Origin of the sequence: Gardnerella sp. DNF01189 (assembly GCF_049244195.1) — a bacterium.
In the GTDB taxonomy this organism is placed as follows: domain Bacteria; phylum Actinomycetota; class Actinomycetes; order Actinomycetales; family Bifidobacteriaceae; genus Bifidobacterium; species Bifidobacterium swidsinskii.
Window position 1 is genome coordinate 1,211,101 of sequence record NZ_CP058385.1, and the last position, 57,671, is coordinate 1,268,771.

Below are 57,671 nucleotides of genomic sequence, written 5' to 3' on the forward strand. Positions count from 1 at the left end.
GATATGCAAGAATCATATACGTGCTCAGATGTGCAACTTGTTAATGTGAATTTTTCGTATGGGAAAAAACAAATTTTGCATAATCTTTCTATAGATTTATCTTTTGGCATATGTGGTCTTTTGGGGCCAAATGGTGCTGGGAAAACTACTCTGCTTAACGTTATAGCGACGATTTATGCTCCCTCTAGTGGGAAACTTTTTGTTCATGGCTTTGACGTAACTGATCGTGCGGAAAGGGCTAAAGCTCGGTCAAATATTGGTTATTTGCCACAATCATTTGAACTTATGAATGCATCGAGTGTGTTAAAAAATGTTCAATATGCCGCATGGGCGCGAGGTCTATCGTGGAGTGCTGCGTATCAAGCTGCTTGGAATGCTCTCAAACAGGTTGGCTTGGAAAAACAAGCACATCGCATAGTTGCAAAAATATCAGGAGGTCAGCGTCAGCGTGCTGGTATTGCTTGTGTGATTGCTAGTCAGCCTGCAGTACTAATACTTGATGAGCCTACTGTTGGTTTAGATCCTGAGCAGCGTATTGATATTCGTAATTTTCTTAAGTCTTATTCGCAAAAGCATACTGTTATTGTCAGTACACATTTAGTAGAAGATTTAGCAGTAATTGCGGATCGGGTTATAGTTCTTAATGAAGGAATTATATTGCTTGATGGGAAAATGGATAATCTTCTTCAATATGCTAATCGTGAAGATCTTATGGTAACTCCATGGGAATCAGGGTATAGGCATTTGCTATCTAAATTTCATAAAAATTAGTAGTAGCAGTAACTAGATATGTATAGTTTCTTATTTCGTTAATGTGGTAGCAAGTAGGGATGTGATTAAATATGCGTCAATATTCTAACTTTTTAACTGAATTCAGATTTTTTACGAAAAGTCATAAGAAGTGCACAATTATTTCACGTATTATGTACCCATTATCTCTAATAAGCAGTTGTATTTTTAGCTTATTTTTGATTGCATATCCTGTTTTTTTGGGTGTGGCAAATTTTTTAGCGCATAATAATAATTATGCGCTTTGGTTAAGAATTGATGTCACGTGGATGCATTGTTTGTCTGATATTGTTGCTTGCATTTTTGGCGCATGGTGTTCGTGTAAAGCTTGCTCGCCTAGATGTTTGGTTAATCCTGCGTGGTGTGCAGGAAAATCAGCCAGTCGTTACGCTATTCCTATACTAAAAGGCGCTATACTGTGCAGTTTGTTATATTGCGTAAGTATATTGCCAACAGTAATTCAGAGTGATGTAAATATTACAAATTTCCCGTATTTTCCACTATTATGTGGAGGCGTGACGCCAAGTGCATTTTTTGCAATTGGTTTTACTTTAGGGGTAATTATTGGTAATCGTTGGGCAATTGTATTCTCAGCTTTATTATCTTTTGCAATAATTTGGTGCTGTATTTATGGCGTCATTATAATGCGTAATGGCACCATACCTCAAGGAGATATTTTTCCTAGATATTGGGGTAGTAGTTTATACGCAATACTTCCAGTGTCGGACGCTGGTATCGGCGCCGAGCCTGGTTTGCGAATGAACCCATGGTTGGTGACTTTGCGCATATTCTTTGTGTGTGTTGTTATCGTTTCATGCATTCTTTGTTGCGCGCATATTAGATATTTTTGGCAAAAGGGATCTTATTGGCGCATAAAAGCAATAAGTATTTCTTTAATTATGCCAATAGTATGCGCTTGTTGTATAGCTATGTGGGGTCCAAAACCTTGGATTCGCTCTGGACCTTTTGTGCCTCAGTGTACGACGTTTAAAGATACTGCTTTTTCTGTTTGTGTACATCCTGAAGAAGCTTATATTCGTAAACTTCGTGCTGTTAAACATTTGAAAACTGTTGCTTCTTGGTTTCCTAAGAATCAGAGAGATTCGCAAGGCAAAGGAATTGTGCTTGTGCTTGGAAATGCGTTTACTCCAACAAATACTGAAAAATCTTGGAATCTTACTAATAGTGGTTTAATAAAGTTACGTAATCTTAAAGCTACTGTTATTCAACAACAAACAGATACATTTGTTAGGCGTTCTGAGAAATATGGTGATATGACTGGTATCGCTCAAGAAGTGTTACAAAGATTTGTGCCTGCAAAATGTGCATCAAGTGCTATGAAAGAAGTATATGTAAAAAAGAATCTTGATTCAAACGCTTCTGTTACAGCATTTTTGCTTGCTCAACTTCCTTCTCGTATAAGTAATGATGTGTATGGGTCATATGGATTTATTCCAGGTGAAGCAAACGATAAAGTGGCTATGAGTATTAATAATGCTGATGATGCTAAGCTGAAACAATTTGTAAAAAATCATGTTAAAGAACTTAATCAATGTCTCATAACTCCACAACAAGTCTTATCGGAACTTGGTGATAAGCATGAAAAATAATTTTCGCGCTTGGCTTGAAGGTAGGCATTATATTGTTGCAATCGTTGCAATTTTATTGTCCGTAGTCCTTCCCTCTTTAATGCTTGTTATATTCAGATCATTTGTAACGCAGTTGCCAGTTTATGTTGGTTATATTTGTTTGCCGGATTCTGCTAATGTGCATAATGCGGTAGAAGGTATAACGTTTCAATGTCAATCTGGTAGTAGTGTTGTTAATTTTGTTGTTCCTCTGTATGAAGTTATTGTAGTTGGGTTTATTGCCGCGGCATTCGTTTGTCTTGCTCCGATTATGGTATCGTGGGAACGTTTCGTGATGAAAAGGTTGCGAATATATGCATTGAGTGCTGCTTTATTGTGTTTGTTTGTTTCATTTGGCGCTTCAGTGTTAATTGTTCGTATAATTGATTTGCAGTTATTGAGTACATTGCAGATGATTTTAGGTAATGCTTGGATTGATATTGTGCTCATAATGATTGGATTAGCCTGTTTTGGAAGGTTTTACGGCCTTGCATTTGGTGTCTTTTTAGCGGTGATGAATATTGCCACACAAGGTTTGCAAAGTAAAATTGGATTGATTTTGCGATGGTATCCTTCTGGAACTTTGCCTGTAATTCCTGGACAATCCATATTGTTATACGTCATTGTTGTTCTTACTGTAATTGCAGTTTGCCTATGGAGCGGCACGTGTGGACGTGGATTGCTTTATTTTGAACGTGCTTAAAAGACGTGTTTAATTATATTTCAAAAGTCAACTCAATAGTGTTTAATAGAACGTATGTTCGATAATATTGTGATGTTTGTTTTAATGGTGGTTGCTGTTGTAATAACCGCCATTGTTGTGCTGGCTATTGTTAAGCACAACTCTGGAACGCAAGGCGCTAATGGCGTAAACCAGCGCGAATTTAACGAATTGCGCTCGCAGTATGAACAAGCGCGCGCTCAAGCTCAAGAAAATGGCAATCAGGCTATACGCTATCGCACGCAAGCAGAGCAGCTTGCTGAGCGATTAAAGTTTGTTGAAGCAGAACTTGCTAAGGCGCAGCAGGCAGAGCAATTGCGAGTGAATCGCGAAGAACAATTGCGCGCAGAGCGAGAAGAACGCGAACGGTTAAATCGTGAAAAAACTTTGAAAGAGCAAGGTAAAGTTTTGGAAGCGCTTGCTCCAGTAAAAGACAATCTCGAAGCATTGAAGAATAAAGTTTCGCAGATTGAAGAAGGGCGTAAGCAAGAAATGGGTGTGCTAAGCACTCAGCTTAAAGGCCTAAGTGAGCAGCAAACAAGGCTTGACCGCGAAACAAGTTCGCTTTCTGCAGCATTGCGAAATAATAAGGTTCGCGGAGCTTGGGGCGAGGCTCAACTAAAGAATATTGTTGAATCTGCAGGCTTGCTTGAGCATGTTGATTTTGATACGCAGGTTGTTGTAACTGGAGTAAATGGCGAACAGCAGAGGCCAGATATGGTTGTGCATCTGCCAGGAGGCAAAACAATTCCAGTTGATGCAAAAGTTCCGTATGCGGATTATCAGCGCGCTTGCGAAATCCCAGATAACGCAAGTGACGAAGAATTAGCTAGAAGGAGCGAGCTTCTAAAAGCGCATGCTAAGGCTTTGCGAGAGCATGTTAGAGTATTAGGGGCTAAAGCGTATTGGCAGGCTTTTGAAACAGCACCAGATTTTGTAGTTGCATTTATTCCAAACGAAGCATTGCTTCAGGCGGCTCTTGAAGCGGATCCAACGCTTATGGATGATGCTTTTGCGCAAAAAGTAGCACTCACTTCACCAGTTACTTTGTGGGCCGTGCTTAAGTCTGTTGCGTACGCATGGCAGCAGCAAAGTCTTACAGATGATGCAAAAGAACTTTTCGATTTATCTCGAGAATTATATGATCGCTTTGCGGTTCTTGGGGAAAATGCTTCAAAACTTGGCGTATCTTTGGCAAGAACAGTTGCAGCTTACAATAAGTTTGCTTCTTCGCTTGAGTCGCGAGTGTTGGTAACAGCGCGTAAACTTCAGAAGTTAGATCAAAGTAAAGTTATTGCTTCAATAGATCTTATAGATTCCGATAAAGCTGATGTTAAAGAGCTGAGCGCTCCGGAAGTATCAGTAGAAGATCGTTAAGCATAAAAACATTAAAGCATCAAAAATTGAAGAACTCTAACGCTAAGGAGTGCAAAAATGGCAGAATTACAAGAGGAACGCGCTGAGCTTAAACGCATGCTTTGTGCAGATATGATTGCGAAACCATTTAGTGAACTGTTTTCTGTTACATTTGCTCAGCGTGGCTCTAAGCTGGTTGGAGATGTTCTTTTTGACGCAATTGAGAAAGCTGGGTATTCGTTAGAACGCGATGTTGACGCTGTTGGCGCGTTAACTGCTGCTGCGGTGCCGATGGTTTTTGCGCTTATTCATGCTGCAGAACGTAAAGGAATTGCACTCGACGGCTTTGTTATGGATTTTGTTTTTCCTGCAACAAAAGGCCCGTCAGTTAAAGGCAAGCGAGTGCTGTTGCTTGACTCTTGGCTTTCTGAAAAATCGTATGTTCAAACTTCTTCGCTTGTGACTTTACGACACGGAAATGAATTAAGTCTTGATTTTGGCATTGTTCATCAGCAAGGCGCGCAAATTCTTGCTATAGTTGCATTAATTGGTGGTGTTGACGCCGACGAACAAGGCACAAGGCATCTTCAATTAGTAAATCCAATAAGTGAGGAGAGTACTAAAATGGCATTTGTTCAAGCTTTCGATGAAGAAGAATTACGTGCAGATGCAGATCACGACGATTGCTGCAACGACAATTGCTGTGGCGGTCATTGCGAGGTTAAATGCACTGGCGATTGTAAGCATGACGGCTGCACTGAGCCATGCTGTGAAGATAACTGCTGTGGCGGTCATTGCAAGGTAGAGTGCACTGGTGATTGTGCTCATGATGGTTGCACTGAGCCTTGCTGCGAGGATAACTGCTGTGGTGGCCATTGCAAGTCAAGTTGCACAGGTGATTGCGCAACTGACGGCTGCCAAGACTAGCTGCAATACTAAGCAAAAGTATTAAACGGAGCAAAACTCACGCATGCACGAACCGAATCCAATTACTTTGGCTGCAAAAGCTTCCGATGAGCCAGAATTCCGACCTATAGGAGTTGGCCCATGGGAAGAAGAACATCCAGGTGAGCCTCGTCCAGATAATCCAGAATCGCCAAATTATGATGCGCGGTTTAGCACTGAATTACTAGACGAAGGCGACCAGCGTAACGTCTTAGATCGCTACAGATACTGGAAAGTAGAAGCCATAAAAGCGGATCTCGATTCTAAAGGCCGTCATGAGTTTGAAGTAGCTGTAGAAAATTGGACTCACGATTTCAACATAGGCTCTATGGTTCGCACTGCGAACGCGTTTACTGCGAAAAAAGTGTATATCGTAGGGCCTCATAAATGGAATCGTAAAGGCTCATTAATGACTGAGCTATACCAATACGTTGAGTGCTGCCCAACTATTGAAACTCTAGTAACTAATTGGCGCGAAAATATGCTTAAAGAAGCAGAAGAAGCGCATCAATTTTTGCTTAAAGCACAAGCAGAAGGCAATAAAGAAGCCGAAAAAATCGCAAATATTAAGGAACAAGACGCTAAAAACGCTCGCGTTATAGCGCTAGATATTATTCCAGGTGCTGTTGCTATGGAAAACTACAAGTTCCCTAAACGTTGTCTTATGCTTTTTGGTGCAGAAGGTCCAGGTCTTTCTAAAAAAGCACTAGAGATGGCGGATGACGTTGTTTATATTTCGCAATTCGGCTCTGTTCGCTCACTAAATGCAGGAGCTGCTGCAGCTGTTTCTATGCACGCGTGGATTGCTCAGCATGCAGTACCAAATTGCTGAATCTTAATAAAATATTAATTAGAATTTCGGTAGCAGAATTTTGTCAGCAGAATCTCATCAGCAATATTAGTTAAAACGTAGCAGCTTGTACTTATAAACGCTTACATTTAATGTGTATTTTTTTTTTTATTTGTGATATTGTTAATTTATGTTAGAATTTCAACATATTACAAAGCGTTTCGGCGCAAAAACAGTGCTTAACGACGTTTCTTTCGTCGCCGAAGACGGTAAAGTCACGGGCTTTTTAGGTCCTAATGGCGCTGGTAAATCTACCACCATGCGTTGCGCGTTAAATCTTATTCACGCCAATAGTGGCACTTCTCTTATTGACGGAAAACCTTACGCAAAAATCACATCCCCAATGACGGAAGTTGGCGCGGTTCTTGATGCAAAGTCTGCTCACAGAGGTCGAACGGCTTACAATCACCTGTATTCATTGGCTTTAACTCACGGAATATCAAAGAAACGTGTCGATGAAGTCATTGATATTACTGGTTTGACTAGTGTAAAAAATCGCAAGGCAGGTTCATTCTCGCTTGGCATGGGTCAGCGTCTTTCCATTGCTGCGGCTCTTTTAGCAGATCCGCACAATCTCATACTTGACGAACCGGTTAACGGCTTGGATCCGGAAGGTGTTAAGTGGGTTCGCGAATTATGCAAGTATTATGCAAGCGAAGGCCGTGCAATTTTACTTAGTTCCCACTTAATGAGCGAAGTTGCTCTTACTGCAGATAATCTTGTGATTATTGCGCACGGAGAAATTTTGGAGCGCACAACAGTACAAGATTTTGTTAATGCACATTCTCAGCACGCTGTGCGACTTGTAACTCCAGAAGGTGAAAAACTAAAGCAAGTGCTTACACAAAATCATCCCGAATGCAAGATTTTGCCTGATAAGCGCACGCCTCAAGACGCTCAAGAAGGCGAACTTTTTAAGGTAACAGGTTGCGAGCTTAATCAACTTGCTCGCGAAATTGCAGATAATCAAATTATGGTTTACCAGCTAAATCAAGAGCACGCATCGCTTGAGGAAGCATATTTGGCTCTTACGCACGGTCAAGAGCAGTACGTAACAAAAGCATTGCCAAATGCTACTGCTGCGACTGGAACGCAATATGCAGATGGAGGAAGCGCAAAATGAGTGAGCAAATTAATCAATCTGTTAATCAATCTGTTGATCAAGCAACAAGCAACTCTTACAAAACCGGCAGAAGCATGAACGCTCAGCACCTACGTCTTACATTTATGCACTCTCTTAAATCTGAGATGGTTAAGTTGCGTGGGCTTGCATCCACTTGGTGGTGCATGGCATTGGCCATTGTTTTGCCTGTAGTTTTCAGCTTTATTATCGCGATTGTGCAAAAAGCAATATCTAAAGTTGACTTTACTAAACAGGGTGCGTCTGCTAGCAAATCAAGCGGTGCAGTCACCATGGGGCCGAGCGATAAAAGCAGCCTTATTTCTTCTCAAGAAGGTATTTTCAACTTAGTTATTAGTTTTGCCTCTATATCTTTGATTGTTATTGCGATTTTTGCAGTGCTTGCTATAACAGCTGAGCATTCCACAACTTCAATTCAAGCTTCGCTTACTTCTGTACCTCGAAGGGGTATGTTCTTTACCGCTAAGTTTGTTGCAATCGCAATCTACGTTTTTGTGGTACAACTTATTGCAATGGCAGTTTCATTAGTTGCTGCAGAATTAGCATTTATGGGTGAGAATATCTCAGGCTTGTCTGGAAGTAGAACATGGCAATTACCTCTTATGCTGTTCCTTGGATCTCCTGTAATTATGGTTGTTGTGGCAGCAATGGCGTACGGCTTCGGCATGATTTGCAAGTCAACTGCTGGCGGAATTATGTGCGTTATTGGAGCTGTGATGATTTTGCCTACTGTTCTTAGCATTATTGTGATTTCAAGTGGTTTTGCAAAATGGACTTTAGTGCTTACTCAGCTTTTGCCAGCCACAGCTGTAAGTCAGTTCTTGGGTGATTCTTCTAGCTCTAACGGAAAATTCGCATCAAATGTAAATGTTGCTTTCGAATGGTGGCAGTCCGGTTTGGTAGTTCTCGCTTGGGCTGTAGTCATGTACGCAATTGGCTACGTTATTGAAAAGCATCGCGATATTTAAACATAGTAAGTATAAATAAAATAAGCCCTGTTCAATCGCAATCATTACTGAGCAAGTGAGCGGGGCTTATTTGTTGCAACTATTTGCCGATACTAATTTCTAATTCTTCTTCTTGCTAGAAATAGAGCACCCAGCTGCAAATAACGCGATAGCCCAAGCAGCCATAGTAATAATAGATGGCACTAATTCTGGCACTAAGCTCATTGTGTATTTTCTTGAGAATCCTAATCATCTTGTTTCTTTTTAGCAAATTGAGGATGAGCCAATATATGAAGTATCAGGCAATGGTAGCTCGGTAGTAGGCTTAGCATGTTGTGGTTGCGCATGCCGGTTGATATTTCTTTGATTTTCATATTTTGCATAGAGCTGATTCCGGCAATATCCATAATCTCTGATACGCGACTTTTTGGAATTTTACAATATTTTGCAACGAATGTGAGCTTTTTATAGAACTAGTATTTCTATAATTAGCTTTTAAATCTAATACTTTGCCGACTGTTTTTATTGGGGAATTAAGCTTTTTGTATGGGACGCCGTCGAATAATACTTCACCTTCATTGGCTTTTATGAGTCCCAATGCGCAATATAGCGCAGTTGATTGAACCGTTAGGGCCAACAAATCCCGTAACTTTGCTATCTTCTGCTACAAAAGAAATATCATTGAGTACTTGCTGTTTTATAGTACTTGGATATATTTTGTATCTCTAACATAACTAAATCCTACTGCGAAAAATGTAATAGAAACCCTATTTGTGTAAAAAATTAAGGACTTTATCTCGTAACTGGCTACAAGATAAAGTCCTTAATTTTTTCAGTTTTATTTATTTATGCTCAATTGCAATATGAGTTCAGTCATTCTTTACAGTTTCAGCAACGCGAGGCCACAAGGTTGTGCCCCAGTTCTTGATTGTGCGCTGACGAACCAACGGCAAATCAGTACGGTTGTACACTGTACGCCATGGTTCCCATACCAAGCCGGTCTTTTCTTCCAACTTAATGCGAAGATTGCGCACATTGCCCTTGAACTGAATCGTTGTGCTGAAGTGAGCGGTACGATACTTGCCGTTTCCTTCCCAAGCGCGAGAACGTACGTATGGAGTTCCGTCGATATCAGTGCCGTACTCATCCCAGTAGACGTAGTAGCGAGCTACATAAGCTCCACGGTGATCCAAGGTCAAATAACCGTCACGGTAAGCAGAAACCTTAGTCTCAACATAATCGCTGTTGCTCTGGAGAGTTGCTACTTCGTTATCTTTTACGAAGGAAGTAGTGTAAGCGATTGGAACAGCTGGGCTAGAGGTGCTCAAATTTGCACCTTCCTGAATCAAAGCCTTCAGCGTATCGATATTGCCGGTAATAACCTTTGCTGCGCCGTTAGCGCTGCCGCCGAGAATCACTGCAGTAACAGAAGTATTCTGGAGAATGCGATGGAATTCGGTGTTTGGCTTAATTTCTACGCCCTTAATTGCCGCTTCTACTGCAGCCTGGAAATCAGTGCTCTTGCTGGTGGTATCGAACTTTACGTACATTGAGCGACCATAAGCTACGTTTGACACGTAAACTGGTGGGCGTTTGCTGTCAACGCCACGGTTCTTCAAGCTTTCTGGCGTAGTGCATGGAGCAAAGAAATCTGCTGGGCTATCTGGAGCGTCGACGCTTACTGTGTAGTAAGTTTGCTTGAAGTTCACAATTTGAGTCTGCTTCTCACCCTTGTGTACTGCATCGAAATCAATCTTCAGCGGTACGCCAATCTTTGCAAAATCAGCACCAAACTTAGCCTTGAGCTGGTTCATGCTCTGTGCGCTTGCGGAATCATACTGCATACGAGCTGCCACATGATGGCTTGCTGCATATTGTGCATTCCACTTAGAAACTAAACCGTTAACTGCTGAAGTAACGGAGCTCTTGGTTGGATGTTGCACAGTTACAGTACTCTCGCCGCCGTGGAAGCCTGGCAAATCAATGCTCAAAGTTAATGGTGCGCGATTTGCTGAAATCAAGCTTGGCATGTTATCCATCAAATTCTGGTCAGCGCGGAATAATGCACCAGGATACACGCGATCATTGTTGGCCGAAGTTACCGACAAGTTTGACGTTGTATTGGTGATGTTCTTCTTCTGATGCTCAACAACAACGAATTCGCCGTTCTTGTTGAAGCTGTCGCTGGAGAATTTATTGTTAATTGTTTCGCCGTGACGTGCGAGAATATTCGTTTTATCGTAATGCAAATCCCACAAGTAGTTGTTCAGCGAGTCCTTGCTGGCTGCGCAAGATGCAGCTGGTGCAGAAGGCTTTGCAGAAGAATCTGCCATTGCTGGAACTGCTAAGCATTGTGGAATAATAGTCGCGCCCGCGAGCAACAACATTGCTGCATTACGGTAGAACTTTGTGCTCTTCATATGTATCCTTCGATTTTTATTAGATTTTATTTCAAATTATTTTTTCAGTGAGATGCTGCAAATACGTGCTTCAGTGCATATATATGCTTCAGTGCATCAGCTTCAGCTTCTCACATCACACGATTATTACACACTTTTTATTTATGCGATAATTGTTTAAAATAATTTTTTAAGTTTCAAACAAAAGTTTAAATAATGCTGAAATACCAACACTTTTTTGTTACGTCAGTTTTGTCGTTTCGGCGTGTTGACAGATAAAATGAACGGATTTTACGTATTTTGATTCGTGATAATTTTGTGAAAATATATGCAAAATATTTGTGCAAGTATTATTTAGTGTTACACATGCGCAATTTTTAATTGCTTCAGTCTTAAAGAATTAATTTGTAGTACTTTCTCAATAAAACAAAATAATCAACAAATAATTCTCATAAAGCTTTTATCCACATTGCTTTTTTCTACTAACGAAGGTCACGTATCACACATATAGTTGAGGTTATGCCTACATTCACACGCGAAGAAATTGAGCATTTGGGCGTTTTATCCCAGATTGCTTTAAGCGACGAAGAAATCAGTCGCTTGCAAGGCGAATTGAACGTCATTGCAGAATCTATTAATAAAGTGCAGGAAGTTGCTGGCGAAGATGTGCCACCTACTGCAAATCCAGTGCCTTTGGAAGCTTATTTGCGTCCAGATGAGCCTGCTACACCTTTGACTCAAGAAGAAGCTCTTTCGGATGCTCCTAGAAGTGAGTCTGGCATGTTTGTAGCGCCTCGAATTTTGGGGGAGGAATAAAAACATGACTAATACTCAAGATTTGGTAAAACTTTCTGCTGCCGATATGGCAAAGGCTGTAAAAGCTAAAGAAGTTTCTAGCCGTGAACTTGTTGAAGCTCACTTGGCAGTCATTGAATCTGCAGAGCCAGAAATTAAGGCATTCTTGCATGTTTCTGCAGATATTGCTCTCGAGCAGGCAGATGCTTTTGATGCTAAGAACGCTAATGGTGAGACTGAAGGCTTGCCTGAGCTTGCAGGCGTTCCAATTGCAATTAAAGACATGATTGTCACTAAAGGCATTCCAACCACTGCAGCATCGAAGATCCTCGAAGGCTGGGTTCCACCTTACGATGCTACTGTTATTGAAAAGCTCAAAGCAGCTGGCATGCCAATTCTCGGCAAGACTAATTTGGATGAGTTTGCTCAAGGTTCTTCTACAGAACATTCTGCTTATCAAACTACTTGCAATCCTTGGGATACTGAGCGTGTTCCTGGTGGTTCCGGCGGCGGTTCAGCTGCAGCTGTTGCTGCATTCGAGGCTCCTATTGCTTTGGGTACAGATACAGGTGGCTCTATTCGTCAGCCAGGTGCTTTAACTGGTACAGTCGGCGCAAAGCCAACTTATGGCGGTGTTAGCCGTTTTGGTGCAATCGCTATGGCAAGTTCCTTGGATCAGATTGGACCTGTTTCTCGTACCGTTCTTGATTCTGCGCTTTTGCAGGAAATTATCGGTGGTAACGATAGGCGCGATTCTACTTCTATTCCAGCTCCTGTTCCTCCAATGGCTCAGGCTGCACGCGAGGGTGCTCGCCGTGATTTGAAGGGCTTGAAGGTTGGTTTAGTTAAAGAGCTTAGTGGCGAAGGCTTCCAGCCAGGCGTTGAAGCTCGCTTTAATGAGGCGGTGCAGCTGCTTAAGGATATGGGTGCAGAGGTTACGGAAGTTTCCTGCCCTCATTTCCCTTATTCTTTGGCTGCTTACTACATTATTATGCCTTCCGAAGTTAGCTCCAACTTGGCTCGCTACGACGGCATGCGCTACGGTTTGCGCGTAATGCCGCCAGCAGACAAGCCTCAGACTGCTGCAAATATGATGGCTGCAACTCGTGAAGCTGGTTTCGGTGACGAAGTAAAGCGCCGTATTATTCTCGGTACTTACGCGCTTTCCGCTGGCTATTACGATGCTTGGTATGGTTCTGCACAGAAAGTTCGTACGCTTATTATTCGCGATTTCGAAGAAGCGTTTAAGAAAGTAGATGTTCTTATTTCTCCAACAAGCCCTACAACGGCATTTAAGTTTGGTGAGAAGATGGACGATCCGCTTTCTATGTATATGAACGATATTGCTACGATTCCTGCAAACATGGCTGGAGTTCCTGCTTTGAGTCTCCCAGCTGGCTTAAGCGACGACGGTTTGCCTGTTGGCATTCAGATTATTGCTCCGCAATGCCATGATGAAAAGATGTACAAGCCTGCAGCAGCGTTGGAAGCTGCTCTCGAAGAGCAGTGGGGCGGCTCAATCTGGAAGTCGCTTAAGGCTGGCTGGCTCGATTCATTGGCTAAGTAAAGTTAAGCAAAGCTTAAGTAAGAAGGATTCTCATGGCTGAAAAACTTATGAAATACGCCGATGCTGTGGAGCAATTTGACCCAGTTTTCGGTTTGGAAACTCACGTTGAGCTTAGCACGCGCACAAAGCTGTTTTGCCCAGCGGAAGTGTCTTTTGGTGGCGAGCCAAACACTCAGCTAACTCCTGTAAGCCTTGGTTTGCCAGGCTCTTTGCCAGTTGTAAACAAGACTGCAGTTGATTATGCAATTAAGCTTGGTTTGGCATTGCATTGCGAAATTGCTGAGTGGAGCCAGTTCGCTCGTAAGAACTACTTCTACCCAGATATGCCTCGCGATTATCAGATCTCCCAGTACGATAAGCCTACTAATGGCAACGGTTACTTGGATGTTGAGCTTGAAGATGGAACCGTGTTCCGCGTTCCGATTGAGCGCGCTCACATTGAAGATGATGCTGGTAAGAATACGCACGTTGGTGGTGCTGACGGCCGTATTGAAGGCGCAAATCATTCTTTGGTTGATTACAATCGCGCAGGTGTGCCTTTAATCGAGATTGTAACTAAGCCAATCGAAGGCGCTGGCAGCCGCGCTCCAGAAATCGCAGGCGCATACATGCGTGCTATTCGCGATATTGTTCGCGCTCTCAACATTTCTCACGCTCGCATGGAGCAGGGCAATATGCGTGCTGACGTGAACGTTTCGCTCCGTCGCAAGCCAACCGATCCATTTGGTACGCGTTCAGAAACTAAGAATGTGAACACATTCCGCGGAATCGAAAAGACGCTCCAATATGAGATTCGTCGTCAAGCTGCTATTTTGAGTGAAGGCGGCGAGATTTTGCAGGAAACTCGTCACTGGGATGAGGCAACTCAGACTACTGCTGGCGGTCGTGTGAAGTCGGATGCTGACGATTATCGCTACTTCCCAGATCCTGATTTGGTTATGCTTCACATCACTAAAGAGCATATTGAGCGCATGAAGGCGCAAATGCCTGAAATGCCTCGCGAGCGTCGTAACCGTTTGCAAAGCGAATGGGGTATTAGCGATCTTGAAATGCGAGATATTCTTAACGCGGATGCTCTTGATTTGGTTGAAGAAACCGTTAAAGCTGGTGCAACTGCAGCAGGTGCTAAGAAGTGGTGGCTTGGTGAGCTTGCTCGCGAAGCAAACACTCGTGGCGTGACTTTGGAAGAATTGCCTATTACTCCGCAAGATGTGGCTGAAGTTGAAAAGTTAATTGCAGACGGCAATCTTAACGATAAGCTCGCTAAGCAAACTGTTGCATGCGTTTTGGCTGGCGAGGGTAAACCTGATGAAGTTGTTAAGAAGCACGGATTTAAGGTTATGAACGACGACGGTGCTTTGGAAGCTGCTGTTGACGCTGCTCTTGCAGCCGATCCTGAAGTTGCCGAAAAGCTTAAGTCTGGAAACATGAAGCCGATGGGTGCAATTATTGGCGCTGTCATGCGTGCGACTAAAGGTCAGGCTGATGCTAAGGCTGTTACTAAGATTGTGATGGCAAAAATCAAAGGCTGAAAAGTGCCGTAAAGGCTGAAAAATTTAATATTTGATAACGCTAATGTATAAACGTAAAAGCGTAATCAATATTCAAAAGTAAGTGCTGCGTACTTGCTGCATGCTCAAATCAGATTTGTTTGTGTAGCAGGTGCGCAGAATTTACTATTTATCAACATTGCGAGGCATTTTTCGTCTTCGGGATTATCATATATTATGCGACATGAGAATTATGCGAAGGGCTTAATTCTCAAAGGCACAATACAAGTAGGTGACTATGCAACAAACCAATGATGGTGTTATTAACTCTCGCGAGTTACCAAAATCTATAGTAATTCCTCAAATTCGTGGAGAGATGGCGCACCTTCGTCCAGCTACGTGCGATGATTTTCAAAGAATGGATGATTTGTGCGCATTTGATGGTGCTGCAGTTATTACTGGAAAGGATGCTAATTCAGAGCGTTCTATGGTTCATTCGTGGGTTGAAAGCTCTATGCAATGGACTAAAGATAGTCTTATTGGCGAAAATCCTTCTGAATCTTGTCGTTTTGCTGGCGATGTTCAATTGCGTCACACTATTGCGTGGGCGATTGTTCCTGATGTTTTGGATGATTCAAATAACGCTTCCGGCGACATTATTGGCATGATTTTCCTTATAGATATTGACGGATGGTCTCGCAGTGCTCGAATTCAAGTTGTTTTAGGCAAAAATTATCGAGGAAGAGGCTATTCGCGCGATGCGATGCCTAGAGTTATGACTTATGCTTTTGCATCAGAGCCGACTGGTCTAGGGTTGCATAGAATTTGGGTGGGAGTTCCGGCAACTAATACTCGTTCGCTTTCGGTGTATCAATCGCTTGGCTTTGTAAAAACAGGCACTGCGCGCGATGCATTATGGGATGCCCAGAATCAAAAATATCAAGATTTTGTTGTAATGGACACTCTTGTAGATGAATATGATGCTATTCGCTCGCTAGATGCTTTTGGGTTACACGTTATTGAAGAAAATCCTGGTGTAATTGAAGCTTTGAGTGCGCATGAACATTCTGTGGCTATACCTGTGCATCGTGATAATCTTGATGAAGCATGGCCGTACAATGTAAACGTCTCTGAAGGAAGTTCATCAAAAAAAGCTTGGTGGCGCATTATAGGTCGTGGACGCAAACGTAATACGGAAGGTAAGTAATGAGCGCCGAAGATCTCGACAACTATGAAACCGATGCAGAACTTGCGTTATACAAAGAATACCGTGATGTTATTAAGCTTTTTACTTATGTTGTAGAAACAGAGCGACGATTTTATTTAGCCAATAAAGTCGATTTTAATGTGCGTTCAGCAGGTCAGGATGTTTATTTTGATGTTCAACTTACGGACGCTTGGGTATGGGATGTTTACCGCCCTTCGCGTTTTGTTAAAAATGTACGAATAGTAACTTTTAAAGATGTAAATGTTGAAGAAGTACAAAAAACAGACATTGACATTCCTGAATCTATCGCGTGATGCGCGTATGCTCAATAAGGATGTATAGGAATTGCTTACCTAGCACGCAAAGTGTTTTCGTAAAAATTTGATGTATTAAGATGGAGGACAAGTGACGGATACACAATCCCCAAAGGAATCTGTGGTAATTATTGGTGGTGGTCCGGCAGGGTTGACGGCAGCCTGGGAACTCGTTAAGGATGGCGGATCCAGCCGCTACGACGTAACAGTACTCGAAGCCACGCGTGAATTTGGCGGCATTTCGCGTACTGTGAAGTATAACGGCAATCGTATGGATATTGGCGGTCATCGTTTCTTCTCAAAAGATGACCGTATTATGCAGTGGTGGCGTGAAATGCTACCTCTCCAGGGTGCGCCTTCATATGATGATAAAAAGCTTGGTCGTCATCATGATTTGGAAGCAGGTGGACCTGATCCTGAAGTTGAAGATGAAGTGATGTTGAAGCGTCATCGCGTTTCTCGTATTTTCTGGAATCATCATTTCTTTGATTATCCAATTTCTCTTTCTGCAGCAACCTTGCGTTCTATGGGCTTTATCTTGACTATGAAGGTTGGCTTCAGCTATTTGTGGTCTATGATTCACAAGTTGCCAGAAACTAATCTTGAGAATTTCTACATTAATCGTTTCGGCAAGAAACTTTATTCCATGTTCTTTGAGGGCTATACAGAGAAGCTTTGGGGTAGGCATCCAAGCCAAATTTCTGCCGATTGGGGTGCTCAGCGCGTTAAGGGCTTGAGCATTGTGGAAGTGTTGAAGAACGCTTTTTCCAAGCTTTTCCCTAAGAAAAAAGGCAAGGAAAAGGAAGTAGAAACCTCATTAATTGAGGAATTCTGGTATCCAAAGCTTGGTCCTGGTCAGTTGTGGGAAACGGTTGAGCGTCGTTGCCGCGAAAACGGTGCTACTGTGCGCACAGACGCAAAGGTAGTTGCTATTAAGCAAGCAGACGGAAAGATTTCCAGTGTTGTAGTTGAAGATGCAAATGGAGAGCGTTCAGAATTGCACGCCGACCAGTTTATATCTTCTATGCCAATTAAGGATTTGGTAGCTGCTCTTGAGCAGGGTGCAAATGGTGACGAAAAGGCTGAAGTTCCAGCAGAAATGCAACGCGTTGCCAAAGGTTTACCTTATCGCGATTTTGTGACTGTAGGCTTGCTTGTTAAGCGCGTGCGTCTGCGTAATACTACCACTATTCCAACGCTTGGTAATCCTCCTATTGTTCCTGATTGCTGGATTTACGTGCAGGATCCTGGATATAAAGTCGGACGTTTGCAAATCTTCAACAACTGGAGCCCATATCTCGTTAAGGATGTTGATAACACTGTTTGGATTGGTCTTGAGTACTTCTGCGACGAAGGTGACGACTTCTGGAATATGAGTGATGATGATGCTCGCAAGATGGCTATTGACGAGTTGACTCGTATGCAGGTTATCAATGGTGAGGAAGACGTTCTTGATTCTCACCGTGAGCGAGTTCCAAAGGCATATCCTGCTTACTTTGACACATACGCTCAGATGCCTGAATTGATTGATTATCTTGATGGCTTTGGTAATTTGTATTGCGTTGGTCGTAATGGACAGCATCGTTATAATAACCAAGATCATTCAATGGCAACTGCTATTGAGGCTGTAGAAGATATCCGAACTGGAGAAACTTCTAAGAAGAACGTGTGGTCTGTTAATACTGAAAAGTCGTATCACGAAAAGAAGTAGTAATTAATTCTCGTATAAATTTGAGCGTTTGATTTTAAAGCGCAAATAATTTAGCGATATAGCGTCAATAATACTGGGTGTTACCCAAGTTATTGGCGCTTTTTGTTTATGTGAGTAGCTCTTTAAAAACTTTATAGAAATTGCAATAAAATACTAAATACTATGGCGCGTCGCATTGTACAGCGTCGTATAGCTGTAGTAGCATACATAATGTTCGTTGTTATGTACATATGAATTGTTATGAAATAGCAGCGAGTTCGTGACGGATTTTTCCGTAATCTTCCATGTAAAGACTTGCCGGGTCTCTATTCCGTGCGAGTTAAGGAAAGGTAAAATTGTGGCAACAGGCCAGAATCTTGAAAAAATGAAGCTTTCAGAATTGAAAGATCTTGCGAAACAAATGGGTTTGCGCGGTACATCTACAATGCGTAAGCCTGAGTTGGTGGCTACACTGACGGCTGCTCGTAATGGGGGAGAAGCGCCTGCAGGTGTAAGTGTTCGTGTTCCTCGTGATGTTGTGAATGCTAATAAAACTGCAGATACTAGTACAGATATAGAAGATGTTAGGTCATCGAAAGACAATAGTGATTTAGAAGCGTTAGAAGTTTTGGTTCCCAATGCTGCTTCAGATCGTCGCTATAGAGACGAAGAAGATTTTGGGAATAAAAATTATCGACGCGATGCGAATCGTAATAATACATTCCAGCGTCGTCGTTCCTCAGAAGATCGTAATGATAATCGCGATCGTAGAGAAGATGGTATGGATTCGCATGAGTTGGATCAAATTTTGGCAACATTGCCTGGTGAAGATTCTCATGCAGAGGGTGAACCGCGTCGTCAGCGTGTAGCTTCTCGTGACTTTGATAGAGAAGAACAACAAAATCGTGCTGATCGTTTCCAGCGTCGTATGCGCGGTCGTGCACGTGATTACGATGAGTCTCGTTCAGATTATTCAGATCGACAGAATCATTCAGAACGCATGAATCGAGTAGAACGTGAAGATCGTGATGAACGTCGTGCTGAGCGTGGAGAACGTCAAGATTGTAACGATCGCAATGTTCGTCTTGATCGCGATGCACGCGATGCTCGCGAAGAGCATGATTTACGTGAGTCTCGTCGTGAAGAGTCTCAGGAAGAGCTCGTGCCAGTAGCTGGAATTGTTGATGTCTTAGAATCTTACGCATTCGTGCGCACTTCTGGTTATTTGCCTGGTCCTAACGATGTTTATGTTTCAATGAGCCAAATTAAAAAATATGGCTTACGCAAGGGTGATGCAGTTCAAGGCTCCATTCGTGCTCCTCGCGAAGGCGATCGTCGAAATCAGCGCCAAAAGTTTGTTCCTTTGCAAACAATCGATAGCATTAATGGAATGAGCGTTGAAGAAGCTCAGTCTCGACCGCAATTTGCTAAGTTGACGCCGTTATACCCACAAGAGCGTTTGAAGCAAGAAACTACTCCGAATCGCATGTTGGGACGTGTTATTGATTTAGTTGCCCCAATTGGTAAAGGTCAGCGCGGTTTGATTGTGTCGCCACCAAAGGCTGGTAAAACCATTACTCTTCAGAATATTGCAAATGCAATTACTACAAATAATCCTGAAGTGCATCTTATGGTTGTGCTTGTCGATGAGCGTCCAGAAGAAGTTACCGATATGGAACGCACTGTGCAAGGCGAAGTGATTTCTTCTACATTCGATCGTCCTGCAACGGATCACACTACTGTTGCTGAGCTTGCTATTGAGCGCGCTAAGCGTTTGGTTGAGCTTGGCCAGGATGTTGTGGTTTTGCTTGATTCTATGACTCGTTTGGCTAGAGCCTACAATATTGCTGCTCCTACTTCTGGTCGTATTCTTTCCGGTGGTGTTGATGCTCAGGCGTTGTACCCACCAAAGAAGTTCTTCGGTGCTGCTCGAAATATTGAAGACGGCGGCTCTTTGACGATTATTTCTTCTGCATTGGTTGAAACCGGCTCTAAGATGGATGAAGTAATCTTCGAAGAGTTTAAGGGCACTGGAAATATGGAATTGCGTTTGAGTAGAGATTTGGCTGATAAGCGTCTCTTCCCAGCAGTAGATATTAATGCTTCTGGAACTCGTCGCGAGGAGTTAATTACTCCAGCTGCAGATTTGCCAGTTATTTATCGTTTGCGCCGTCTCTTTGGTGGTCTTGAGGCAGAGCAAGCGTATCAGACTTTGATTCCTCGATTGAAGAAAACTGCTTCAAACCGTGATTTCTTGGCTGCCATAACTCAACAAACTGGCACTGCTACGAATAATTCTTCTTCTACGACTATTGCGTAGTTCTTATTTCGTAAGGAATTAAAATTATTGCCCTTTGGATTATCTACCAAGGGGCAATAATTTTATTTATATTTATATTCGTTAATAACTAATATTTTATGCAGCATGTAAAGCTTGTTGCGCAAGTGCAAATTTGCTTATGCGCGCTACGCCTTCTTTAAGTTCTTCTGCTTTCCCAGCGTAAGATAGTCGCACGAATCCGCTTCCTTCTGCGCCAAAGGCTTCTCCTGGCACAACAGCAATTTTTTCTTCATCTAAAAGTTTTTTGCTAAATTCTTCTGAACTTAAACCAGTTGGTCGAACGTCAACAAAAACGTAGAATGCACCTTGAGGCTCTATAAGACGCAATGCATTGCAATTTGCCAATCCGTCTATAACAAGCTGACGTTTTGCACGATATTCTTCTCTCATTTCGCGCACGTGATCTTGCGGACCTGTTAATGCAGCTACGCCGCCATATTGTGCGGTAGAATTTACAGAAGAATGCATCATTTCTGCAATTTTGCTGGTTTGCTCAATAACTTGACTTGGTGCAAGAATATATCCAATTCTCCATCCTGTCATTGCATAAGTTTTCGATAAACTTTCTACAATAATGGTTCGTTCGTGCATTCCTTCAGCTGCTGCAATAGATGGTGCTACAGCATTTCCGCAAGGTTCAGTTTCTGGATTGCTTGCGAATACGAATGGATGGTAGACTTCGTCAGAAATTACCCAAAGATTAAATTCTTGGCATAATTTTGCAACTTCTTCGAGTTCTTCTGCGGTTGTTACAGCACCGGTTGGGTTGCATGGAGAATTGATAATGATGGCTTTAGTGCGTGGCGATATAGCTTTGCGTATTTCTGCTGCATTAATATGCATTCCATGTTCTGGCTTAAGGGCTACAGTTACTGGAATTCCTTCGCACATTAGCACTTCTGCATCGTATGATGTGAAGTATGGAGATGGAATAATAACCTCATCTCCCGGATCTATTACTGATTTAATAGCTAAATATAATCCAATAGTAGCGCCGTCAACGGCTTGAATTTCTGTGTCTGCGTTGTAGTTTAAACCTTTTACTCTATTCGTATAATTTGCAGCTGCCTCGCGGAATTCTGGTATGCCTAAAACGTCTGTGTATTTTGTTTTTCCCTCTCGTAATGAGTTGCACGCGGCTTCAACAATGTGTGAGGAAGCAGTTTCGCCTGGTTCTCCTAGGCATAGTGAAATAGCGTCTGGTATTTGTTCTACACGGTCAAATACATCTCTAATACCTGAACGAGGTATTGAAATTGCATGTTTCGCTACTTTTGCCATGCTGTGCTCCTTTTTGATTGTTGGTTTTGATTTTATAAGAATAATCTTTAAAGGTTATAGGCTTCGTTTATACGCTTATTATGCGAATTGTACAACACTATTACGGCTGATGTTAAAAGAAAAAATTATTTTTAACGTAATAATTTGTATTTTTTATTATTTTTTGAATAAATTTGTTCTTTTTCTGTAAAAAATACTGTACCATGAAAGAGACTGCAATGTGGCGCTACATAGATTCGTTTTAGATTCTCAATTCAGCGTCGACTGGAGAATGGAGGACGTATGGCTGGAAATCCTCATAAAGCTGAAACTAGTATAGCTATGGATTCAACTGATGCAATCATTGTTGATATTCTCGAACATGATGGTCGAGCGACGTTAACTCGTTTGGCGAAGGCTTCGGGTTTGTCTGTTTCTGCAGTTCAATCTCGAGTGCAAAAGCTTGAGCGTAAAGGTGTTATTACTGGTTATCGCGCGTTAATTGATTATGAGCGTCGTGGTTTACCTGTAAGCGCATTTGTGTCTGTTACGCCACTTGATTTTGGGCAGGAAGCTACAATACCTAACAAATTGCGTGATATTTCTGGTATTGAAGCTTGCTATTCGATTACTGGTAGTCCAAGTTTTATGCTGGTAGTGCGTGTTGCTACGCCAAGCAAATTGGAAGAACTTATTAATACCATTCATCGCATAGTCCCTGTCAGTACAGAAACAACTATGGTTCTGCAAACATATTTCGATTAAATAATATGTGTGATTTTTCTGAAACAACGGTTGACGCGCGCGATACATCTCTTACGACATGTTGCAAAGTTGCTGCCGAAGAGATTATTGTGTTGCGTCAATCTGTTGATAATTTTGATAATGCAATAATTGCGCTGCTTGCTGAGCGGTTTAAAACTACGAAACGAATTGGTGAGTTGAAGGCTGAAGCTGGATTTGCTCCTGAGGATTCTAAAAGAGAGCAGCAGCAAATAGAAAGTTTGCTAAATATTGCGGAAAATGCCGGATTAGATTCTTCGATTGCGTTGAAATATCACGAGTTTGTTGTTACTGAGGCTAAGAAACGTCATCAGCAAATGCAGTCTTGAGATTAGATATTTCTGTTATTTTAATTGCGTTGAACTATGAATCACAATCAGTTTGTAGATTTTGAAAATAGATTTTCGCATATCGGTATGTAATGTTTTTGTGCATATGCGTGGCTATCTGAGTAATAAAGGCGGATAATACAAGTATGACTATTGCAACTGTTGAACGTTATGCGCATATGCTTGATGCTGCAAGTCGAGGTGGCTACGCATACCCTGCTATCAATGTTACTAGTACGCAAACTCTTAATGCAGCTTTGCAGGGATTTGCTCAAGCTGAATCTGATGGCATTATCCAAGTTTCTGTCGGTGGCTCTGCTTATTTTTCGGGTCAATCTCTCAATAATCGTGTTGTTGGTTCAATAGCATTTGCAAAATTTGCGCACGAAGTAGCAGCTCAATATCCTAATATCACTATTGCGCTTCATACAGATCATTGTGCTGAGCAATATTTAGATGATTGGATTCAACCACTAATTTCTTATGAAACAGAACGAGTCAAAAAAGGCGAAGAACCATTATTTCAGTCGCATATGTGGGATGGCTCAACGGTGCCTTTGCAACATAATCTAGACGTTGCAGAACAGTTGCTGGATGCTTCGCAAAAATCTCGCACAATTCTTGAAATTGAGATTGGTGCTGTTGGTGGAGAAGAAGATGGGCATCGTGCTGATATTGACGAGAGATTGTATTCTACGCCTGAAGATGCTTTGCGTGTTGTGGATAAACTTGGCTTGGGTGAACGTGGCAGGTATATGGCAGCGTTTACTTTTGGCAACGTTCATGGAGCCTATAAGCCTGGCGTTGTAAAACTGCATCCTAAATTATTGCAAGAAATCCAAAAAACTGTATATCAGAACTATCAAAATATTTGTGATACTCGCACCTTTGGCGCTTCTAAAAAGCCGTTCCTGCTGGTATTTCATGGCGGATCTGGCTCTACTGCTCAAGAGATTGCTGAAGCTGTGCGTTACGGCGTAATTAAAATGAATATAGATACCGACACTCAATACGCTTTTACTCGTGCAATCGCTGGTCACATGTTCAGCAATTATGACTCTGTTCTTAAAATAGACGGAGAAGTTGGCGAAAAGAAGTTGTATGATCCTCGATCTTGGGGTCGTGAAGCCGAAAAAGCCATGGCTCAGCGTGTAGCAGAAGCTTGTGTGCAGTTAGGTTCTGCTGGTAAAGCACTGAAATAGTAAATTTTTAATTTTATATATTTCATTTTCTTATTCGGTAGGGGCATAGAGATAGTCTTAACAGGTAAGGATTGTGCTTATTTGAGCAGCGTTAGCTCAAAAATGGAGGTGCGGCATGCCTGGTATTGTGCTTATTGGAGCTCAATGGGGTGACGAAGGTAAAGGCAAAGCAACAGATTTAATTGGTTCAAAGGTTGATATTGTCGCACGTTTTAATGGCGGTAATAATGCTGGGCACACTGTCGTTGTTGGCGATAAATCTTATGCATTACATTTACTTCCAAGCGGAATTATCAGCCCTAATGTTACGCCTGTAATTGGTAATGGTGTTGTTGTTGATCCAGAGGTATTGCTTGAAGAAATTGACGCTTTGGAATCTCGCGGTGTAGATTGTTCGCGCTTGCTTGTGAGCGAAGCTGCGCATGTTATTACTCCGTATCATCGAGTTATTGATAAAGTAACTGAGCGTTTTCTTGGCAAACACAAGATCGGCACGACTGGTCGTGGTATTGGACCTACTTACGCAGATAAAATTAATCGTGTTGGTATTCGAGTGCATGATTTATTTAATGCTGATCACTTGCGCGACAAAGTTGAAGCAAGTTTGCATCAAAAGAATCAAATGCTTGTAAAACTTTATAATCAACATCCTATTGATATTGATGCAGTTACTGCTCAACTTGTGGAGCTTGGCAAACGCTTGAAGAAATATGTTGCTGATACTTCATTAGTATTGAATGAAGCAATGGATGAAGGCAAAACTGTGCTGTTTGAAGGTGGACAAGCCACAATGCTTGACGTCGATCATGGCACTTATCCGTTTGTAACTTCTTCAAACCCTACTGCTGGTGGCGCTTGCACGGGTACTGGTGTTGGTCCTACTCGTATTACGCGCGTAATTGGAGTAGCGAAAGCGTATATTACTCGTGTTGGTGAAGGTCCATTCCCAACTGAACTTTTGGATGAGCAGGGTGACTGGTTGCGTGAGCAAGGCCATGAATATGGTGTTACAACTGGTCGTCCTCGTCGTTGTGGATGGTTTGATTCTGTAGTAAGCCGTTATGCAACTCGCGTAAATGGTTTGACGGATATTGTTCTTACTAAGCTTGACGTTTTGACTGGTTTGAAGGAAATCCCAGTTTGCGTAGCTTATGATGTGACTTTGTCTGATGGAACAGTTCAGCGTATGGAAGAAATGCCTGTAGATCAATCACTGTTTGCTTCTGCGAAACCAGTATACGAGATGCTTCCAGGCTGGAATGAGGATATTTCTCAAATTCATAAGTTTGAAGATTTGCCTCAAAATACGCAAAGTTATGTAAAGCGTTTGGAAGAGCTTTCTCATTGCCGTATTTCTGCTATTGGAACTGGTCCGCAGCGTGATCATATCATTAGTGTTCACTCACTAACTGACTGAAATTGTTTATTATTTTATGATCAACTTAGCAAAACGGCACTTCTCGGTTGGGAGTGTCGTTTTGGTTTATGACGATAATTTCAAAAAGAGTGAAAATGAGTAAAATAAGCGGAAAAAATAAAAAAAATAATTGTCGATTATACTTTTTAGTTTTTATTGGTGGTACATGTGGAGCTTTCGTGCGCGCAGTAATTTCTTCTTATGCGCACACGATTCACCAAGTAGACGGACAATCATTTATATTTGGTCAGCTTACTTTAGGAACTTTTTTGTCGAATATGATTGCATGCTTTATTTTTGCTCTTGTTACTGCAATATCTGTTAAAGCTTTAACGCAAGAAAAGCAAACTTTGTATAAATATGCGCTAGGAACAGGCTTTTGTGGCGGATTGTCGACTATGTCTACTTTCGCGTTTGAAAGTGCAATGTCTTTTATGTCTCCACGCATGACGCTTGTTGTTTTGGGCATGCTTTTTTCGCTGCTTTTTGGCGTTTTTATGGCTTTTGTTGGTAATTGGGTTGGAACAGGAATTGCGAATTGCATGAACAAAAAGCAAAGTCGATCTGTTGCAGAAGCTAACACTAAGGTGATGAAGTGATGAATTCTTTATACGTTTTTATTATGTTTATTTTGCCTTGCTTTTTTGGCGGTTTAGGTGCTGTTTTAAGATGCGCAATGACTAAAAAAATTTCAGCTGCTCATAAAAGCGAAGTTCCAGTTGCAACGCTATTTATCAATTGCGTTGCTTCATTTGCTATAGGTGTTATGTCTAATGTTTTCATGGTTGCAGCTGCAATATGTGGAGTACGTTTTGCTTATTTGATGATTTTGGGATTTTTGGGTGGATTTTCCACGTTTTCTACTGCAATTTTTGAAGGTGTGGATCTTATTCAAAGAAAGCGCATAAAAGATGGAGTGTTCTTGCTTTTTGCAGAACTTATTGTTCCATTCTTTGCTGCTTCTGTTGGGTATATTGTTTCGCAAATATTGTTACTGTACGTAATTTAGTATTTAGAAGTTAAGTGTTGTGCGCAGAATCGAGTTGTAGTGAAGTTTAAGAATGCATTGAGCTTTTTGAGTAATAACTTAAAGCAAATATCAAAAACTTTTTGCCAGCTTCGTTGGAAAGTAATATTAGCTGGGATATTTGTCGGCGTTGTTTCTGGTTCATTAGTAGCTTCTTACAGGCTTGGTATTGAATACGGTACGGATTTTGCGCGTTGGATGTATTTACAAATCCGGCATAACGCATGGTGGATTTTGCCATGCTTAATTTTTGCTGTAATTGCAGGTTTAATTATTGGCTGGATGAGTCGTAAAGAAAGTATGGCTTCTGGAAGTGGTATTCCTCAAGTCGTGGGATATGTTAATCGCGGTTTGAATATGCGATGGCACACGATTCTGCCAGTGCGTTTTGTTGGCGGTTTACTTGGTTCTTTATTTGGATTGTCTCTTGGGCGTGAAGGTCCATCTATTCAAATAGGTGCATGTGGTGCTCAGATGTTGTCTCGAATTTTCCGTAAAGGTAGGCGTGACGATATTAAAGAGCATTATGTAGTAACTGCTGGAGCTGCAGCCGGTTTATCTGCTGCGTTTTCTGCGCCACTTTCTGGAGTTATGTTTGCTATGGAGGAGATTCAGCACGGCTTGACTTCAATTGTTCTTATAGGAGCTGCTGCAGCTGCTTTATGTGCTGATTTTGTTTCGCAAACTTGTTTCGGGTTGCGTCCAGTTCTTGATTTTGGTCAGATTCCAGATTTGCCAATGAACTTGCATATTTGGATTATTCCTCTTGGTATTTTTGCAGGTTTTGTAGGCTCGATAATGAATCGTTCGTTACTTGGTTTGCAAACATTATACGGATATTTGCCAAAGTGGATGCCTGTTGCTATTGCTTGCTTAATTGCAATACCAGTTGGCTTGTTCCTGCCTGAAGTTCTTGGTGGCGGATCTAATTTAGTGCGACTTTCTGAATATGGAAAAGCAAGTCTTGCAATGCTTTGTTTGCTATTTGTGGCAAAAATGTTGTTTACTTCTACGAGTTTTGGTTGTGGCGCTCCCGGTGGTATTTTTATGCCTATTCTTGCAGTAGGTGCGCTCGCAGGTGGTGTTGCTGCGCGCTGGATTACTAGCGTTTCAGCATTTGGCATTGATACAAAATTTGTATCTGTGTTTGCAGTTTGCGTTATGGCTGGTACGTTGTCTGCATCTGTAAAAGCTCCACTCACTTCGATTTTGCTTACTGTTGAAATGTCTGGAACTATGATTCATACGCTTCCAGTTGCAGCTTCTGCATTTATCGCATTGCTTATTTCGGATATTCTAAAAACTAAGCCAATTTATGGTGAGTTACTTGAACGCTATATGAAAGTTAATAAAGATTTAGTATTGCCATCTGTAAATTCTGTAAAATAGATGTTTTTATAGATAATTTTTGTGCAATATTTGCTTATTCTTAATATTTCCTGAGCTTTTAACCACATTGCATGAATATTGTTGAAAACTCATTGCTGTATGCGTTTCAATAGACGCATGAGTATGAATATGAGTGTAAGCAACAAATCAATTGGCGTTAAGCAGATTGATAAAAATTATAACAATGGCGAAGCTGTAGGCGCATTTAGAGATGTTAAACGTTATGTTTATCCTCCTCAAGTTGCAGATAAATCTATATACGAATCTGCGTCTAATGGTGTAAAAAGCACGCCTTGTATAGCTGACGATCATACTGTTATGACTCTTTTGCCTAAGAGTTCTCAAGATGTGGAGAGTTTTCAACACACTGAACGCTCACAAGATATTTCTATTAAGCATAAGTCTTGCATGTTTAATAATTCTGAAGAAGATAATCTTATTGCGCGTGATTCTTTAGATCCGTTGCCTAAAAATATTTTAGTTGGAATGTCTGCTGCAGATGGCATTGGGCTAAGCACTTCGCTATCTATTCTTTCGCGCTATATAAGTGAACAAGGTCATAGTGTTGCTCTTGTAGATGCTGATTTGACTCATGGTGGTTTAGACGTTCTGCTTGGTTTGGAATCAGATGAAGGCCGCAGGTTGCAAGAAGTTGATGCTTCTTTAGGTAAATGCGATGGCTATGTGTTACGCAATGAGCTATTGCATTGGGACAATGTGGATGTTTTAGCATTTTCTCCATGGCATGGTAAGTATCCTGAACCTTGGGTTTTAGAGGCTGCTATTAGAGGTTTAGCTGATGCTGTTGATGTAGTTATTGTAGATATAGGTTCTGGCGAGACTGCTATGAAGTCTTACCATAATATTCCGCAATTTATTGACAGTGCGACTCTTGCTGCTGTTGAGCTATCTGTGCTTGATTTAGCAAGGTTTAGAGCGTTGCTACAAAAATTAGATACTTTGTGTGATTCTGAAGTAAAGTTTAATAAATTTGCTGTTGTTGGATTGTCTCCTCGTGGTTTAACGCAAAAATCTTATGTTTTAAGTATCGATGAAGCTTCTGAATATCTATCAACTACATTTCTTGGTTCTTTGCAACACGATGCTCGCATGTACACCGACATTATAGGGGGATATGGTATTCGAAATGTACCATCTTCAATGAAGGAAACCATGAAACGCATAAATAATTGGCTTATCGGAGATGTTATATCAAATACAAAAAATGCTGTAACTAAATATCGTCGTTCGCAATATCGTCGTTCGAAATACTCAAGAGGTAAATATGATCGTAAATAATATTCGTGATATCGATTTTGGAATTCTGCAGGAATTTGCCAATGATGTAAGAGTTACAGACATGGTTGTAAGTGAGTCCGGTCGTGTGTGGGTAGATTGTGGGCAAGGTCTCAAGGAACGCGCAACTCGAGTTCCGCTTAACAACCCTGCTTTGTTAAGAGAATATGCTGTATGGCTTTGTGCACAATTAGGCAAAAGACTGGATGATGCGTGTCCTATTGCTGATGCTTCAAGTACTTCTGGCATTCGCATACATGCTGTTTTAGCACCACTTGTATCTCAAGGAGCAGCATTGTCAATTCGTTTTCCTTCAGTTAATCGTTATGATCTTGTTTCTTTAAGCGATCAAGGCATGTTTCCAAAAGAATTGTCTTGTATTCTAAGCGTTTTAGTTAAAAAGCGAGCAAATATAATGATCACTGGAAGTACTGGATCTGGGAAAACCACACTTATGAAGGCTTTGTTGGCTGCTGCTGATTGCGAAGATCGTATTGTATCTGTTGAAGAAATTAGAGAGCTCGGCGAGTTGACACAAAATCATGTTTCGTTAAGTGCGCGAGAAGCTAATGTAGAAGGTGTAGGAGAAATTGGCTTATCTCAATTAGTAAAAGCAACATTAAGAATGCGCCCGGATCGCATTATTCTTGGTGAATGTCGTGGGGAAGAAATTGCTGATTTGTTGAGAGTGTTTACTTCCGGGCATAAGGGTGGAATGACAACTCTTCATGCAGATGAAATAGAAAAAGTTCCCGCTCGTCTTATGGCATTAGGGTTATTGGCTGGGTTGGAGCCTGCAGCTTTATGTGCTTTAGCTGCTGGAGCATTCGATGTTGTTATTCATGTAGAGAGATCTTCTAACGGGCGTCGAATGATCAAAGAACTCGGTATTTTGCAATACGCTTCTAGCGCTTCGTTGCTGTGTGGCATTCCAGTTTTGCAATTATCTTGTGGAATTGACGGCAGTATTGTCATGAAATTTTTGCCTGCATGGGTTAAGTTCTCAAATTATTGGAATCTTCCCGAAAATATGGCCAGCATATGTGTTGACAGTTCAAATAATTAGTAGTCGATTGTTGTTGCTTGGAGCGTAAAAATGGATATTGAAGAAGTTCTTGCTGGAATGATTGCTGCATTACGTTCTGGTTCTACTTTTGCAATGATTGTTCACAGTGACTCTAAGTCTCAACAATGTATTTGCAGTAGTGCAGTTAATACAAAAATTATTTATAAATGGCTTTATGAACGTTGTTTTCCAAAGAACCGCAATATGAATAAGAATCAACGTCGTCAGCTTGAAAAACATATGCATACTGTTTCTGAAAGTCTTATGGCTTCATATGAATTGAGTAATACTCTTGGTTGTGCTATGGCAGAATGTGTGGAAGCTACGGCAGCGTCATATCATGCTCAGAAGCGTGCAGAAGATTTACGTGCTGACGTAGCTGCAATGCCAAAAGCAACAATAAAACTACTTACTGCTCTACCTATTTTGGCTCTTTTTGCTGGTGAATTATTAGGTGGGCACCCTATTTTGATGTTAATTACAACAGTAAATGGATGGATTTTATTAACAATAGGTGGAATATGTTATGGATTGGGTTTGGCATGGGTTAGTTCTATGTTGCAAATATCTCAGCATGCAATGGATGCTGCCTCGCTGGAAGGCTGATTTATGGAATCCACAAAGCAGCTTTTGTTTATCATCCCATTGTTTGTTGTAATTGTTTGGCAATGGGTGAGTTTGAAATTAGAGTGCGATTCATTAGATAATCGTATGCGTTTTAACAGTAAAATTATGCTAGTTAAGTACGAATGGCGTAACTCCAAAGTTTCATATGTAGATCCTCTTCTTGGTTTACATATGATTATTGTTTCACTTCGTAGTGGTGTTGCTATTACTAGGGCTCTTAGTGCTGTTGGAGAAGTGTTTCCTTGTGGTCAAGGCATGTGGCTTTGCTCTGTTTCCAATGCTTTACTTGCAGGAGATACGTGGCATGAAGCATGGTCTTCTACTTATACTAAACAAGATAATTTTGAATTAGAAAATAAATCAAAATTTACTAATCGTAAAAACTTAGATTCTTCAGAAATATTAGCTAGATGGTTAATGACATCTTTAAAAGAATCATGGTGTTATGGTTCATCTCCAGTTCCTGTATTGTCTGCACTTGCTCAACATTATGAGATAAATATGGCCAATATTGCTAGACAAGAAAGTTCTAAGTTGTCTGTGCGATTGCTGCTTCCTGTTGGATTATGTTTTTTGCCGTCTTTTATATGCATAGGAATTTTGCCAACAGTTATGTCGCTTATGCGCTAGCTTTTTAAAAATAAATTTTTAGAAAAATAAATTAGCTTTTATCCACAATGCAATTTTTTTATTTTCATTCGCAAAACAAGTTGTAATAATATTTCTATCCGAAAATTTCGGATAGTTTGAAGTGAAAGGTACAAGATGATGGTTGGGATAATGCAAAAACTTGTTGCACGATACGCTGTGTCTATGCTTCAAGTAAATGAACAATTAGTGAATATTGAGTCACGTTTGTGTCAAAAAAGAAAACTGTACGCTGAAGGTCTTAAAAATAAGGATTCTGGAGCTGTAACAGCTGAGTATGCAGTAGTTATTATTGCTGCTACTGGTTTTGCTGCACTGCTAGTTGCTATTTTGAAATCAGATACGGTTCGCACAACGTTGACAGATTTAGTGAAAAAAGCATTGAAAATCGGCTAACGGCATGTTTTAGCAGATGAAATGAGCTTATGATGCGGAAAGTTATTGTGTGCAAAAGATTGTTGCGCAGAATTAGTGATTATGACAGAGGGACGGTAACTGCTGAATTTTCTATTGTTTTGCCTTGTGCATTAATACTGTTATTTGTATTAATTGGCATAGGTAGAGCAGTTGTATGTACTATGAATTGTCATGATGCTGCTGCGCAAGTTGCGTATTATCTTGTGACTCATAAGGACGATAAAGCTGCCGCAAGTATTGTGCAGTCGGTCGCAGGTCAAGGAGCGTCGGTGAAAATAAGTCGTAGCAATAATATGGCGAATATTGTTGTTAAATGTCCTCTTATTCCCGATCCTCTTCATATTTTGCCGCCTCTAGTGGAAAGTCATGTAAGCCAGGTTTTAGTATGAGTAGGCGCAAGAATTTTGTGAAGCATTCAATAAATTTCATTCATAAGCGATGTAAGGGCATTGACTGCGGTTCTGGCACTATGCTTGGCATTATGCTAGTGATCGCAGTCTGCTCAATAGTAGTGCTTTCTGCTATTTTATGTAATGTTCTCGGAGCTAAACATCAAGCTTATGCTGTTGCAACTTCTGCTGCTTTATCTGGTGCTTCTGCGTTGCAAAGGATGGAGGATAATGCGTGTGAGGTTGTTGCGCGTACTGTTGCTTCAAGCAATGCTTTTTTGAAATCTTGCAACTCTACTAGTAATGATGTAACTGTTCGTGTTTCTGTTGGGCTAAATATTCCATTTGCTTCTAACGTGGAAGTTTCTGCTAGAGCAGGACTAGAAGATTGCAATAAGTAGTAAGTAGCAAAAACGAATATAAATATCAGCAGTCGGGTGGCGGCTGCTGATAGTCTTAACTAAGATATATCGGGGAAATAGTTAGGTCGCGGTAGGTTAGGAAACATGGCACTTGCACTGTATCGTAGATATCGTCCTGACACGTTTGATGGTGTTATTGGGCAGGATCAGGTTACCATACCTTTGTCTAGAGCATTAGACCAAGGAAAAATAACGCATGCATATTTATTTTCTGGGCCGCGTGGATGCGGTAAAACAAGTTCTGCGCGAATTTTAGCTCGCTGCATTAATTGCGAAAAAGGACCAACTTCGCACCCATGTGGAGAGTGCCAAAGCTGTAAAGATTTAGCTACTGGCGGTGCCGGTTCTATCGACGTTGTAGAGATTGATGCTGCAAGCCATAACGGTGTCGATGATGCTAGAGAGTTGCGTGAGCGTGCTGGCTTCGCTCCTGCTCGTGACCGTTATAAGATTTTCATTCTCGATGAAGCTCATATGGTTACGCAGCAAGGTTTTAATGCTTTGCTTAAGATTGTAGAAGAGCCGCCTGAACATGTAATGTTTATTTTTGCTACCACTGAGCCGGATAAAGTTATTGGCACTATTCGCTCGCGTACACACCATTATCCTTTCAGACTTGTGCCTCCAGAGGTAATGTCTCCATATCTTGAAGATATTTGCAAAAAAGAAGGTATTCTGCCACAGCCGGGAGTTCTTCGCCTTGTCATGCGCGCTGGTGCAGGATCAATGCGAGATACGTTATCTGTGCTCGATCAGCTTATGGTGGGTGCTGTTGATGGTTCAATTTCTTTGGATTCTGCGGTTGCTTTATTAGGTTTTACGCCTAATTCATTGATTAGTGAATTCATTGACAATCTTATTAATCATGATGGTGCTTCGATATACGATGTAGTTCGTCGCGTTATTGTTGGAGGCTACGATACTCGTAAGTTTGTAGAAGATTTATTAGGTAGAGTTCGTGATTTGTTGCTTATGGTATCTGCAGGTCCTAAAGCGGCTTCAAGCTTACTTAATGATGTTTCTCCAGAAGATTTGGAAATATTGAATAAGCAATCTGCAAGCATGACATTGCATGATTTAGCACGTATGGCTCAAACAATTAATGATGCTTTAAGTGCAATGGCTAGTGCAATTTCTCCTCGAATGAATTTGGAAATTTTAGTTGCTCGTTTGCTTGCAGACAGCGAAACTTCAAATACTGTTGCAACTAATTTGCGCATCAATAACGTGCAACAACAAAATATTTCAACTTCTAAGCAGAATATTCAAAATAAAGTATCTTCTGGTGCTCATTTCGTAGGTTCTACAAGCAATAAAAAATATGTTTCTGCAAATAGTGAGAATAATAGTACTTCAAATTCTTCGCTACCTTCTGAAACTACGGCATCTCCTATTGCTAAAGCAGAAACGCAATCTGCTCCACGCACAAAAGAAATGGAATCTAAAAAAGCGTTTTTGAACGATGCACATAATGCTAATTCAAAGAATGATTCCATGGATACTGATGCAATGTGGGATAAAGTAGTTTCAAAATTGCCTGATGACGTACGTGAATATGTAACTCGTGAGTATGTTCCTACAGTGCAACTTACTCCAGTACAATCAGGTCGGCAGCGTCTTATTTTGACTTTTAATGAGCCTATGAGTCAACATGCATTTGCGCTCGCAGTATGCACTACTTCTCCATATGATGGGCAAAAAGTGCCAAAAGTAGTAATGAATGAAGTGCATGAAGTATTTGGTGCGCAAGTAATGATTGCTCCTGCACCAGTTGCTGCTAATGGTGAACAAGTAGAATCTGTTGCTCGAATGGATCCGCAAAATCTTGCCAAAGTTAAGCGAGATATTTTATTACGCAAAACTGGCCTATCTGCTGGATTTAGTAATAAAACTGATTCTGATGGCAGCGGAATAAATAAAAATCCTACTAAAAAAGAATCTTCGGGTTTTAGTGGCGCTGATGGCTCCGCAGCATCAGTAGCTTCTGAAAATACTGCGGATGAGTTAAGTGATGTTGCGAATGCGGATGATGATGTTTGGGCAGATATGTCGTCTATGCCTATGTCGGATGTGATTGCAATGCCAGAAAACTCTTCTTCTGAAGAGTCTTCTTCTAAAGACTCTTCTATTGAAGATGAGCCTATGAATCATGATGACGAGATTACAATACAGAAGAGTTCGCATTCTCATAACCAATCTGAAGCTATTTCTGGTGTCTTGGATCAAGCTAAACTACACTCTCAAGTTCAGAATGCAACTAATACTTCAGAATTGTCTACTGAATCAATTCAGACTACTGTTTCTCCTACGAATGGAGCTACTGCTGACGAATGTTCGATGGATGATGCTTCATTAGAATCCGCAACGTCTGTAAGCACTGATGAGCTTAAACAAATTTTTGAAGTTAAATCTGTTGAAGAATTTGCTTCCACTGATCCTAAAAATCCTAAAAATGCGATTATGAGCGTTAAGAAAAAGCAAGAGGAGTAGTTTACAGTGCATAATTCATCGTCATATGATGGAGCAATTGGTCGCTTAATTGAAGCATTTTCAAAGCTTCCAGGGATTGGACCTAAAGGCGCTCAGCGTATTGCGTTTTACTTACTTTCTTCCTCGGATAAAGATGTTCAAGAACTAATAGACGCAATTAATAACATGAAAGAAAGTGTGCGTTTTTGCGATGTATGCGGAAACGTATGTGAGCAGAGCCCTTGCATAGTATGCGCAGATCCTCGGCGCGATCATAGCAAAATTTGCGTAGTTGAAGAACCTAAAGACATTATGAGTATTGAGCGAACTCATGAGTATTCAGGTGTTTATCATGTTCTTGGTGGTGCAATTAACCCAATGGCAAATGTTGGACCGGGGGACTTAGCAATTACGCAATTACTTGAGCGTCTTAAAGATGCAAAAGTTCAAGAAATTATTCTTGCGCTTGATCCTGATATAGAAGGTGAAGCGACTGTTACGTATTTGGCTCGATTGCTCGATCCTCTAGGAATTAAAGTTACTCGCTTGGCAAGTGGATTGCCTGTTGGTGGAGATTTAGAGTATGCGGATGAGATCACTTTAGGTCGTGCATTTTCTGGTCGTCAATCTGTGTAATTTTGAATATTGTTTTTATGCGCACAAGTCATTATCAATAAATAGGGCATAGTTGGTAGTCTGATATCGAAGCCATTATTCGGCATATCCTGTGCGTTTATCAATATTGACATGAGCAAGGGGTAAAAATTGGCGCTTATCGTACAGAAATACGGTGGTTCTTCTGTAGCGGATACGGATTCCATACAACGTGTTGCCAAACGCATTCTTTCTACAAAAGCAGAAGGCAATGATGTTGCTGTTGTAGTTTCAGCGATGGGAGATACAACTGACGATTTAATTGATCAAGCAATGAGTGTAAATACCCATCCTCCTGCTCGCGAAATGGATATGCTTATGACAGCAGGCGAACGAATTTCTATGAGTTTGCTTGCAATGGCTATTCATGCTCAAGGATCTCATGCTTATTCTTTTACTGGTTCTCAAGCTGGATTTATGACAGATACTCAGTTTGGAGCTGCGCATATTCGTGCGGTTAAGCCTGATCGTGTCAGAAGAGCTCTTAGCAAAGGCAGTGTTGCAATTGTTGCCGGGTTCCAAGGAATTAACGAAGTTGGAGATGACACGACTCTTGGTAGAGGTGGTTCAGATACTTCAGCTGTAGCTCTTGCGGTTGCTTTAGGTGCTGATATATGTGAGATTTACACGGATGTAGATGGAGTATTTACTGCAGACCCACGTATTGTGCCAACTGCAAAACGTATTCCTGTAATCGATTATGATTCGATGCTTGAGATGTCATCTTGCGGTTCGCGCGTGCTTGCGTTGCGTTGTGTTGAGTACGCTCAGCGTTTCGGTATGCCTCTTCATGTTAGAAGTTCATTCTCACATAGGAACGGAACGCTTATAGTTCCAAATAATATTAATCCGAACGATTTGCCTAATCTGAGTTAGAAAATACAAAACTAAATATTAATAGATAATGTCAAATAATCTTCGAGCTTAAAGGCGGTAACAATGGTAAACCACGATATTCTTTCGACTATGGGCGATTTATTTCCTGATTTAGGTCCGGAAACTCCTGTTATCTCTGGCGTTGCTCATGATCGCAGTGAGGCAATGATTACGGTTCGCGGTATTCCAGATATTCCTGGTATGGCTGCGAAAGTATTTACAACTCTTGCAAAAGCAAATGTAAATATTGACATGATTGCACAAGCAAGTGCTTCTACTGGTACAGCAGATATTTCTATTACTGCTCCAGGAGCGTCAATGGAAGCAGTCCGTAAAGTTCTAGAAGAAGCGCATGATGAATTGAAATTTACTTCTATGGATGTCGTTCCAGTAGTAGGGAAAGTAGCTGTTGTTGGCGTTGGTATGAAAACACATTCAGGCCTAGCTGCTACCTTCTTCACTGCGCTAAGTGAACATGGTATAAATACTTTGATGATTTCTACTTCGGAAATTCGTATTGCTGCCATGGTTCCTGTTGAACAAATTGATGAAGCTGTTCGCGCTTTGCATACTGCTTACGGTTTGGACGCAAGTCAGGTTGAAGCAGTAGTGTACGGCGGAAGCGGGCGCTGAAGCAATTTAAATTATTAAATTATTAAATTAACTAAATTATTTAAATTGTAGAATTGTAAAAACTGTAGAAATTATACGTGCTTACTTTTAAGGGAGTCTCGATGACAATTATCAACGAAAAAGGCGTGAACGTGGCAGTACTTGGCGCAACTGGCCAAGTTGGTATGGTAATGCGTCGAGTGCTTGACGAGCGTGATTTCCCAATAAAAGATTTACGTTTTATGGCTTCTGCTCATTCTGCTGGCACAGTTTTGCAATATCGTGGCAAAGACGTAGTTGTAGAAGATGTAGAAAAAGCAGATTTGCACGGAATTGATATAGCTATTTTTTCTGCAGGCGGCGGAACTTCAAAAATTTGGGCTCCGGAATTCGCTGAAGCTGGCGCAATTGTAGTAGATAATTCTTCGCAATGGCGTATGCATAACGATGTGCCTTTAGTAGTTGCGGAAGTAAACCCTGAAGATTTAGATACTATTCCAAGAGGAATAGTAGCAAATCCAAATTGCACAACTATGGCTTGCATGCCTGTATTAAAGCCGCTTGCTGATGCTTTTGGATTAAAACGTTTAATAGTTTCGTCTTATCAAGCTGTTTCTGGTGCCGGTCGAGCCGGTGCTTTGCAACTCATGAATGAGGCTCAAGCTGCATTAAACCAAGGAGCAGATAAACTCGTTTTCGACGGTAGCGCAATAGATTTCCCTGAGCCTACAAAAGTTGCTCGTACTATTGCTTTTAATGTAGTGCCTTTTATTGGTTCAATAGTTGATGACGGATCTGAAGAAACTGACGAAGAACAAAAATTGCGCAATGAAAGCCGTAAGATTTTGCATTTGCCAAATCTTGCAGTCTCATGTACTTGTGTGCGAGTAGGTGTTTTCACTGGTCACGGCATGAGTGTAAACGCTGAGTTTGAGCATGATGTAACTCCAGACATGGCTCGCGAAGTATTGAGCAATGCTGAAGGAGTTGAACTTAACGATATTCCTACTCCTCAGCTAGCAGCCGGAAAATCTGCAAGTTATGTTGGCAGAATTAGGAAAGATCAAGCAGTAGATGGAAATAAGGGATTGGCACTTTTTATCACTAACGATAATTTGCGAAAAGGTGCTGCATTAAATGCTGTGCAATTGGCGGAAATTATTGCTAAAAAGCGTAATTTCCTAAACTAATTATGGTTATATTGCGCTCGCGATTATGTAAGATTTTGCGTAAACTGGAATTATGTCAATAGCATCTGAAGAAATACAGCAGCAACTCGATCGTATAGTGGCACTTGGGTATCCAGATGTGGCTGATATGAGTGCCAATGCTTTTCGTAAGTTGGCAAATCCTATATTATGTGCGCTTGAAAATAGTAGTTTAGGTGCGAATATTTTATTGATTCCTACGCGTGAATTAGTTTCGCCTGAATCGTTGATTTCTCGGACGAGTATTAATCGCATGGCTGGATTCACTACTATGCCTCCGCGAGATATCATAAGTTTTCTTCCTAAAGACGGGTATGAGTTTCCTGAAGGTCCGTTCTATATAGTTGTCGATCCGCATACTGGCTCATCGTATTTGAATCGAGAGCCTGATGTTGCTCGTAAGCTTATTGATTCTGATGAGCGTTTGCCTCTTACGCTGGAAGAAGGGCTTGCTATTGCAACACAACATCCAGATTGGCTTGAAAGCAAGAATGGATTTAATTTGCTTGGTTCGCAAAGCGCAGATGGGCGTGTGCCAAGTATATGGATGAGTCAATGTGCTCCGCGTTTAGGTGCTGTCTGGCCAAATTCTCGTCATACTTGGCTTGGTAATGCGTATTGCATGGAAAGATGTGGAGTGTCATCGCTGAAGTAAGTTAGCGAATTTTGCGCTCATTTAGTAAAATAGTACGAAATATAACGGTAGATAATACAAATAAATAGAAGTTGAATTTTTATAGTTTCTCATATTGTGAAGGTGTGTTGTGGCATATATAACTTTTGATCATGTAGTGAAAGAATACCCATCAGGTTCTGGTGCTGTGCGAGCTTTAGATGATGCCAGTTTTACTGCACAGAGCGGTGAGCTTACAGTAATTTTAGGTGCATCTGGCGCGGGAAAAACTACAGCATTAAATATTTTGGGTGGTATGGATACTGCAACAAGCGGTCGTGTTGTTGTTGGCGATTGCGATGTTACTAAGCTAAAAGGTCGTAATTTGGTTCGCTACCGCAGAGAAGACATTGGTTTTGTTTTTCAATTTTATAATTTAGTTCCAAATTTAACTGCTCTTGAAAATGTAGAGTTAGCTTCGCAAATTTGTGCAGATCATTTTGACCCTGCTCAAACGCTTATTGATGTTGGCTTGAAAGAAAGGCTACATAATTTCCCAGCTCAACTTTCTGGCGGTGAGCAGCAACGCGTATCTATTGCGCGAGCTCTTGCTAAAAAACCTAAATTATTGTTATGTGACGAGCCTACTGGTGCCTTGGATTATGAAACAGGTAAGGCAGTATTGCAATTATTGCAAGATATTTGCCGAACTGAAGGCATGACAGTGCTGATTATTACTCATAATGCTGCCATTGCTCCGATGGCTCACAAAGTTGTTCGTTTCCGTTCTGGAAAAGTTGTAGACGAAACTGTGCAAGAACATCCTATGGCTATAGCCGATATTGAGTGGTGATTAGGTGGTTGTTATGCGGAAAGTAACAGCAGTTTCAAAGCAATCTGATAATAAAAACGCCAATAATGGCAGTGAAGGTAAGCGCACGCACTCATTGCTGCCAATAGTATTTATTAGCGCAATTAGAATGTGGGTTCGCGAATGGCGTCGCTTCTGTGTTCTTGCGGTTATTGCAATGCTTGGCGTTGCTGTTATGACTGGTATTTATGCAGGCTGCAACGACATGTTTCTCGCTACTAACGATATGTATGCGAAATTGCATGCTTATGATTTGCAAATCGTATCTACTCTTGGTTTAACTAAAGACGATGTTGCAGCATTACGCGCGTTGCCAAGTGTGAGTGAAGTTGAAGCAGAGCGTTCTTGGAAAGCAACAGCACACGCGACAGATGATGCAAAGTCTTCATACGCAATGAATTTCGTGCATTATGTAGAATCGCAAAAAAATCTTAATCGTTTGCATTTGCTTAAGGGCAATATGCCTAAAAATAATAGTGAAGCTGTTGTAACTCAGCGATTTTTACACGATAGTGGCTTGAGCATTGGCAATGTGATAGTAGTCAACATGCAGCAAAATGTGGACGTTGGAAATCTTGATTCTTCTAATTCAAAGTCTAAAACTTATCGTTTGCGCATAACTGGTAGCGTGCTAGATAGCAACGATTTAAACAATCCTGATGGCTATCAATCTAAAGCATTTCGTAACTCTGTGACGTCTAGATATCCAATATTTACTTCTGCTGCTCCTGATAACGTGACCGGCTTGCCGTATACAGCAATATCGGTACGTTTGAATGATACTCAACATGTCAATGTTTTTTCTAAAGATTATCGGGGCATTGTCGACGATGCATCTGAACAGATTCAAGAACGCGTGCAATCTAAGCGAGAAACAGCTCGACGTAATCAAATTATCGACAACCAAGTTAACTCAGAAGTAAAAAACATTATTGCAAACGATCCTAGACTTCAGCGCGCTCCAAATTTTGTTAAAGAGCAAGCAAAAAAGCAAATTCGTAAACAAATTAAGTCAGAGATTCAAAAACGTGTTCCTCAAGCTCAATGGCATATATCTACTCGTATAGCTAACGATAGTTATGCTAGTTTGCGTTCTGACGTTGCTTCAATACAGTCACTTGGATACGCTTTCCCGGCAGTATTTCTTGTTGTAGCAATGATGATGAGTTTAACTGCTATGGCTCGTATGGTTGAAGAAGAGCGAGGGCTTATTGGCACATACTTAAGTTTGGGATACGGTCGTTCTACTGCAGTAACAAGACATGCTTTCTTCGCAATATTTGCGTGCTTTGTTGGCGGCGGAATTGGCGATATTATGGGTTTTCTTGCAATCCCTTCACTTTTACTAAAAATCTTGCGTGGTTTATACGCCGTTCCAGACGTTAGGTTGAAGTATGACTGGCTATATGGCTCTTTGTGTGTGCTAGCATTTGTGATTCCTGTTGCAATATGCACAATCGTTGTTAGTTGGCGAGAAACAAAGCAAGTTCCTGCAGCTTTGTTAAGACCAAAAGCTCCAAAAGCTGGTTCTCGCGTTCTTCTTGAAAGGTTGCCTTGGATTTGGAAGCGAATGAGTTTCTTAAATAAGGTTACTGTTCGCAATTTGGCGCGATTCAAAGGCAGATTGTGCATGACTATTGGTGGAGTTGCCGGTTGCACAGCGCTTATTGTTTGCGGTCTTGCTTTGAACGATACTGTTGCGACCTTGGGTATTCGCCAATACGAGGGAATTTATCGATACGATATGATTTCTATCTCGGCTCCAGGATCTTTCCAAAATATGAAGAAAAGCGTTGAGCAAGACAAGTCAAATAATAAAGTAGAAACTATACTTCCGGCTTATGTGGGCTCTGGAGAAATAGCTAAAAATCAATCAAATAAGTCGAATAGTCGTCATGTTGAGGATGCGGAAAGCGTGCAGTTGATTGTTGTAAAAGACACAAAAGCTTTGTCTCATCTTGTAAATTTGCAGGATGTGAACAATAATTTGCAAACTGTTAAACTTACGGATGAAGGTCCGTTGCTTTCTCAAAGCGCTGCTGCATCTCTGGACATTACTCGTGGTAGCGAAATTAATGTGACGAATACTAGTTTTAAACGTGCGAAGGTTAAAGTTAAAGCTATTGTTCGTAATCTTATCGGTTCTAATATTTACATGACTGAACATTGCTACGAACGCTTATTTAATGGAGAAAACAGTAAGCTTTTGAAACATAATGCGTTAATTTTGCGTTTGCGAGGTAGCGATAATAATAAAATTAAATATGCCGACAAGGTTTCTGAACGTGACGGTGTGCTTGCTGTTATGAATATTACGCGTATGAAGCATGCTTTTAGTTTTGATCTTATGAATGCTGTTGTTGCTTTAATCGTAACTTTGGCTGCTGGCTTAGCTTTAGCTGTGCTTTTTACTCTTGCAAGTACTAATATTTCGGAACGTACTCGCGAAATGGCTACGCTGAAAGTTCTTGGTTTTTATCGTAGAGAAGTTCATTCCTATGTGCATAAAGAAATGCTTACTTTAACTGTTATCGGCATTGCAGTTGGATTGCCATTAGGAAGGCTTATTGCAGGATTGTTGACTAGCGCGCTTCGTATGCCGTCTTTGTATTTTGAAGTTGAAGTAGCTCCTTTAAGCTATTGCATTGCTGGCGTTGCAACACTAATTTTTGCGTTAATTGTGCAATGGGCTACCAACCCAGCTTTGGATCGCATAGATCCAGTAAGCTCACTTAAAAGTGTGGAATAGTTGCGCGAATTGTGGAATGCGTAATGAATAGTTAAGGGTTCCTATAAAATTAGAAATTCGTGGCTATTAAGGAACGGAGTTGTAATAATGAGTGAGACTGTGAATAGTGACATTAATGTAGGTTCTAAACAAACAGAATCTGCAGAGACGCACAATAGCACATCTTCTCATAATCAATCTTCAAACCAATCTTCTCGCGTATCTGCGCAAGAAAATGCAAGTAGCAATGCAAACCAAATGGAGCGTAGTCTTACCAAGCGTCACGTGCAATTTATTGCTATTGGTGGCACTATTGGCACAGGCTTATTCCTTGGTTCCGGAAAATCTATTAGCTTAACAGGTCCTAGTATCGTATTCGTTTACATTATTGTGGGCTTGATTATGTTCCTGCTGATGCGTGGCATTGGCGAACTTATGTATAAGGATCCGAACCAGCATACTTTTATTAGTTTTATTACACGTTATCTTGGCAGAGGTTGGGGTAATTTTGCCGGATGGTCGTATTGGTTTGTGCTTGTACTTATTGGTATGAGCGAAATTACGGCAGTTAGTACGTATTGTGTCACATTCTTCCAAACTTTCGATATTGACGTAAGTCATTGGAAATGGCTGATAGAAGTAGTATTTTTAGCGGCTTTAGTGTGCATAAATTTGGTAGCTGTAAAGCTATTTGGGGAAACTGAGTTTTGGTTCTCAATGATTAAAATTACGCTAATTGTTGCTCTTATTGTCACAGCCGTAGTTATGGCTTTAATTGGTTACCATTACTCTGCAACTCCTTTGCATGGTGGTGTAATGAGTCCTGCTGGTCACGCTGGATTAGATAATATTTTCAACAATTTCTCGCTTATGCCAAATGGCTGGCTTTCCTTCTTAATGAGCTTCCAAATGGTGTTTTACGCGTACCAGCTTATTGAGTTTGTTGGTGTGACTGTTTCGGAAACTAAGAATCCTCGCCAGGTTTTGCCAAAGGCTGTTAACGAGATTATTGTACGCGTTCTGGTTTTCTATGTTGGTGCTCTCATAGCGATTATGCTTATTGTGCCGTGGCAACAGTTTAGGGCTACGAATGCGGAAGGCGTATTTATGTCACCATTCATTATGGTGTTCCAATACGCGGGATTGCATTGGGCTTCTGCGCTTGTGTTCTTTGTGGTTATTACAGCTGCTTCTTCTGCGCTTAATTCTTTGCTGTATTCTGCTGGTCGCCACATGTATCAAATCGCGCTTGAGTCACCTTCGCCTCTTTTGGGTAAGTTGCGTAAGGTTTCACGCACGAAGGTTCCTGCTCGCGCGATTTTGTTCTCGTCTGCTTTGATTCTTCTTTCACCAATTATTAATTCGATCCCTGGTATTCATGGTGCGTTTATTTTGTTTGCTTCGGCTTCTTCGGCAGTGATAATCATGATTTATATTTTGATTATGGTTACGCATCGTAAATACCGTGAATCTGCTGATTTTATGCCAGATGGCTTCGTTATGCCGCATTATAAGCTTTTGAATTCTCTTACTATAGCGTTCTTTGCTTTTGTGTATGTGACTTTGTTTATTAGCGACGATACGCGAGCTTCTGCAATTGGCGGACTAGTGTGGCTCGTATTGTTCGGCGGATACTGCGCCTTACATCAACATTGGCAGAATCGCGATTTAGCTGAAGCTTTGGGGAAGTAAGGTACTTCTTTACTTGATTTCTGTTATGCTTGCTGTGTGCGAATTATTGTTGCAGATTGCAGTGCAGAGTATACAGGTAGGTTAAATGCCACGCTTCCTTTAGCTAAGCGAGTGTTGCTTATTAAAGCAGATGGCAGCGTACTTATTTTTTCTGAGCTTGGTGCGTATAAACCTCTTAATTGGATGGTAGCTCCTTGTAGTATGCGTGTTTTACGTAAAGAAGATAGCGGCGAATCCGATGCTGGCGTTGTTGTAGATGGCTGTATTTTGCGTGTTGCTGCCGCTAAAAGCGATGATTTGCTTATGGTTTCGCTCGAGCATGTTTATAGCGATAATACTTACGATTTGGGTGAGGATCCTGGCTTAATTAAAGATGGTGTTGAGGATCATTTGCAACGTTACTTGGCTGAGCAGATTGAACGAATCGGCGATGGTGCAACGTTGGTGCGCCGTGAGTATCCTACGGCTATCGGCCCAGTGGATATTATGGCTCAGGACGCGGATGGTGTACATGTCGCTATTGAGATTAAGCGGCATGGCGGTATCGACGGCGTTGAGCAACTTACGCGTTATTGTGAGTTGCTGAATAGAGATCCGTTACTTAAGCCGGTTAGAGGTATTTTTGCTGCGCAAACTATTAGTCCGCAAGCTCGCGTTTTGGCTGAGGATCGTGGATTTACTTGCTTAATATTGGATTACGATGAAATGCGTGGAGTCGAGTCCAACGATCTTCGTCTGTTCTAAATATGTGTTCTAAATATGTAAAAACCCCTCGGGAAGGAGGGGTTTATTATTTATGAATCGCTAGTTAATTTTGCAACAGTTTGCAAAATTACAAATCTCACGAAGCATAGAGAATATCGACTACAAAGTACAGCGTGGCATTTGCAGGAATAGTTACGTTTCCGCGCGCGTCCTTCTTTTCTTCTTTACCATAGCCATCTTCTGGTGGGATTACCAAAAGAACTTGGGAGCCAACTTTCTTTCCAGTTAAGCCTTTAGTCCAACCAGGGATTACTCCTCCAGCAAGTTGGAAGTCTGCAGGTATGCCACGAAGCCAAGAAGAATCAAATTGATGCAATTTACCGTCTTTATCAGTAGTCCAGCCAGTGTAATGAGCAGAAACTGTGTCTTTTGCAGTTACTTTTTTGCCGGTTCCTTCAATCAAAGTCTGAGAAACAAGCTTTCCGTCTGGAACGTAGTTATTTTTATCTAAGGTTGGTGCTCCAGATTTATCAAGAGTTACCTTCGGCAAATTTGCGGGAATATTCGTAACAGCCTTGCCCGTTGCTCTAGTTATAGCCTTTGATCGCGAAACCATTGTAAGAACCATAACATATGAAGGATTTTTATATCCTTCACTTACGCCAAAAGCAATAGTTGTATTAATTTTCTTGCCTTTAATCAAAGCGTAATATGGGCGGCTTGTAGAATTTTTATTAATGTAAATCGAGCAATCAGCTTTGCCTTTTTCCCAAGTATTCATAAGCTCTTTGCCGGTTTTGGAGTCGAACACAATGCCCTGAGAGCATACGCGATCGCCTTCTTTAATTGTTTCTCCGTTGCCTCGTTGCAAAACAGCATAAGTATTTTGCTTTACTTTTACAGGCGTTTTCAGTGTTATTTTAGGCTTTTTCCCAAGTGCTCCAGATGCGCTTACGCCTTCCAGCAACTGCATTCCAGCTTTTTGAGCGTTCTCATCAGTTAAATTGTTTTTGTTGTTGGAACTTTCTCCGCATGAAGCGAGTACTACACACATTGCCACTGCACTAATAGTTGCAAAAGTGCGAAGCAAAAAGGATTTTTGTTCTAATGTTTTGATTTTTTTCATAGCCTCACATTACCGCTTGACACTGATTTTTACATCAAAACATGCAAGTAATATTAAAAGACTGTAGAATGGTATCGTTATGACAAATATAGAAGATGCTTCTGATATAGAAGGACGACCAATGCGACGACCAATGCGACGGCTCACTTTGCGCAGTAAAATCATGCGCGGCGTTGTAGCTCCATTTTTTGCTTTGCTTGCAGTATTAAGCGTTGTTCTTGGAGTTGCTAACGCAACATTTTGGAAGCCTAGCAACGTTGTTATTGCGTACGCTAACGTATCTGGAACTCGTTATATTGTCACTGATCCTGGTGTTTTGAATCTTGTAGATAACAGGGTTCGTATTAGTGTTGCTGCTTTGCATACGCGTAAGCCTATTTGTGTTGCTGTAGGTTTAACGAAAGACGTAAGAGGCTGGGTGGCAGGTTCTCCAGTACAAAGAATTACTGGTTTGCGTGATTGGAATAATCTTTCAGTTTCTGAAGTGTCTGGTAAAACCTCTGTGCAAGCGGGTGACTCTGTGGACATTAAGGATCCTGACGTAAAATTCCAAGAATCTAATTTATGGCCTATAGTTACATGCCAGCTTGGTTTAGCGAAATTGGCAATAAATACTGCAGATTATGTTCAATCTTCTGGTTCTGCGTCGTATGATCATGCTGTTGCAAGCGGCACAATGCCTAAATCGGGCACTCGCGCTAGTAAGTCAAATAGTCATGATGCGTCTTCTTCTTCACTGCGCTCGCAGGCTGCTAGACGTGTTTTGCTAATTGATTTGGGGGATAATGTGCCGGAAGCTTCCGTAGAATTGCGGTGGCGTCGTAATCAAATTCCAGATTTTGCAACGCCTTTATATTTTGTAGGAGTGCTTTTTGCAGTATTAGCTATACTTTCTGCAACTATTTTTGCAATGGCTCCGCATCGTCGTCGTAATAAGCAATTAATAGCTAGCCGTTCAGGAGTGTTGGCAGTAAAGTCTGCACAGCGTGACGAAGTCACCTTTGCTGAGGCGATTTCTGGAACCATGTCTGGTATTTTTGGTCACAAACGACACAAGAAGGATTCTGGAAGCCACGCAAGGCATGGAGATCATGCGCGTCGTCGCAAAGATTCAATGCAAAGCGGCGACTCAAATGGTATGCAAACTCGAATTGCGTCTGCTTCTACAGCGGTTGCATCTACTGATTCTTTGGCTGAAACTACTGTTATTGCGCAAGATGAAATGCTTGCGTTTGCCACGCGCTTTATGCAGCAACATGACGATAATTCTTATTTAGATGATTTAGACAATGCTGATGATGAATTTAATGATTTGCACAATCAGGATGCTGCGGCAAACGGAGAAGATTTAGCAAATGCGGAAGATATAGGAAATGCGAAATATTCTGGAAATTCAGCAGAATCAGCAAATTCAGAAAATAAGCAATATAAGCGGAATTCTCAGAATATTAAGACTCCGCGAAATAAGAAAAAATCTTACGCAAGCGCGTCGGATGGCAATAGTCTGAACGATTATAAGAATAAGCGTCAGCAGCAAAATAAGTATGCACAGCAGAATAACAAGAGGCGTAATCGTCAGAACGATAGAAATAATGCTAATAATTCTGAAAAGTTTGCAAAGAAACGTTTAGAAACGGTCAAGCCTTCAGATAGTAATAGCAAGATTTCACATGAATCTAGTAAGAAAAAGCTTAATGAGCACGAAAACTATCGCAACTCAGAATCAAACAAACGTCAAAATTCGTCTAAAAATAGCAACGATAAGCAATCTCGCATAAAACGAAATGGGTTTAGAGGAGACGGCGGTAACGGTCGCTACAGAAAAAATGGGAAAGGCTACCGCGGTAATTCTTCAAGTGAGCGAGGAAATGAGTAAAATGCGTAATAGTAATGTCGATATTCACCGAGTAAAAAGTAAAAATAGAGGCGTATTGCGCAACAACGTAGTCACATTAATAGCATGTGTTGTATCAACGGTTATGGTAACCGGATTATCTGCTTGCGATGGGCAGGTGCCGAAACCTGCTGAAGCGCGTAGTAATCAAGAGTTACCTAATGTGACTATGCTGCAAGAAAAAGATATCCGCTTGGGGTTGCTTCGCACTCTAGAAAAGGCAAACGACGAAAAAGATGTGGATTCATTATCTCAAGCAGTTTCTGGACCTGCTCTCGATATTCGTACGAGCGAGCTTACGATTGCAAACAAAACTGGAAACTTAGATCCTAAGGCCACTATTCCGCGTGAAGCCGCGCAAACTATTGTGCCAACTAATTCTGGTTGGCCAAGAGATTTAATGACTATTACAACTACTACTAAAGATCAGCAGTCAAAACGTTTGCTGGTTTTACGTCAACAGAGAGCGCGTTCGAATTATAAACTTTGGGCTGTTGCGCGCTTATTCCCTGGAGTGCATCTTCCTAAATTTGCTGTGCCAAGTATTGGTTCTTCAATGGGTAAATCTAACGATACTGGTTTGGTGATGACTCCAGATGAAGCGGTAGCTGCGTACGCTGACGTTTTACAAAATGGTGAAAACAGCAAGTACGCAAAGCATTTTGCTGACGATTATTTGCGTAAAAAGTTAGTTGAACTTTCTAAAGCAGTGCAAGCTGGAATGGAGCGAAATAAAGGCTCTCAAGAACAAGTCTTTACACCAAATCTCAAACAAATAAGCATTATGCGTTCAAGCGATGGAAGTGATTTGGTTGTTGCGCGCATAGATTCTGTGTGGACTCGTAAAGCTGGTGAAGGGCGTGAATCTCGTCCTGCTTCTGATGAAGAAAAAGCATTATTTGGCGACGGTAAAGCAAAAGGTACTATGCGAGTAACTTACGTAAATGTTATTGCTCTAGTAGTTCCTCCAGCTAGTTCTCATATGAAGATTATTCCTGTTGGTGCTGAGCGTCAGCCTATTAAGGTAGAAGCTTTATAAATTTTGTAAGTGCAATGTAGTGTGCTTGGAAAAGAGGAAAAATGGTGAGTAGCAAAGCGCAAGGCATGAATCCTGGCGGATTTTCGCTTGCTGGGGCTGTAGATTTAGAAGGCGTAAAGCGTCGTGTAGAAGCTCAAGCTAAGCAAGCTGCTAAAGCTGCGTCGGGTTCTACTGGTTCTTCTGCTCCAAAAGCTGGCGGCTATGTAATCGATGTTAATGAGCAGTCTTTTCAGGCGATGGTGCAAACGTCTGTAAGTTTCCCAATTGTTATTTTGCTTTGGCAAGCTAATGACGAGGCCTATTATGATGTGGCGCAGAAATTAGCGGATGCTGTTAACGCGCTTGACGGTCGTATGCAGTTAGCTCGTATCGACTCTGATGAAAGCCCAAGTATTGCTCAAGCATTGCAAGCGCAGCAGCTTCCTGCAATTTACGGTTTAATTGGCGGACGCCCTATGCCTATTGCGCAAGGTTTACCTAGCGATGAGGAATTACAGCAGATTTGTGGCACTATTTTGCCGCAATTGGTTCAGGTTGCTGAACGCTCTGGTGTTGCTGGAACTGCTCCTTTTGTGGAATCCTCGGTTGAGAAAAAGTCTGAAACGTCTAAAGATGCAGATCAAGATAGTTCCGAGAATAATTCTGTTGAGAGTGTTCCACCTGCTCATGAGCAAGCTCATTCGCTTGCTATGAAGGGTGATTATGAAGGTGCTGCACGTGAGTATGCAAAAGTAATGGAAGCGGATCCTCATGATGTGCTCGCATCGCGTGAACATGCAAAAGCTTTGTTGCTTTCGCGTAATACTAATACTGATGTTGCTGCGGTTAGAAAGGCTGCTGGCGATAATAAGGATGATTTAGATTCGCAGCTTGCAGTAGCAGATGTAGATATGATTGACGGTCATATTGATGACGCTTTTGGGCGACTGCTTGACTTCCTTGCATCTGGTCATAAGAGTGATGCGGATGCTATTCGTTCTCGTATGCTTGAGTATTTTGCCATACTTCCTGCAGATGATGCTCGATTAGCGCGCGCTCGCCGTCGCCTTGCAATACTTCTTTATTGATTCTTATGAAGATGACTTGTATTTTGGCGATTGCAGATTGACTGACTTATGCGTTATTAAATAAAAAAGCCAAGAACCACAACAATCGTGAGAAATTCGTGTGATTCTTGGCTTCAGTAGCGGGGCATGGATTTGAACCATGGACCTCTGGGTTTCCTAACTAATCTCTTACAAAGCCACAAATTTTAATATCTTTCCTTTCCTAAAAATTAAGATAGCTCAGAGCAATACCTCTGAGCTATCGAATAAGCCTTTTCATCAAGAAACAATGCGGAGTCTTTTGATGAAAGTACTTAATATTTTAACCAACCCAGATGATAACGTCAACGATCTTGTAACGTTTAATGCTCCTTCCGCAGCTCTCCAGTTTGACGAGGAAAAACGGGAAGAGATTCGCTCTCTTAATCCTGATGCTCAAATGAATTGGGCACATACTACTACGCAACAGTTGCGCGAAAAACTTGTCACAACGATTGATAGCGTAGAGCTTGCTAACAATAATGTTGCAGACTTCTGCATTGCATTAAATACGGCGCTTTCTGGTGAAGCATGGGCTATTCTTGGAATAAGGCGGGCTCTAGTTGGGAGACATAGTCTTTATCGAGTGTCCAGTTGTGGATGAAGCGTAGGTCGCACGAGTTTTCGTATGTGTTTTCAAGCTCGCTTATGGGGTGGATGGTGTATCCGGTTTTTTGCGCGTCTTGCTCATCTTGTGTGTTTTCGCAGATGTAGATTTTGTGGCATCCGTCGTATGCGAAGCTTGTGCCGGTGACTGGCTTGCTGTTAATTTTCATTCTTGTTTTCCTTTCTACTTGTATATGATTTTTCTTATGGTTTGGTTTTATATAAAAACCCTGGTGTGATTATTTTTCGTTCGTGTTGTTGAACACTGGAAGGGACAAAAACGGAATGCGCTGGAGCCAACCCCTTGCGGGCCCTAGCTTCGCGCGTGTCCGTAACGCGAGTGGAGGACGCGGGGAAGTTGGCGGAAGTGACCCGTTTTTTAGAGTGGGAAGTGTCAAGAACACGTCATAAAAAGCAAAAAATGAGAGTACACCGCAGGTGTTCCATGCGATGATAATGGGTCTGCCGCCATGATAGTGGTGGCAGATTCTTTGTTCTGCTGGTGGCGGCTGGTTCACACATCTTTGTGTGAACTTATGGAAGCATAGTAGCCACCCTTCTCGCGTGGTAATAGCGCGGCTTGCTCCTGGGGGTAATGCCCTAAAATTTATGGAATTTTGTTCAGGGCATGCCCTAGGGGTAAGACGCGCCCCGCGCGGGAGGGTGGCTGCGATAAGCCACCAGGGGCTGGCAGAAAAAGTTGCGCTTCTTTTTCTGCCAGCAAACCCTCTGCTTACTTCTGGCACCAGTGGGGTGTGATGTGGTGAAGGAGCGCTGTAGTAGTGATGCGTGCAAGCCAGTACTTCTCGTCTATCGTGAGTGCTTTCTGGGCTGTGATACGAGCGTTTGTCGTGTCATTTTTCAGCCAATACAAGTATGACAGTGTGCCATAGACTGTGACAGTTTCCCTCTGACTTAATCCTTTAAGTTCCAGCATGGTGGTCAGCAGTGCTATTGCACGATGGATGCGCCGTGTGTCGAGGGTGAAATTGTCATCTCTAAAAACCAGGTCGAGGCTTGAACGCACATAGTGGACAGTTTTCTCAGCGAATGGGTGCTCAACGTTATCGAGGAAGTCTTGCATGGTGCAGCCATGGAAACTATCAATAAGGAACATGTCACGCACGATGAGGAGACTGCTTAATGCTTGGATACCGTAGCGTAGTGTGTTCTCGTCCAATCCTTTCGTGGTAAAGCCTGCTAGGTAGTTGTGGAATGCTACGAGAGCTTCTACCTCTCCTATTAGGAGTGTGACCGTGTGGTCGCTGTTGATGGTAACCATTTTTTTTATCCTTTCCTTGTGTGTTGGTAGTTCCAGGGCAGGCACACCCGTAAACCCACAAGAACACTCCCAGTCCTTGTGCGACGCTCCAGGCTCGACTCCGGTCAGCCCGTGGAACATGTTGTGGAATGGGCTGGCAGGGGTGAGCTTGTTGGGTGGCGTGACAAGGCTGGCGTGTGGTCTTTGGACTGGGTGTGCTAGCCTCTGGGCTACCAACACGAGAAAGTGGGGGCGGCGACCGGTGGCAGCATTCTTGCTGCGCCACAACAGTACAGTCTCCACGAGTGAAACTCGTGGAGACAATAGCCGCCCAGACTTTTTAGTGGATCCGGGTATGGTGCTGATATTTCTTTTAATTCTCATGATGTTAGTCAAAAGAATTTACAGACGGGACATCAGTTATAAATATCCTAGATATAGATGTTGGTGCTATTTGCTCACGGCACAAATGAACACTCTATGACAGATAAAGTATGGTTCACTCGGTTAACTTAGATGTCTGAATTGAAAGCGTTCTAATTTAAAAATAAGCTGCGCTGTGAAACTTCTGTAGTGAACTTTCACAGCGCAGCTTGTAGTTGTGCTCGTATTTACAATATTTATTGCATCTTATTCTGCTTTAATTGAACGCAATCGCTTATCGAATATGCAGATAAGCACCAGTATAAAGTGGATAAGAGCAGCTATGACAATTATTCCTGACTCTGCATGTAGAGATGGAATGGTCATGTGGGAATAAGCGTAATCCCATAGCGGATAGCTTACTGCTCCTATAGCGGCAACAACTGAGATGAATACAGACATTACCTGTCCAACGAGATTATCATCTACTGCATGAATAAATACTGTTTGGAATGGTGGATTTACTACTCCTTGGAAGAAAGCAAAAAGGAAACCAAACACGGCTGCTGCTATAGCGTTAGGCGCTAATGCCAGTCCTATTATAGAAAGAGTCACTAGTATATGTGAAAGAGTGAGTAGCATAGAGAAGGACATTTTGCTGGACACTTTTGGCGCGATGAGATAGCTGAGGGCATACCCAAGTGACATTGCGCTTAAATACCAGCCATATCCTTCTGCACTATGTAGAACCATTGAGAATAAGAGGACTCCAGCAAAGCTTATGCCAGTAGATGCGATAGCTTCGAGTATTGCAAATGGAGCTAAAGTCCTGTACGTTTGGTTTTTTACAAATGTTGCCATTCCCCTAGCCCAAGTTGCCAAAAAGCCTTGAGAATATTCTGGATTTTCATCTGCGACGTCTGAAGTATAAATTCCGGTTCTAACTGCATGCTTGTAAATAAAATAAATAAAAATTATTATTCCTGCTAATGCGATAGTTTCTGTAAATAGAATTGGAATGTATAAATATTTACTACTCGCAAAACCTGCAACTGCTGGTCCTACTAATGTACCCATGAGGCTTGTAAAGCGAAGAAGTGAAAGAACATTAATAAGATCATCATTTTTTGTTACACGATTAACAAAGGAAGTAATAGCAGGAAAATAGAAAGTATCACATGCTGTCGTAACCATTACAAGTATACAAACACACCAAAATAGGAGCAACTTGTTAGCAGATGGGGTTGAGAAGGATACCGATACAATTGCGATAATACATAATCCCGCAATCATTCTTGCTAAGCATGCAGCAACTGTTGTCCTGAAAATTCCTACATGCTCAGCTAGTGCTCCTGAGAAAAGGCCTGCTACTAATTCACTTATTGCAGTGAGGGTGAGGTAAAGCGATAAATAATGGCTTGACTGCTGAAAACCGATAAAAAGTGAGTTCAATAGCCATAATTGAATAGTAGTTGAGGCTAGTGTAGTTGCATAGTTAGAAAGAAAATCACTAGCTGCTAAACGCAGATATCCGCGGTAAGGTTTAAATAGATTCGTCAAGGTTTGCTCGTTTCGCGAAATTACATTGCCAAATTATTGCTTGAGAGATGCTATCGGCACTAGTAGTGAAGTATGTTGTAAAGTCGTCGTTATCCCAAATCTGTTGCTGTAGGTTCTTGTCATCACGCACTGTGCTAAAGAGTTGAATAATCTGCTCGACGCAAGATAATGTTTTCTTTATATAGAAGTATTGTTGTGCGAAATCGACTTCTACTTGCTCTCCAGGGATAGTCGTATGTATTTCTTGGAATGTCCGTAGCAAATCAATTGTTTTAATAAGCGATATTTTACATGTCTCGAAATATTCTTGTATTGAATGGATGGTGGATGTTTTCGCTGTGTTTGTACTGACGATAGTGGCTTCAAGTGCAGCATTTGCTTTGAAAAAATATTCTGTTGCTTCAAATAGAGAAGCGCAATATGCTGCACTTGATTTCACATACTCATCAAACATTTCTTCGTACGAAGTCATGTTCATTATTAACCTTTGGTGTGAATATGTGCGGATAAATTATGCCTAAATCATATGAGGATATGGTCGAGGTCGTGGGTTGATTCCGCCGCGCTTGCTATTCTTGTTCATCTTTGTCTCCTTTCATAAGAACAATGCTGTATCTTATTTGCATCTTCATCTATGAAGATGCAAATAATCCTAATACAGGATTCGCATTCTTTCCAAGTGTGTCTCTTATTGTGGAATAATTTTATATAAAAATTAGTAGTACATTATTAGACCTTAACTATTTACCAGTCTCAGCTCGTAGTACGTGTTTTCTGATATCCCTACTGTTTGGCAGAGTCCGGCTATTCGTATGTCAGGATTCTTTCTGTGGAATTGGTGGATAAGGTGTAACGCTTGGCTTCAATCAAAACCCTCAACTCTGCTCGCCATCTGGTCGAGGAATATGCTGACTTGCTTGTGTGCTTGTTCTGGCATGCCGGACTGTGTGTAGTCGGTGTTTTCCCGCCTGTTGATGCAGCGTTCAATCCTTTTGCTCCCGATGAGGGTGGACGGCATTCCAGCCTGTGCAAAAATAACAGACGGTCTGACACCGTTATCGTATTGCTGGACAGCGTCTTTGTGGAATTGGCTTGTGTAGTAGATTCGTGTGGCTGTCGCGTGTTTGATAGCTGGAAGACTGTTGAGATAAGCACGTTGACTAGGGGTAAAGGCTGTGTCTTTTCTACTCATGAGTATGAACCGTTACGTGTGAAAGATTAATAAGAAATCAATAGAGGAAGAAGAAAATATAGAGTGAGGGGCCACACCATTGCACGGAGATAGTCCCGTGTGCATGTGCGACCCCTCGCCAGTTAATACTAAGCGTGTTTACGGGTTAATGCTTACGAGCATTTTCCTTGTTACGCTTAGTGATCATGATGCTTGCTCCTGCGCCCAGGGCTGCAAGAGCAGCGATAGCGATAGACACGACCGCGCTACCAGTCTGAGCCAATGGTGCAGCAGTAACACCGTTCCAATCATCAGAATCTTCGACTGGAGTGTCATAGCACACACCCGTATTACCACCATTACCATTATCTCCACCGTTTGGGTCGAATGGGTGATCGTTATGGGATGCGCATGGCACGATAGGTGTACCAGTCGTGTGACCACGGTCGGTATGATTCATCGTGTTCATACCAGTCAACGTGCCCTTGACTTCTACGTATTCGCCAGGCTTTAATACCAGGTTAGACCAGTTTGCTGGATACTCCAGATTAGTTACCGTACCGGAGCCTGCGATAGTCTTATCATCTAACGTGATCTTGGTCAGGTTGACTTTACCGGTGTTGATGATACGGAACACAATCTTGGTGCCGTTCTTGGTAGACTTCAAGGCTTCGCTTGGTGTGTTACGGTCTCCCGCTTCAAGACCAGATGCTGCGTCGTACTTGATGAGTTTAATAGCAGGGGTCTGGTCTGGGGTCTTGGTCCACACCATATTGGATTCGCGTTCAACATCATTCATGGTTTCCACGAACGTGTTTTCTACGCGATCGCTTACGCCCAAACGGGTCATTTGCACGTACGCTGTCCAGGACAAGTCACTATCCATAGCAGATGCAATATCAAGGAACTGTTGTGTTGCCTCTACAGTAAACGCACCATTAGCCTCGGTGAAAGTGAAATATCCGGCATCAACACCGCTACCGTCGATACGGCTACCCTTGGAGATCACAGTGCCGTCAGCGAGCTTAATGTCGTTGTTGACATAGACTGCCCACTGGCCGGTTAGCTTGTCAAACTTTTCATCATAATCATCCACGATGCGCCAATTCTTGATCTGCTTGTAGGCACGGTTACCAGCGATCTTGGAGCTATCGAGACGATACAAGAACTGATGATCCTTATAAATACTCTTACCATTCGCACTTTCGCCATTAACCTTAACAGTCACATCCTTCTTCGGGTTAATAACCTTTAACGGGTTAGTTACCGTGTTCGTTACATCCTTGCGATCGTTTGTAATCTGGGTGGCAGTGTTCTTCACTACATACCCGTCCTTGACCTGCTTGACTGTCATAGGAAGCACGATGGTGTAATCCTGACCAAGGAGAGACTGGTCGATTGCAGGATCCTTTGTCACATCCAATACCTTGCCAGCGTAGGCCTTTAAATCTGTTGGTTGTGGATCCCCTGGAAGAATATCTCCGAGATACTCCGTGTCTACGGTCTTAGCGAACACGTAGACGACACCATCCTTAACCTGGATATTGAACTTGTTGGTGACGTCCTTACCGGCTGCGTCTAGGATTTCGATATTCTTGTCATTGAGCTGCAAGTACTCATCATCATAGTCATCGATCATGCCGAGACGGTGAACCTTATACGCAGTGTCCTTCAACGTGGCTGCGCTTAAAGTGAGACGGTAGTAAATATCGTCTCCTACGTATGCGGTCTTGCCATCAATATTGATACCAGTCTTGGTTTCATCCTTCTTTTCAGGCTTTGGCTCTACCGGCTTATTCGATACCACGTTAGACGAGGTCAAACTATTGTTGAGTTTCAAACCCCACTGATTATCCACACTATGGTCTGTTGGAGCGTTCTTGGATACCGTGCCTTCGAAACGAACCTGGAAACGATGCTTAGATCCCGCGGTCATATTCGCTGTCACGTAATCCTTGTTGAGTTCGATAGTAAACTCATGCTTCTCGGTATCTGCAGTAAGCGTGTAGTTCTTCTTACTGATGGTGCGACCGGTTTCAAGGTCACGCAGCTCGATAGTCTGCTTGTCAAGCTCAAGATACTGGTCATACGTGTCAGTGAATGCAACAGACTCGATAGCATAACTCAGGTTGTTTGGAATGGTTGGTTCGCTAGTGAGTTCGTATTCCAGCTTCTGTCCTGGCATGACACTCTTACCATTAATATCGTCCTGGTCACCACCCTGAGAGGCCTCAGATATGACTGCCTTTGCTACTGGTGGAACGTAACCACACACGTATGGTTCGTTCGTAGTCTTTGTCTTGCCCGCGGCAGACTCTGAGCCTTTATTCTTCAAACCATGAGAATTGAGGGCTGCGCCTGTGGTTGGATCAGCACAAAACTCGACTTCATCCGTAGACTTTTTGCCTGCGTCAGCGCGTACCTGGGCTGCACCATGAACACGTGGGTTGTTTTCTAGGAACCACGACTGCGTCAGCGCGTACCTGGGCTGCACGCATACTACTGCAACAAACGGTAGATATGAATTGACTGCGTCAGCGCGTACCTGGGCTGCACCCTTACCATTCGCATAATTCGCTTTACCGCCGATAACAAGCGTGTACTGCATAGGGGTAGCAAGACTACGTGCAGCAGCAAGAGCTTGACTGGTCATGGTAGCAGTAATGGTCGTGCCAGTCTGTTGGAT

51 protein-coding genes (1 of these 51 running past the window's edge) are annotated in these 57,671 nt (G+C 41.8%); 44 read left to right on the top strand and 7 right to left on the bottom strand.

What is annotated here, in order from left to right; genetic code table 11:
- Positions 1 to 3: 3 nt before the first annotated feature.
- From HXT41_RS04800 to HXT41_RS04835, 8 genes are all read left to right on the top strand, one after another.
- Positions 4 to 771 (top strand): ABC transporter ATP-binding protein, encoded by a 768-nt coding sequence (locus HXT41_RS04800; protein WP_004136514.1) that lies wholly within the window; start codon positions 4 to 6, stop codon positions 769 to 771.
- Between the two features lie 533 nt (positions 772 to 1,304).
- Entirely contained in the window at positions 1,305 to 2,399 is a 1,095-nt protein-coding gene (locus HXT41_RS04805; RefSeq protein WP_032838786.1) for a hypothetical protein, read from the top strand.
- Positions 2,389 to 3,120, top strand: coding sequence for a hypothetical protein (locus tag HXT41_RS04810; protein ID WP_004136512.1), 732 nt, complete (start codon positions 2,389 to 2,391; stop codon positions 3,118 to 3,120). Before HXT41_RS04805 ends, HXT41_RS04810 begins: the two co-directional genes overlap by 11 nt.
- Positions 3,121 to 3,174: 54 nt before the next feature.
- Entirely contained in the window at positions 3,175 to 4,515 is a 1,341-nt protein-coding gene (gene rmuC, locus HXT41_RS04815) for a DNA recombination protein RmuC (protein WP_004105862.1), read from the top strand.
- 57 nt (positions 4,516 to 4,572) lie between these two features.
- Positions 4,573 to 5,421 (top strand): hypothetical protein, encoded by an 849-nt coding sequence (locus HXT41_RS04820; RefSeq protein WP_004136511.1) that lies wholly within the window; start codon positions 4,573 to 4,575, stop codon positions 5,419 to 5,421.
- 43 nt (positions 5,422 to 5,464) lie between these two features.
- On the top strand, positions 5,465 to 6,271 hold the full coding sequence (locus HXT41_RS04825; RefSeq protein WP_076002563.1) for a TrmH family RNA methyltransferase: 807 nt from the start codon (positions 5,465 to 5,467) through the stop codon (positions 6,269 to 6,271).
- 148 nt (positions 6,272 to 6,419) lie between these two features.
- Positions 6,420 to 7,412, top strand: coding sequence for an ATP-binding cassette domain-containing protein (locus tag HXT41_RS04830; RefSeq protein ID WP_004110073.1), 993 nt, complete (start codon positions 6,420 to 6,422; stop codon positions 7,410 to 7,412).
- On the top strand, positions 7,409 to 8,398 hold the full coding sequence (locus HXT41_RS04835; protein ID WP_076002565.1) for an ABC transporter permease subunit: 990 nt from the start codon (positions 7,409 to 7,411) through the stop codon (positions 8,396 to 8,398). Before HXT41_RS04830 ends, HXT41_RS04835 begins: the two co-directional genes overlap by 4 nt.
- An 848-nt stretch (positions 8,399 to 9,246) precedes the next feature.
- Here HXT41_RS04835 and vly read toward each other — a convergent pair.
- Positions 9,247 to 10,797 (bottom strand): cholesterol-dependent cytolysin vaginolysin, encoded by a 1,551-nt coding sequence (vly, locus tag HXT41_RS04840; RefSeq protein ID WP_421788596.1) that lies wholly within the window; start codon positions 10,795 to 10,797, stop codon positions 9,247 to 9,249.
- Positions 10,798 to 11,295: 498 nt separating this feature from the next.
- On the opposite strand from vly, the gene gatC reads away from it, so the two are divergent.
- The 7 genes from gatC to rho all read left to right on the top strand — a co-directional run bounded on the left by gatC (position 11,296) and on the right by rho (position 20,159).
- Positions 11,296 to 11,592, top strand: a complete 297-nt coding sequence (gene gatC / locus HXT41_RS04845) for an Asp-tRNA(Asn)/Glu-tRNA(Gln) amidotransferase subunit GatC (RefSeq protein WP_004105888.1) — start codon at positions 11,296 to 11,298, stop codon at positions 11,590 to 11,592.
- A 4-nt stretch (positions 11,593 to 11,596) separates the two neighbouring features.
- Positions 11,597 to 13,138: an Asp-tRNA(Asn)/Glu-tRNA(Gln) amidotransferase subunit GatA gene (gene gatA, locus HXT41_RS04850; RefSeq protein WP_102155533.1), complete on the top strand. Its 1,542-nt coding sequence runs from the start codon at positions 11,597 to 11,599 to the stop codon at positions 13,136 to 13,138.
- Positions 13,139 to 13,170: 32 nt separating this feature from the next.
- Positions 13,171 to 14,670, top strand: a complete 1,500-nt coding sequence (gene gatB / locus HXT41_RS04855) for an Asp-tRNA(Asn)/Glu-tRNA(Gln) amidotransferase subunit GatB (protein WP_076002567.1) — start codon at positions 13,171 to 13,173, stop codon at positions 14,668 to 14,670.
- Between the two features lie 256 nt (positions 14,671 to 14,926).
- A complete protein-coding gene (locus HXT41_RS04860) occupies positions 14,927 to 15,835 on the top strand; it encodes a GNAT family N-acetyltransferase (RefSeq protein ID WP_076002568.1) in 909 nt (302 codons plus the stop codon).
- Entirely contained in the window at positions 15,835 to 16,149 is a 315-nt protein-coding gene (locus tag HXT41_RS04865; protein ID WP_004105898.1) for a DUF2469 domain-containing protein, read from the top strand. Before HXT41_RS04860 ends, HXT41_RS04865 begins: the two co-directional genes overlap by 1 nt.
- 91 nt (positions 16,150 to 16,240) lie before the next feature.
- Positions 16,241 to 17,860: an NAD(P)/FAD-dependent oxidoreductase gene (locus tag HXT41_RS04870; protein WP_012913735.1), complete on the top strand. Its 1,620-nt coding sequence runs from the start codon at positions 16,241 to 16,243 to the stop codon at positions 17,858 to 17,860.
- Positions 17,861 to 18,197: 337 nt separating this feature from the next.
- A complete protein-coding gene (gene rho, locus HXT41_RS04875; protein WP_004110057.1) occupies positions 18,198 to 20,159 on the top strand; it encodes a transcription termination factor Rho in 1,962 nt (653 codons plus the stop codon).
- Between the two features lie 96 nt (positions 20,160 to 20,255).
- Here the strand turns inward: rho and HXT41_RS04880 are convergent, their stop codons facing one another.
- The gene (locus HXT41_RS04880; protein WP_116994906.1) at positions 20,256 to 21,461 is read right to left on the bottom strand and encodes a pyridoxal phosphate-dependent aminotransferase; all 1,206 of its coding nucleotides are present in this window, start codon (positions 21,459 to 21,461) and stop codon (positions 20,256 to 20,258) included.
- A gap of 282 nt (positions 21,462 to 21,743) precedes the next feature.
- Here HXT41_RS04880 and HXT41_RS04885 point away from each other — a divergent pair, with 282 nt between their 5' ends.
- The 24 genes from HXT41_RS04885 (at position 21,744) to nucS (ending at position 44,919) form a co-directional block, all read left to right on the top strand.
- Positions 21,744 to 22,205 (top strand): Lrp/AsnC family transcriptional regulator, encoded by a 462-nt coding sequence (locus tag HXT41_RS04885; RefSeq protein WP_004105907.1) that lies wholly within the window; start codon positions 21,744 to 21,746, stop codon positions 22,203 to 22,205.
- A gap of 5 nt (positions 22,206 to 22,210) precedes the next feature.
- Complete coding sequence (locus tag HXT41_RS04890) at positions 22,211 to 22,552, top strand: chorismate mutase (protein ID WP_004110050.1); 342 nt, start codon at positions 22,211 to 22,213, stop codon at positions 22,550 to 22,552.
- A gap of 146 nt (positions 22,553 to 22,698) precedes the next feature.
- Positions 22,699 to 23,754, top strand: a complete 1,056-nt coding sequence (gene fbaA, locus HXT41_RS04895) for a class II fructose-bisphosphate aldolase (RefSeq protein ID WP_004110047.1) — start codon at positions 22,699 to 22,701, stop codon at positions 23,752 to 23,754.
- A gap of 115 nt (positions 23,755 to 23,869) precedes the next feature.
- Positions 23,870 to 25,171, top strand: a complete 1,302-nt coding sequence (locus HXT41_RS04900; protein ID WP_004110044.1) for an adenylosuccinate synthase — start codon at positions 23,870 to 23,872, stop codon at positions 25,169 to 25,171.
- A gap of 95 nt (positions 25,172 to 25,266) precedes the next feature.
- Positions 25,267 to 25,770: a fluoride efflux transporter FluC gene (locus HXT41_RS04905; protein ID WP_064622047.1), complete on the top strand. Its 504-nt coding sequence runs from the start codon at positions 25,267 to 25,269 to the stop codon at positions 25,768 to 25,770.
- A complete protein-coding gene (locus HXT41_RS04910) occupies positions 25,770 to 26,180 on the top strand; it encodes a fluoride efflux transporter FluC (protein ID WP_004110041.1) in 411 nt (136 codons plus the stop codon). The genes HXT41_RS04905 and HXT41_RS04910 overlap by 1 nt, the downstream gene beginning before the upstream one ends.
- Before the next feature lie 39 nt (positions 26,181 to 26,219).
- Positions 26,220 to 27,587: a ClC family H(+)/Cl(-) exchange transporter gene (locus HXT41_RS04915; protein ID WP_004110037.1), complete on the top strand. Its 1,368-nt coding sequence runs from the start codon at positions 26,220 to 26,222 to the stop codon at positions 27,585 to 27,587.
- Between the two features lie 123 nt (positions 27,588 to 27,710).
- On the top strand, positions 27,711 to 28,886 hold the full coding sequence (locus HXT41_RS04920) for an ATPase (protein WP_102703308.1): 1,176 nt from the start codon (positions 27,711 to 27,713) through the stop codon (positions 28,884 to 28,886).
- The gene (locus HXT41_RS04925; protein WP_421783959.1) at positions 28,873 to 29,949 is read left to right on the top strand and encodes a CpaF family protein; all 1,077 of its coding nucleotides are present in this window, start codon (positions 28,873 to 28,875) and stop codon (positions 29,947 to 29,949) included. Before HXT41_RS04920 ends, HXT41_RS04925 begins: the two co-directional genes overlap by 14 nt.
- Before the next feature lie 30 nt (positions 29,950 to 29,979).
- On the top strand, positions 29,980 to 30,555 hold the full coding sequence (locus HXT41_RS04930) for a type II secretion system F family protein (RefSeq protein ID WP_004110029.1): 576 nt from the start codon (positions 29,980 to 29,982) through the stop codon (positions 30,553 to 30,555).
- A 3-nt stretch (positions 30,556 to 30,558) separates the two neighbouring features.
- Entirely contained in the window at positions 30,559 to 31,206 is a 648-nt protein-coding gene (locus HXT41_RS04935) for a type II secretion system F family protein (protein WP_004110027.1), read from the top strand.
- Between the two features lie 138 nt (positions 31,207 to 31,344).
- A complete protein-coding gene (locus tag HXT41_RS04940) occupies positions 31,345 to 31,620 on the top strand; it encodes a DUF4244 domain-containing protein (protein WP_033888546.1) in 276 nt (91 codons plus the stop codon).
- 29 nt (positions 31,621 to 31,649) lie between these two features.
- A complete protein-coding gene (locus HXT41_RS04945) occupies positions 31,650 to 32,030 on the top strand; it encodes a TadE/TadG family type IV pilus assembly protein (protein WP_421782923.1) in 381 nt (126 codons plus the stop codon).
- The gene (locus tag HXT41_RS04950; RefSeq protein ID WP_033888548.1) at positions 32,027 to 32,431 is read left to right on the top strand and encodes an Rv3654c family TadE-like protein; all 405 of its coding nucleotides are present in this window, start codon (positions 32,027 to 32,029) and stop codon (positions 32,429 to 32,431) included. Before HXT41_RS04945 ends, HXT41_RS04950 begins: the two co-directional genes overlap by 4 nt.
- Positions 32,432 to 32,536: 105 nt before the next feature.
- Entirely contained in the window at positions 32,537 to 34,942 is a 2,406-nt protein-coding gene (gene dnaX, locus HXT41_RS04955; protein WP_421788600.1) for a DNA polymerase III subunit gamma/tau, read from the top strand.
- A gap of 6 nt (positions 34,943 to 34,948) precedes the next feature.
- A complete protein-coding gene (gene recR, locus HXT41_RS04960) occupies positions 34,949 to 35,557 on the top strand; it encodes a recombination mediator RecR (RefSeq protein WP_004105782.1) in 609 nt (202 codons plus the stop codon).
- A gap of 129 nt (positions 35,558 to 35,686) precedes the next feature.
- On the top strand, positions 35,687 to 36,451 hold the full coding sequence (locus tag HXT41_RS04965; protein WP_004105780.1) for an aspartate kinase: 765 nt from the start codon (positions 35,687 to 35,689) through the stop codon (positions 36,449 to 36,451).
- A 63-nt stretch (positions 36,452 to 36,514) separates the two neighbouring features.
- Complete coding sequence (locus HXT41_RS04970) at positions 36,515 to 37,084, top strand: ACT domain-containing protein (RefSeq protein ID WP_004105778.1); 570 nt, start codon at positions 36,515 to 36,517, stop codon at positions 37,082 to 37,084.
- A 101-nt stretch (positions 37,085 to 37,185) separates the two neighbouring features.
- Positions 37,186 to 38,253: an aspartate-semialdehyde dehydrogenase gene (locus tag HXT41_RS04975; RefSeq protein ID WP_116994910.1), complete on the top strand. Its 1,068-nt coding sequence runs from the start codon at positions 37,186 to 37,188 to the stop codon at positions 38,251 to 38,253.
- A gap of 52 nt (positions 38,254 to 38,305) precedes the next feature.
- Positions 38,306 to 38,926 (top strand): DUF5701 family protein, encoded by a 621-nt coding sequence (locus HXT41_RS04980; RefSeq protein ID WP_004109989.1) that lies wholly within the window; start codon positions 38,306 to 38,308, stop codon positions 38,924 to 38,926.
- 109 nt (positions 38,927 to 39,035) lie between these two features.
- Positions 39,036 to 39,737, top strand: a complete 702-nt coding sequence (locus HXT41_RS04985) for an ABC transporter ATP-binding protein (RefSeq protein ID WP_004105770.1) — start codon at positions 39,036 to 39,038, stop codon at positions 39,735 to 39,737.
- A 13-nt stretch (positions 39,738 to 39,750) separates the two neighbouring features.
- Entirely contained in the window at positions 39,751 to 42,504 is a 2,754-nt protein-coding gene (locus HXT41_RS04990) for an ABC transporter permease (protein ID WP_033888549.1), read from the top strand.
- A 237-nt stretch (positions 42,505 to 42,741) separates the two neighbouring features.
- Complete coding sequence (locus tag HXT41_RS04995) at positions 42,742 to 44,175, top strand: amino acid permease (RefSeq protein WP_100066729.1); 1,434 nt, start codon at positions 42,742 to 42,744, stop codon at positions 44,173 to 44,175.
- A 36-nt stretch (positions 44,176 to 44,211) separates the two neighbouring features.
- Positions 44,212 to 44,919 (top strand): endonuclease NucS, encoded by a 708-nt coding sequence (gene nucS, locus HXT41_RS05000; RefSeq protein WP_064621458.1) that lies wholly within the window; start codon positions 44,212 to 44,214, stop codon positions 44,917 to 44,919.
- A gap of 97 nt (positions 44,920 to 45,016) precedes the next feature.
- On the opposite strand, the gene HXT41_RS05005 is transcribed toward nucS, so the two are convergent.
- Positions 45,017 to 46,006: an FKBP-type peptidyl-prolyl cis-trans isomerase gene (locus HXT41_RS05005; protein ID WP_004109977.1), complete on the bottom strand. Its 990-nt coding sequence runs from the start codon at positions 46,004 to 46,006 to the stop codon at positions 45,017 to 45,019.
- Between the two features lie 79 nt (positions 46,007 to 46,085).
- Between HXT41_RS05005 and HXT41_RS05010 the strand changes: the two genes are divergently transcribed.
- From HXT41_RS05010 to HXT41_RS05025, 4 genes are all read left to right on the top strand, one after another.
- Positions 46,086 to 47,882, top strand: coding sequence for a hypothetical protein (locus tag HXT41_RS05010; RefSeq protein ID WP_064621457.1), 1,797 nt, complete (start codon positions 46,086 to 46,088; stop codon positions 47,880 to 47,882).
- Positions 47,875 to 48,939, top strand: coding sequence for a hypothetical protein (locus HXT41_RS05015; RefSeq protein ID WP_004109972.1), 1,065 nt, complete (start codon positions 47,875 to 47,877; stop codon positions 48,937 to 48,939). The genes HXT41_RS05010 and HXT41_RS05015 overlap by 8 nt, the downstream gene beginning before the upstream one ends.
- A gap of 41 nt (positions 48,940 to 48,980) precedes the next feature.
- On the top strand, positions 48,981 to 50,006 hold the full coding sequence (locus HXT41_RS05020; RefSeq protein ID WP_102703311.1) for a tetratricopeptide repeat protein: 1,026 nt from the start codon (positions 48,981 to 48,983) through the stop codon (positions 50,004 to 50,006).
- A 283-nt stretch (positions 50,007 to 50,289) separates the two neighbouring features.
- On the top strand, positions 50,290 to 50,628 hold the full coding sequence (locus tag HXT41_RS05025; protein ID WP_004109968.1) for a hypothetical protein: 339 nt from the start codon (positions 50,290 to 50,292) through the stop codon (positions 50,626 to 50,628).
- A 735-nt stretch (positions 50,629 to 51,363) separates the two neighbouring features.
- On the opposite strand, the gene HXT41_RS05030 is transcribed toward HXT41_RS05025, so the two are convergent.
- The 3 genes from HXT41_RS05030 to HXT41_RS05040 all read right to left on the bottom strand — a co-directional run bounded on the left by HXT41_RS05030 (position 51,364) and on the right by HXT41_RS05040 (position 54,286).
- A complete protein-coding gene (locus HXT41_RS05030) occupies positions 51,364 to 51,912 on the bottom strand; it encodes a hypothetical protein (RefSeq protein WP_231130963.1) in 549 nt (182 codons plus the stop codon).
- 609 nt (positions 51,913 to 52,521) lie between these two features.
- Complete coding sequence (locus HXT41_RS05035; protein WP_076002578.1) at positions 52,522 to 53,814, bottom strand: MFS transporter; 1,293 nt, start codon at positions 53,812 to 53,814, stop codon at positions 52,522 to 52,524.
- Positions 53,798 to 54,286 carry a hypothetical protein gene (locus HXT41_RS05040; RefSeq protein ID WP_226988337.1) on the bottom strand — a complete coding sequence of 163 codons (489 nt, stop codon included), beginning with the start codon at positions 54,284 to 54,286 and terminating at the stop codon, positions 53,798 to 53,800. The genes HXT41_RS05035 and HXT41_RS05040 overlap by 17 nt, the downstream gene beginning before the upstream one ends.
- Before the next feature lie 384 nt (positions 54,287 to 54,670).
- Between HXT41_RS05040 and HXT41_RS05045 the strand changes: the two genes are divergently transcribed.
- Positions 54,671 to 55,036 carry a hypothetical protein gene (locus tag HXT41_RS05045; protein ID WP_162863140.1) on the top strand — a complete coding sequence of 122 codons (366 nt, stop codon included), beginning with the start codon at positions 54,671 to 54,673 and terminating at the stop codon, positions 55,034 to 55,036.
- A gap of 115 nt (positions 55,037 to 55,151) precedes the next feature.
- Here the strand turns inward: HXT41_RS05045 and HXT41_RS05050 are convergent, their stop codons facing one another.
- Positions 55,152 to 57,671 carry the 3' portion of an LPXTG cell wall anchor domain-containing protein gene (locus HXT41_RS05050; protein WP_421788603.1) on the bottom strand. It continues 1,005 nt past the right edge of the window, so 2,520 of the gene's 3,525 nt are visible here — the last part of the coding sequence; its start codon lies off the right edge, out of view — the gene reads right to left on this strand; its stop codon occupies positions 55,152 to 55,154.

What these genes read in the sequence shown, in the direction of transcription:
- fbaA (WP_004110047.1), top strand. Translation starts at nt 22,699, where the DNA reads ATGACTATTGCAACTGTTGAACGTTATGCGCATATGCTTGATGCTGCA.
- rmuC (WP_004105862.1), top strand. Translation starts at nt 3,175, where the DNA reads ATGTTCGATAATATTGTGATGTTTGTTTTAATGGTGGTTGCTGTTGTA.
- HXT41_RS04925 (WP_421783959.1), top strand. Translation starts at nt 28,873, where the DNA reads ATGATCGTAAATAATATTCGTGATATCGATTTTGGAATTCTGCAGGAA.
- HXT41_RS04800 (WP_004136514.1), top strand. Translation starts at nt 4, where the DNA reads ATGCAAGAATCATATACGTGCTCAGATGTGCAACTTGTTAATGTGAAT.
- HXT41_RS04900 (WP_004110044.1), top strand. Translation starts at nt 23,870, where the DNA reads ATGCCTGGTATTGTGCTTATTGGAGCTCAATGGGGTGACGAAGGTAAA.
- HXT41_RS04970 (WP_004105778.1), top strand. Translation starts at nt 36,515, where the DNA reads ATGGTAAACCACGATATTCTTTCGACTATGGGCGATTTATTTCCTGAT.
- HXT41_RS05015 (WP_004109972.1), top strand. Translation starts at nt 47,875, where the DNA reads ATGAGTAAAATGCGTAATAGTAATGTCGATATTCACCGAGTAAAAAGT.
- HXT41_RS05040 (WP_226988337.1), bottom strand. Translation starts at nt 54,286, where the DNA reads ATGACTTCGTACGAAGAAATGTTTGATGAGTATGTGAAATCAAGTGCA.
- HXT41_RS04950 (WP_033888548.1), top strand. Translation starts at nt 32,027, where the DNA reads ATGAGTAGGCGCAAGAATTTTGTGAAGCATTCAATAAATTTCATTCAT.
- HXT41_RS04905 (WP_064622047.1), top strand. Translation starts at nt 25,267, where the DNA reads ATGAGTAAAATAAGCGGAAAAAATAAAAAAAATAATTGTCGATTATAC.
- HXT41_RS04885 (WP_004105907.1), top strand. Translation starts at nt 21,744, where the DNA reads ATGGCTGGAAATCCTCATAAAGCTGAAACTAGTATAGCTATGGATTCA.
- gatC (WP_004105888.1), top strand. Translation starts at nt 11,296, where the DNA reads ATGCCTACATTCACACGCGAAGAAATTGAGCATTTGGGCGTTTTATCC.
- dnaX (WP_421788600.1), top strand. Translation starts at nt 32,537, where the DNA reads ATGGCACTTGCACTGTATCGTAGATATCGTCCTGACACGTTTGATGGT.
- HXT41_RS04940 (WP_033888546.1), top strand. Translation starts at nt 31,345, where the DNA reads ATGGTTGGGATAATGCAAAAACTTGTTGCACGATACGCTGTGTCTATG.
- HXT41_RS05010 (WP_064621457.1), top strand. Translation starts at nt 46,086, where the DNA reads ATGACAAATATAGAAGATGCTTCTGATATAGAAGGACGACCAATGCGA.
- HXT41_RS04860 (WP_076002568.1), top strand. Translation starts at nt 14,927, where the DNA reads ATGCAACAAACCAATGATGGTGTTATTAACTCTCGCGAGTTACCAAAA.
- HXT41_RS04825 (WP_076002563.1), top strand. Translation starts at nt 5,465, where the DNA reads ATGCACGAACCGAATCCAATTACTTTGGCTGCAAAAGCTTCCGATGAG.
- HXT41_RS04880 (WP_116994906.1), bottom strand. Translation starts at nt 21,461, where the DNA reads ATGGCAAAAGTAGCGAAACATGCAATTTCAATACCTCGTTCAGGTATT.
- HXT41_RS04930 (WP_004110029.1), top strand. Translation starts at nt 29,980, where the DNA reads ATGGATATTGAAGAAGTTCTTGCTGGAATGATTGCTGCATTACGTTCT.
- HXT41_RS04865 (WP_004105898.1), top strand. Translation starts at nt 15,835, where the DNA reads ATGAGCGCCGAAGATCTCGACAACTATGAAACCGATGCAGAACTTGCG.
- gatA (WP_102155533.1), top strand. Translation starts at nt 11,597, where the DNA reads ATGACTAATACTCAAGATTTGGTAAAACTTTCTGCTGCCGATATGGCA.
- HXT41_RS05030 (WP_231130963.1), bottom strand. Translation starts at nt 51,912, where the DNA reads ATGGTTACCATCAACAGCGACCACACGGTCACACTCCTAATAGGAGAG.
- HXT41_RS04980 (WP_004109989.1), top strand. Translation starts at nt 38,306, where the DNA reads ATGTCAATAGCATCTGAAGAAATACAGCAGCAACTCGATCGTATAGTG.
- HXT41_RS04810 (WP_004136512.1), top strand. Translation starts at nt 2,389, where the DNA reads ATGAAAAATAATTTTCGCGCTTGGCTTGAAGGTAGGCATTATATTGTT.
- HXT41_RS04890 (WP_004110050.1), top strand. Translation starts at nt 22,211, where the DNA reads ATGTGTGATTTTTCTGAAACAACGGTTGACGCGCGCGATACATCTCTT.
- HXT41_RS04995 (WP_100066729.1), top strand. Translation starts at nt 42,742, where the DNA reads ATGGAGCGTAGTCTTACCAAGCGTCACGTGCAATTTATTGCTATTGGT.
- HXT41_RS04830 (WP_004110073.1), top strand. Translation starts at nt 6,420, where the DNA reads ATGTTAGAATTTCAACATATTACAAAGCGTTTCGGCGCAAAAACAGTG.
- HXT41_RS04990 (WP_033888549.1), top strand. Translation starts at nt 39,751, where the DNA reads ATGCGGAAAGTAACAGCAGTTTCAAAGCAATCTGATAATAAAAACGCC.
- HXT41_RS04835 (WP_076002565.1), top strand. Translation starts at nt 7,409, where the DNA reads ATGAGTGAGCAAATTAATCAATCTGTTAATCAATCTGTTGATCAAGCA.
- HXT41_RS04935 (WP_004110027.1), top strand. Translation starts at nt 30,559, where the DNA reads ATGGAATCCACAAAGCAGCTTTTGTTTATCATCCCATTGTTTGTTGTA.
- vly (WP_421788596.1), bottom strand. Translation starts at nt 10,797, where the DNA reads ATGAAGAGCACAAAGTTCTACCGTAATGCAGCAATGTTGTTGCTCGCG.
- HXT41_RS04910 (WP_004110041.1), top strand. Translation starts at nt 25,770, where the DNA reads ATGAATTCTTTATACGTTTTTATTATGTTTATTTTGCCTTGCTTTTTT.
- HXT41_RS04820 (WP_004136511.1), top strand. Translation starts at nt 4,573, where the DNA reads ATGGCAGAATTACAAGAGGAACGCGCTGAGCTTAAACGCATGCTTTGT.
- HXT41_RS04975 (WP_116994910.1), top strand. Translation starts at nt 37,186, where the DNA reads ATGACAATTATCAACGAAAAAGGCGTGAACGTGGCAGTACTTGGCGCA.
- HXT41_RS05025 (WP_004109968.1), top strand. Translation starts at nt 50,290, where the DNA reads ATGAAAGTACTTAATATTTTAACCAACCCAGATGATAACGTCAACGAT.
- gatB (WP_076002567.1), top strand. Translation starts at nt 13,171, where the DNA reads ATGGCTGAAAAACTTATGAAATACGCCGATGCTGTGGAGCAATTTGAC.
- HXT41_RS05020 (WP_102703311.1), top strand. Translation starts at nt 48,981, where the DNA reads ATGGTGAGTAGCAAAGCGCAAGGCATGAATCCTGGCGGATTTTCGCTT.
- HXT41_RS04920 (WP_102703308.1), top strand. Translation starts at nt 27,711, where the DNA reads ATGAATATGAGTGTAAGCAACAAATCAATTGGCGTTAAGCAGATTGAT.
- HXT41_RS05005 (WP_004109977.1), bottom strand. Translation starts at nt 46,006, where the DNA reads ATGAAAAAAATCAAAACATTAGAACAAAAATCCTTTTTGCTTCGCACT.
- HXT41_RS04945 (WP_421782923.1), top strand. Translation starts at nt 31,650, where the DNA reads ATGATGCGGAAAGTTATTGTGTGCAAAAGATTGTTGCGCAGAATTAGT.